Here is a 57,671-nt window from a genome sequence, read left to right on the forward strand (position 1 = left end):
GTGCAAAACTGGAACTTAGCAACGTCGACGTTGACACGCGCAGTGATGTCTATTCGCTGGGTGTCCTGCTGTATGAGTTGCTAACAGGGACGACGCCGTTCGACAAAGAGCTCTTGAAGAACGCCGCTCAAGACGAGGTGTTGCGGATTATACGCGAACAAGAACCTCCGAAGCCGAGCACGAAAATAAGCACGTTGGGAGAGAAGGCCACGATCGTTTCACAGGGCCGAAGGGCTGACGTTGCGAGCCTTGGAAAAGCAGTGCGAGGTGATCTCGACTGGATTGTCATGAAATCGCTCGACAAGGATCGGTCTCGGCGATACGAATCTGCCAGCGACCTTGCCAAGGACATCCAGCGATTTTTGTCTCACAAGCCGGTCGAAGCTCGGGCGCCATCCGCAGCATACAGGTTGCAAAAGTTTGTGCAGCGCAATAGGTCCAAGATTCGGATCGCTGCGGCTGCCGCGATCCTATTTGCTGTCTGCGGTGCCGCATTGATCAAAATCTACAAAATGCGAGCCGAGCGAGACCTTGCCGATCTTGTTGTGAAGGCCCATGAAGATGTAGGCACTGCGGAACAGCTAATCCAAGAGAATCAGCTTGAGGAAGCCTATTCGCTTCTCGTTGCCGCGACTGCTGTACTACCTCAAGATGAACGACTTCATGATCTGCTTGAGGGTATCTGTGTGCCCTGGCGTCTATCTACGACGCCGACAAATGGCACCGTCGAAGTCCGGCCTTTAGGGCAGGTTCATCAGTCTTGGAGACGTGTCGGGATCACAAATCTGGAGTTCAGCAATCCGATTGGGCTGTACCATTGGCGAATCTCGAAAGACGGCTATGAGACCTTGGAGGGAATGGCCGGCCCCGACGTCGTGGAAATTGAAAGGGAAATGGTTCGTTCCGACAAGGCCCCCAGCGGGATGGTACTGGTCCCTGTTGGAGCCGACGCCGACAGCACTCGCAAGGTGTGGTTCGACAAAACTGAAGTGACCAATGAAGAGTTCAAGCGATTTGTTGAAGCAGGCGGATATCAGAACGAATCGTTCTGGGAGCATCTTGCGCCTTACGTATGGGAATCCGAGGAGCTCGAGTTCAGTGAGTTGATGAAACGACTTGTTGACGCAACTGGGCAATGCGGCCCGGCGAGCTGGCAAAATGGATCCTTCAAAACTGGCGAGGCATCGTTTCCGGTCTCTGGCGTTTCCTGGTATGAGGCGGCGGCGTATGCGCAGTTTAGTAGCAAAACGCTTCCGACGAATGCCGATTGGCTACGGGCCGCATGTCTCGATCAACACAAGTACTTGGCGGAGTACCAGGTATTCGGGGCGCAAAGCCCGCGTCCTGTTCGTGAGAGTGGAGCAATCAACGGCTTGGGACTCTACGACATGGGAGGAAACGTAAAAGAATGGTGTTTGAACATGACCAACGACGGTCGAAGGATTGTTCGCGGTGGTGCATGGAACGATCACAACTACATGTTCCGCCAACCCGAGGCTTATCCGAACGAGCACCGCGAAAAGAACATCGGTTTCAGGTGCGTGAAACATGACATCCCGGTTCCTCAAGACGAACTCCAAGCGGTCCAATTCGGGCCACAGGTACCGGTAGCCCTCTTAAAGGGTTTTTCGCAAGACGAGCTTGCCAACGTCCGAAGGAGATTCGATTACGACAGAAACGCTGATCTCAATGCGAAAGTGATTTCGATCGAGTCCACTGCCTCATGGCGACATGAAGTCGTCGAGTTGGATGCAGCATACGGAGACGAGCGTTTTTCACTTCATCTGTTTTATCCCATCGAGCCCAAAACAAGAACGTCGCCTTATCAGCCCCTGCTATTCTTTCCGGGCCTGGGTGTCACCGGGATGGAAAGCATCGACAAGAGCGGAAGGTGGGCAGACCTCGCAATTGTCGTTGGCCTTGTCCAGACAGGGCGCGTCGTGTGCTGGCCTGTTTACAAAGGGACGCTTGAGCGTACCGATGGTTTCCGGCCGAAGTTGAGCCAACATCGAAAGCTTGAATTCGTCGTTCAACAGACGAAAGACCTGTCTCGCGCCGTCGATTTCATGCAGCAGCGGCCGGAACTAAACATGGAGGAGCTTGCCTACATTGGCTGGAGTCGTGGCGGCGGACTGGGCTCTGCGTTTGTTGTTCTTGAGCCGCGCATCCGAGCTTGCGTGTTGATGAGCGGCGGCCTTTGGACCTCTCCAATTCTCGAATTAGACATCAGGAACTATGCGCCGCTGGTAAACGTTCCCGCTCTATTGATGAATGGGCGCTACGACCGTGGATTCGAAAAGAACCGGATCCCGCTATTCAATGCAATTGGAAGCAATGACAAACAATTTATCGAATATGAATCCGGTCATCTCATGGAACTGGAGCAAGCCATTGATGACATCGACCAATGGTTATCAGCAAGGTTTTCACCGACTTCGGGTGGCCCGAAGAGCGACGCAGAACGCTTGCAGTTTGCGATGTCACTTGCCTCCGGGTACTTCGGAGAGAGCCGATTCAAGCTGGCCGAAGAAAAGTACCGCGACGTGCTACAGATACTCAACGAGTCCGAAGGGAATAGCATTCGAGATGTCTTTGAGGCGAAGCTCAAGTTGGCCGTCTCCATTCAGAAGCAAGAACGAATCGAGGAAGCTCAAGGGCTGCTCGAGCAAATCCTCGCTGAGCAAAAGGCCAACCCCGAAACAACAGACGAGGACTTGGAGGTAACCAACAAAGCAATTGAAGAACTCCGGCTACAAGCTGACAAATAGTCAGTCTCGATCGAAGATCATGCGGCCTCTGATATCCATGGCTGCATCCGCTCTCGCCGTCACCGAACGAAGCCTCGGTCATGTAGGAGGCGTCATCAGCAGGGCAACGGAGCAAATCTAAAAGTCTCCGGTGCAGTCGGTTGCAGCGTAAGCGCCCGAGGAAACCATTATTGGCGCGTGCCGTAGGCTGGTGGGTTTTCACCCACTCAGCCCGGAGGTTTCCATGGCCCGCTTGCCAGACCCAAATGCTCACCCGCGTTGGTCGCGACTGATCCAACAGCACGAACAGTCCGACCTGACCGTCGCCGATTTCCGCGACACTTCGGCGTGTCGCCTGAGCGTCAGCCTTGCGGGTGTTCTACGCTGTGGCAGGCAGGCAGCCCGCTTCAATCCATGAATCAATTTTATTGCTGTCCCACCTGACCAGTGCTCCGAGCTTTACCGGCGCAGGCATCCCTCCGTTTTCGGAGAGTCGCTAAACAGTTCGCGGGGAGACCTCCAGCCGCTTTGCAACACCATGAACGGAAAGCAAGCGGGGAAGGGGGCAGTTGTGATTTCCTGTCTCGTGGAAGGCGATAGTACGCTGGACATGCGGGGGGATCTCCTGGAGTGCGACGGCATGGAAAACTTGCTCCAACAATCCCACCATCCCACGGAAAACGGGAGACTCAATAGCGAAGGGTTTCGATTTCCCTTCTATCCCGTTCGTTCGCTTCGTTCCACTCGTCACGAGTAGCCCACAAAGCCCTTCTCCCCCGTGGCTCCGCCATTTCCTTCGCACGCATTAGGTGCGGTCGCAATTCAGGGAAGATCGGACAGACGCGCATCGGAGGCGTCTTGTCCGATTGGATCTTCATTTTTCCGGCGATCAGATCAACGTCGTCCCATTTCCGGATCAGACATTCGTGCGGACGAAGTCCTCCGTACCGAGCTAACGCCAGAATGATCTTCCAGCTTTCGTCTTTCGTTTCGTGAATCAGCTTGTCGATCCAGTCGGTTGCAACATCGATATGAACAGAAGTGTTAGGGGCAGGATTTCCAAAGATGCTCCGTCTAGATTTCGCCGCCTTCTTCTAGCCATTGCTCTCGAAGATTAACTCGGCGGCTGTCGTTCATATGGAGCAATCTCGCAGCGGCTCTTCCCGTTGGTGATTTTCCGCGAATCAATCCCGCGTCCAATTCGAAATGATCATCGGTCGCGCGCCCTTGCTCGAACGATGTTCTTCGTTTCCGAATCCATGTTACCGGTCTTGGCGAGCAAGAAAGCGTCGAGCTTTCGATTGCAGGATTGAGATCACGTCGACTGCTTCGACAAAATCTCGATACGCCGTTTCTTCTTCGGAAGTCAACTTACCTTCGTTCGCGGTCGCCTGGTGTAATTCCGTCTTTAGGCGTCGAGTCCGTTCTTGGTTTGGAGAATGGTCAAAAAATACAGGCGACGGGAGAGTCGTTACTGCGAGGTGGGTTCATCTTTTGACCACCCCATTTTTTGACCACTATTCCGTTTGGCACGGTAAGGCGCAAGATCTCATCGGCCGATCCAGTGCTTACCGGTGGAGTCGCGAGTCGACACGATTCCTATCGTCGACGGGCGGATCGCGATGTCGTGCAGACGCTAGTCTTGCGGGGATCGCGTGACTTTCGGAAATCCCCAGGAATCGGCCAGGGCGTCAGCCGCTTGCTCTGGATCGGTATGGTCCCCCCAGCCGCCGTTGTGAAGATGGGCGTGGGCGAATTCATGTGCGATGACGTAGTGGGCAAAGTCTTCGTTGCAGTCGTTGAGCCGTTTGCGAAGCACGACGACGCGACTGCCGCTCCGATTCGCCCCCGGCATCGCCATCCACAATGACCAACCTTGGCCGGGAACGAAATCTTCAAGCGTGACGCGAAAGCGTTCGTCCTGCAAGAAATCCTCCACAACGGGTGTGGGCAACCGCTCCAGCACTGCCCGCACGCGGTCGCGGAGCACGGTCAATCGCTCAAAGGGAACGAGGAACTCGGAAAAATCATCAGTAGTCATCAGGTATCCGGTAGTCGAGCATTCGAGTATTTTTATTGCCATGAATCCCCCTACATTTTACGAGCAGCTCGGTGGCGAACAGGGGTTGCGCCGCATCGTCGATCGGTTTTACGACCTGATGTCGGAATTGCCCGAGACGAAAACCATTCGCGCGCTCCACGGCGACGACTTGACCGAATCGAGAAACAAACTGTTCAAGTTTTTGTCGGGGTTCTTCGGCGGGCCGTCGCTCTATCTCGAGGAATATGGTCATCCGAGGTTGCGGGCGCGGCACTTGCCGTTTCCGATCGGTGAAGCCGAACGAGACCAATGGTTGGCCGCACCATTGGCGCGCTATCGACCGAGATATCCCTTCCCAAGTTGCGCGGTCCGCAGTGCTTGGGTCCGTTTTTCCCGGCATCGGAGATCATATCGCAACTCACCAGTAACGGCTAAATCATTGGACGCAGGAGCCCATGACTAAGAAAATCCACCACTCTGGATTCATCATCTTGGACATCGGTGACGTCGCTGGTGCAAGTGTGGAACCGATGGAAAACGAGTGAAGTCACCCACAGATTCTTCGGTCACCCATGTTTTTGTCCATCCGACCGATTAACCATCCTCCGCAGCCAATACGGACGCGTCGCGCGAGTTTCGTCCAGGCCGTCAGAACAGGCGGAGAAGCTTTCCTGGTGACGAGTCGCCTTGTCGCCAAAGGTGGTGTTCTTTCGGATTCGTCCGGCTGATTTGGGACTAAACCCGAATGACAGAGCCGACTATGCTTTGTCTCGCGTCCGATCGTTGGATTGTCATTTTACACTTTGCTTTGGAGTCATTTTCCCATGTTTCGACGATCTTTGATTGCCGTCGCAATCCTTGGTGCGACGGTTTCTTGTCTGCAAATGACGGCATCCGCGCAAGTCGCGACGGACGCAAAAGCGACCGACTTCGCCATCTACGCCGGTCAAATGGTGACGCTGGACACGTACAGCACCGTGCTGGGCGACGTTTATGCCCGGGAGAATATTTCTGTCGAATTCGGTTACGGGATTCAGCGTCCGTCGCGAAATCGCGGCAACTTTTACGCCGTCGAAGATATCGTTACGACGTCCAGCCTGATCGATATCAACGGCGATCTGTTTGCCAATCGAGATATCAGTTTTAATAGCGGGACCGATGTGATCGGAAATGCAACCTACGGACGTGACATCTCCGCCAATGCGTCCAGTGTGGTCACCGGAACGGTGACTCAAGCGAGCAATACGGTTGCCTCGATCGCCATGCCGCACACCACCGATTTCGTCGCGGGTTCTGTCGATTACAACCTGGCCGGCCAAGAGGTTGTCAACTTGGCCCCGGGGAGCTATCGATCGGTCGACCTCAGCGGTTCGTCACTGGACGAGTTGCACTTGACCAGTGGAGACTATTTTCTCCGCAATCTGACGCTCGGGATTTCTACCGATCTGTATCTCGATTTGTCCGGTGGCCAGATCAACGTTTACGTCGAAGACGATGTGGATTTGGGAACCGGATTGCAACTGTACATTAACGGAACCGAATTCGTCGATCCCGGCGACAATCCCCCTCCGTCTTTTGTCGACCTGGCGAGCGAGGTCACCTGGGAAGTGCATGGCGATTTTGAAATCGGTAGCGGGTTTTTGAACGAGTTCTTCGGCACCGTCTACACGCCCGACGGAAACATTTCGGTCGATACGCAAGCCTTCTACGGCTCGATGATTGCCGGCCGCAATGTAAGCGGTGACTTTTACTTGGAACACTACGCCTCCAGTCGGCTGACGGCCATTCCCGAGCCCAGTGCCGCGCTGGTACTGCTGCTGGGCGGAATGATGATGATCCGTTCACGGCGCAGGGTGTCATGATAGCGACGTTGTCCAGTCGATGGACACACGCGGAATCGTCAAGGTGATGCAACGACGACGCTGAATGATAGTGTCGACGAAGCCCTTACGGGACTCGCGTTCGGACGGTGCTTGCACACCATCGTTCGCGATCGGCAGATGCGACGGACAACTGGTACACTGGATTTTGCTGTTCGTTGATCTCCACGGGTCACAGCGATTCAGCTTCCCGTGTGCCAATTTCGAAACCGAGAGAGTAGAGAGTTTCGTATGCGTGTTCGGTCCGTCTTTCTGGGTCTGTTGTTTCTGGTCGGGTCTCAGCCTTCCTCCTGGGCGGCGGAGTCCGACGTGTCGACATTGCCCTGGCCGCCGCGTGACCAGCGGACAGTCAGCATCGACAATCCTGCCGCGGCCGTGCCGTTGTCCAGCACCAGAGAGGCGACCGATTCGGGTTCGATCTCGCATTCGGTACGCGTTCCCGCGGGGCAATCTCTACCGATCAAGGCGTCTTGGACCGACGACGGAAAACTGCTCGCCGAACTCGGGGATCGAAACCAAGTGATCGCAGTGCGGATCAACTGGATCGGCAGCGGGGAGGAAGCCAAAATCCAGAATCCACTGTCGTCGATGTCCGAAGAGGAGATCGCCGGGCTGTGGGGAGTCGTCTTGGAAGCCTGGTCTGATGAGATTGAACAACAACTCAACGCAATCGACTGTGAAAAAGCGTTGCTCACCGTCACGCAAGATTGGCGCCGCGGAACCACCAATCCGCTACCACCTCTTCCCCGAGAAACCCGATACCTACGTGTCCAGTTCAATTCTTCGGAAGGTCAGATCACCGAGATGGAGCGATTGAAGTCGTTCACCAAACTGCGGCATTTCGAACTCAATGGTTATTCAAAGCTGGTATTCGATTTCAAGTTACTCTCCAACTGCAAGAAACTGGAAAACCTGACCGTCCTCGGACATCAGCTTGAGAACACCGATTCGCTATCCTCCCTGACTGAGCTCCGGCATCTGGATCTATCGGGCCAGCGTGAAGGGCTCAGAGACGTGGGGTTCATTGCAAACTTAGACCGTCTGGAGACGCTTGATGTTTCGATGAATGCCGTTGCGAATTTGGATTCACTTGCCGGCTTGAAGCACTTGAAATGGGTCAATGCAGACGCAACGTTGGTCGAACGACTGCCGGAGCAACTTGCACCGCGTGTCCTTCGCATTCAGTCGACCCGACTCTCCGATCAACAGGTTGTCGAATTTGCGAAGGCAAATCCGCAGTGCTTGATCATGTATCGATGGGGTGAATCTCTGCGCAACATGATCGGCGACGCGACGCGACTGGTCGTCCGCACCCATCACTTTGCGGCCGACAGCAACACGAGTTCCCCAAAGCATCTGTTTGAATCCGAGGATCCCGCCAAGATTCGAGAGTTGGTCGAAGGGATCAAGATCGACGATTCACAGAGCGGTTTTTATTGCATGTGTGGGGGAGACCCCTTTCTGGATTTCTATTTGGGGGACGAGTTGCTGACGACGGTGGGTTTTCACCATGGCCGAAGCCTGCGTTGGCGTCAGGGATGGTGGGGCGATGGCATGCTGACCGCAAGCAGTGGGCAGTTCTTAGTGGAATGGCTCGACCACCATGGCGTGAGCGGACCGGCAGATGAAATCCGGCAGGCACAGGAACAGGAACGGGCGGCGAACCGCAAGATCGAACGCGCGGTGTCGGGTTTGCCAGAGGATTTGGCCCGGGCGTTCGCAGAGCGGAGCGAAAAATTCGGGGAAACGTTGCGAAAGACGTTTCGAACGAGCGAGGACCAGATCAATGTGTTGTTACGGATCCTGGGGACGGACAACAACAGTTGGACTCAGCTGGATTGGATCGAGCAGTTTGCGGACGCTGAACTCAATCAATATGAGACGGACGAGTTGGCATTGGCGGTCGAGTCAGCTTTACGAGGACAGGATCGGCGAGCGAGACGTGGGGCGGCACGCTACTGGCGATCGTGGAGATCCGCGTTAGAGGATTGGGCACCCGAAAACGCGAACGATTTGCGTCACGCCGTCGTCAACGTGATGCAGGATTCTCACTACTACCCGCTGCGACAAGACGCCCAGCGCTACGTTCAATCGTATCGCAATGATTTTAGTGATGGAGCGTTGTTGGAAATCGTCAAACGGGGACTCACCGATCCTCATCCGAGTGTGCGGCGATCGGCGATGTTGACGTCAGGTGGTCTGGAGATGCACAGCGTCGCCGATCACCTCATGCGTGTACTCCGCGGCGAACCGACTGCGCGAGAGGGGCTGCCCGTTGTCCCCGATGACGAAACGGTTGACCTGGCGGAAGGCTTTGACAGTGTGGCGGGAAACCGATCGGAGGCGGAGGTTGCCGCGTTGGCGCTTGGGTACCTGCATCACGCTCCGGCAGCACAAGTCATTTCGCAGAAGACTGAAACGTCGCCGATGTATGAAGTGGCCCTCGCCATGTTGGGCGACCATCAGAAACTGAAGCCCAGCCATTTTCAGCTCAACGAATCCAACGTGGCCCTTCAAGTAGCCGCAGTACGCGTCGTCATTGAGACGCGCGGCGCACACGGCTTGAAGTGGGCGACGGAGTACCAACGGAGCGAATACTGGTGGGAAGAGGAAACGGTTGCTTGGTGGCTTTCGCAAATGCTTGTTTCCGAGCAGGCACCAGGAGCCGACATGCTGATCAATTGCCGCGGCTTGGAAACGGTGGCTCAGTGGTACCAGCAACACGGCACCGAATACCTTGAACAGATCGCGAACAAGTAGCCGGTCGTTTGACCATCAAAGTGAAATAAAGAGAAGAAAGGCCGTGCGACTCTGTCCTGGAAAAGACGTTTAATCGCAGGAGGTCTCAGACTTCTGCCAGTCCACCTGCGGGCAAGCCTGGGGGCACAGGGGATGGGGGTCAAAAAATGGATTGGTCAAAAAATGCAGCCAGCTTGCGGCAACGACTCCCCGCTCCCCAACATTTTTTGACTACTTAATGTTTGGACCAATCTCCGCGGCAAGAAATGACTCGCCATTTGTCGCGATGAGTCGTACCCGAAAGCTCACACGACCCCAATGTCCGATCGGGACGTTGGTGAGTCGTCTAGAGCGGTGCGAGTGGGCTGCGCCGGACCAACTCGTGCGCAAGTAGTCCGATCGTGTCGTCAAACTCCTCGTCATCGGTGGGTGATTGGTAGGGGCGTAGCCAGTCGGACGCGAGCGGTGGTGGCATTTCAGCCTCGGTCATCGGAGAGGTTCTTCTTGCGATTTCGTTGAGGACGGCGAGTGCGTCGAGCGGGCTGACGCGATCGTCGACGTTGACATCGAGGAACACAGGCGATTCTCCCATGGCAGCGATTGATTCACCATCGCCTTGGTTTCTGGCCAGGTAGTTGATCACTTGAAGGGCATCCAATGGCGATGTCTCGCCGTCGTTGTTGACGTCGAAGGGGTCGATCGGGTTTTGCACTCGCCCTGACGTGATCAACAGCGGGGCACCGGGATCAACGATCACGCCATTTTCTGTCAAATCGTCGTCTCCGGTCCTACCATCGGTGAAGCGCAGCACGACTTCCCCAGGCGACAACGATTGGATTCCCCATTTCGAAGTTCGCGTGAAGCGATAGTAGTGGGGCTCGGTATCATCCGGAGTCGGTCCGTACTTGTAATAATTCGAAATCAACGAGTGGTTATGCAACACGAGTGTGACATCGACCGTTTCTCCTACCTCGATACCGTGTAGTTCAAAACTGATGAACCCGACCGGGAACTTTGCGTCTGAGGGTATTTTGTCTGGTTCCGGGTGGTCGTCAAACGCGGTCACCGCGACCAGTTCGGTGCCTTCCGGCGCGACAATCGTCACATAGGTATCATCCTCGGCGTTTGGCAAGGACGCGACATGGGGTTGCTGACGGTCTGGGACGCCATCGTTGTTTCCATCACCTCCGAACGGCGCACCATCTTCGACCGAATCTGGTATCCCATCGCTATCGGTCGAAGCGTTGGTCGTGACGGCAAACGTCAAGACGTTTGTGCTACCGGCAGTCGGCGTCAAAGTATAAATTCGATTTTCTGGAAAAGTCACTTCTTCCCCGGGCCCCACCGCAACTCGAACCAGGTACTCCACCCCATGTTCGACGGCAAACTCAAACTGCCCAGATTCATCGGTTGACACCGTAGCGAGCACTTGGCGGCTGGGAAGCAAAAGCAGTTCAACGTCCGCGCGGTTCAGAGGGCCTTCACCCGGATCTTGAACGCCATCCCCATCAAGATCCGCAAAGACACTGCCGGAAAGTGTGGCTGTTTCGGCGCGATTGCCGAAATCGATCTCGCTGACCGATTGTCCCACATCGATCGAGACCGCGTGATAGCTCCGCACGTCCGTGACGTAGACGTCCGTGGTCGTCAACGTCCCGATCTCCGACGCGAAGAAGGCAACACGACCTTCCTCCACGACCGGTCCATAGGAAAAGCTGAATCCGGGCTCAAGGATCTCGAGTCCATCGTAGATGAACACCCGCGAGCTCTCGACGGTCGAACGCGACCACGCGGCCACTCCGGCATCGAGTGAAAGGTCTAATTTCCTCGACCCGTCGCTCGTCAATGTGGACAGCGCACCGCCAGCATGAAAAATCACCTCCGCATTGTCCTCGTCAGACCAACGAAGCCAAGCGACGTTACCGAATGCGTCAACCTGGACTTCAGTTGCGGTCTCTGGTCCGGTGTCGATTTGCTGTGCCCCTTGGCCGTCGTCTCTCCACACCGAATACCACTGGCTAGCGGAATCGTACTGGATCCAAGCGATGTAGTCTCCATGGACGTCGATCTGGAAGACGAACTCACTCGCCGCGTCGGAAATCTCTCGTATCAGTTCGCCATCGTAGTGGTAGAGTCCGCGGCGATTGGCCGCGATGTCAATCGCATTGAAGACGACGCTGCCGCCATCGGCAGCCGCAATCCCAGCACTTTGTGACAAGACGACGGTCTTCTCACCGTCATTTAAGAACAAGTTGTTTCCGCTCTTGTAGATCAGATGATCTCCGTCGGTCAGCAGATCGCCGTCTTCGACACCATTTCGTGTCAACCGTCGCACCGTTCCCGAAACATTCTGATAGATGTCGTTCTCGTCGCTGTCGTTATCGAAGCGATCGGGATCCAACGCCCAGGAAACAGTCCCATCGCGGGTGACGCCGAATGACGTGATGCTTTCATCCTCGATCACAACAATGTCCACTACATTGTTGCCGTCGAATCGCCGCAAGCGTCCCCCTGGTGAAGTGGACTCGCCCCAAACGATGTAGGGTCCGGACAGCGACAAGTTACCTTTGACAAAATCGGAGGTCGCGATCGACTGATAATCCACCGCGACGGGGAATGTCTGCTTCCAACCCGCTTGCGGCACCTCGCGAATCACATAGTCGCCCACGGGCAGTCTCAGCTCGTAAGATCCATCGGAGGATGTCGTTGTTGACGGCTCGTCGGAGTCCAACACCTTGTTGTCATTGATGTCGGCATAGATGGTCCAGCCGGCAAGCCCCGGCTCGGCTGGGTCGTGTACCGCGTTGCCGTTCCGGTCTTCAAATTTTGTCCCACTGACGACACCACGCCGGTCGATGACACCGAAATTCAGGTCGACCAGTTGGCTGCCACTTTCAATCGCGATCGAATAATCACCTCCGTCCACAAACTGAGACTGCGTGAAGCCCTCCGGTACGACGAGCGATACGACGTGTTGCCCGAACGGTAAGCCGAAAAAGGCGAATCCTGATCCCGTTGATTGCATCGTCTGGTCGATCGAACCGTCGCTGTGATAGTCAACTTCGATGACGAAATCGCTTAGCAGCGGCTCGCCCGCGTCTCGATCGCCATCCTTGTTCAGGTCTTCAAACACCGAGCCGCTGACAGATGTCGTTTCGAAAAGACCAAAGAAAGTCTTGTCGTCGACTTGGCCCTCGGCGATGCCCACGACTCGGCTCGTTCCGGTCGTGGATTCGTACTGCGCCGATTCGTTAATCAGGACGGTGTAGTCTCCAGGCTGTAGACCAGAGAATGCGAAGTACCCGTCGGCATCTGTGGTTGTCACAAAGTCACGGTTGGAAGTCATCGCGCCAACGCTCAAGTTCACACCGAAGCCCGAGATGGGAGACTCACTGGGATCGAGTTCACCATTGCCGTTGGCATCGTCAAACACTCTGCCCGCGATGGTCGCCCCCAAAAACTCGAAACCGAACGAAATGTGGTCGACAGAATCCTGAATGCCGAGGGTGACGGATTGCAGTCCGTCGGGGGGAGAGACGAGTTCGTACCCCGCAGGAACCATCGCGCGGATGTCGTAGGTCCGCGGCGGCAAATGATCGAATCGGTATCGACCCTCCGCATCGCTGAATACCATTGCTTCGCCGGCATCAAAGCGGCCATTCGAATTTCGATCGACGTAGACTGCGACGTTTTGCAATGGCGGGTCATCGGGATAGTCGTAACGCAGGTCACCGGTTGCATCGATAAAGATGAATCCGCTGATCGATCCAAACCGTGTGTTGCCGAAGTCGACGCCCGAGACACGATCGCCTCGCTCCAGTTCGAGACGGTGGCTGGGCGATCGCAACAACGTTTGTATGGTGAAGCTTGAGTTGCCGACGTGATCGGTCGCCCGCAACTGCAAATGATTTTCACCGATCGCCAATGGAACCCTCACCTCATAACGACCGTCGCCGAGCGGTCTTGGCGAACCGGTGGACAGCGCCCCATTGCCGGCCGCACCAACGCTCCACGACAAACTCGCCTCGTCCAATCCCGCGGCATCATCGTCGACCCGAAACACCACGTTCACCTCAGGAACGGTCGTGATGATTCGACCATCAGCAAGACGCGTGCCGACCGAAATCGACTCGATCTCGGTTGAAGGGCCGAGGAAATCGTAGACGAGGGAGAACGACGTCGATTTTTGATTGCCCACCAAATCTTCTGCAAACCCGTTCAAACTGACGCTTTCGCCGGAGTCAATCTGACTGGCAAAGGCCGTTTCAGAAAGCGTAAAGCTCGCACCGGAGCCCAAGTTGCCCACACCAGGAAGGGTGACTCGCGCTTCGGAAATTCCCGCCCCAACATCCGTTGCCAGTAACGTGATCGGCGTTTGCGGCCCAACAATCTGATCGTTCGCCACGCTGAGCTGCAACTGTGGGGGCGACGCATCGACAAAGAATTCGATCGATTGGATGGCCGATTGGTTTCCATTGGCATCGCTGGTGCGGTAATGCAGCACCTGGATCCCCTCTTCCAAGTAGGTAAGCCCGATGCCCAGGACCGGCACGGAGCCAGCTTCATTGCGGCGGACCAACAACTCGACGACGCCTGCCGCGGGGTCGCCCTGGACCGATGTGCTGGGGCTGGACAGATTCGGGTCATTCCACGCGTATTCAAAATTGGTTGGTGAATCAAACTCCAGGTGAATCTGCTTTCCGCGGTCAAGATTGATGTACCAATCGATGGGCTTGGAGAACGTTGCCGGTCCATCGAATCGGCGCGACTGGAACGTATTGCTGATCAGCGGCCGACCATTAAAGTAGATCTGGCTGTCGTCATCGGGTGACTCGGCATCGTAGACATCCACATACTGCAGACTCGGTGCATTGGTGTCGATGATAAACGTCGCACTGCGTATGGCTTCACGGCCGCCGTGCTGATTGAGTGAACGCCACTGCAGCGTAAATGGCTGTTCGTCGGCGAGCCCCAGGTCGCTGGAAAGGGAGACGGCGCGACGCGAGAATTGATTTGGATCAACCAGTATCCAATCCGCATGGTCGATTTGATCTTCGGCAGCGACACGGTATTCGACACCGGACGGGCGAACGGAAAAGACGCGGTTGAATTCGTCCAGAAAGATCTTTTCTTCAGCTTCAAATCTGATCTCCGCGTCACCATTCAATCGATAGATTCGTGCATCCGGATCGACAACAACCGTTTCTTCCGTGACGGCGAGTGATGTGACTGGAGTGAGAAGCGTTTCAACGATCACCTCGCCGAGCGACGCTTGATTGTCTTCGTCTTGCTGCAGGAACGAGCCTTGAATGTTGGATTCGGAAGTGAACAGATCCGTCGGAATCGTTCCGTGAGTGTGTCGTGAGAAACCCGCCAAAGCTTTCATGTATCCGCCGGCCAGATCGGTCAAAAAGAGCGCGCTGGTCCGAGACAAATTGCCGTCCCCCGGCTGAGTGTCGATCTGACTGAAATCAAGCCCCTGACGATCTTCGTTGCCGTAGGCGTGAAGGGATCTCGGGTCCGCAGCGGCCAATTCCAGCGGTGGGCCTTGATTGATCGGAACGGGAGTATTCGGGGCGGCGTCTCCCGCGAGAAATCGCAAGAAACCGCCTTCGCCCCACACGACGAACTGGGGAATCTGCAAGTTCGCGTCGAACTGTTGGAGATTATCGTGAATGGCTTCGTAGGGCCGCAGGTCGTCCCGCAATTTAGGTTGTCCCGGCAAGCCCATCCCTGCTGTCAATACTTGTTTGACGATCGGGACGATCAATTCATTGGTGAGAGAACCCCGAAACAGCGGGTCAAAGCTGTTCGAATCGGTGCTCAGGAATTCGTCAATTTCAGCAAGGCCGAACGATCCGCTGGGAAGATGTGCCGTGATGTTTTTGATGAAACCGTCCAGTTCGTCGATCGTCTGGTCGATGGCAAGCGAAATCGCTTCTGCATCTGGGACGGCGGCGATCTTTTCGGCAAGCGTGTCGTAGCTTCCCGAGAACAGGTCGATCGCCTGGTAGACGGACGCGACAATCGGCTCGGCGATAAAGAGCCGCGCGAGGGACTCAAACGGTCCCCAGTAGGCATCGGTCAAGTACTCCGTCACCCAAGGATCGAGTAGCGTCGCTCCGAGCGTGTCGTTTTCATAAAACGCGTTCAGCATTTCAGCTCCGGTGCTGCCGCCAAACGGAGGTGCCGTGTAAACGACGTTGGAAACGGCCTGCTGCAGCGCCGGGTCACCGGTCGCTTGCAGGAGCGATAGCGCCGCGCGAGTGTCTAGCCCACCGGCGCTGTGGGTCAGAAAGTTGACTTGCGACTCGTCACTCAAAGGGCCGACGCGACCGAGCTGATCCTGCAGCAACTCCAACAGGTCTTCGGCATGGTAGCGAGCCAATCCGTTGACGTTGTAACTCGAGCGGGACTCGGCAAAATCGTACGACAACGCCGGAATATGGCACGACGTCACATCAAGAAGATCCGGGCACTCCAGCACCCAATTTTCCGGATCAAAAAGCCCGGCAAATATCTCGCTAAGGCTATTCAGGATGAATTCTTGAGCAGACGGTTTTCGCAGAACGTTGTTGGGGTCGGCTAAATCATCGAGTGTTTGGACCACCGCACCACTGCGATCGAAGGAATCATTCTCCGGATCAAGATTGGGATCTCCGAAGTCGGTTGACCAGAATTGAATTCCGTACGTCTCGATACCCGCGGAACCTTTCGCGTAACTTTGGCCGTCGGTGATGTCGGCGAGGTTCTGGAAGTACAATCCTGTTTCTCCCCAGCCCGAACCATCATCATTGAAGCCTTTGACATAGAGGATCGGCAACTGCTCACTTTGCCCATCGGCGACCGCCGGAATCCGTGTGACGGGTGTCCGAACGCGCTGGGTCCGCAACAGCCTGCTCGCGGGGACAGACAGTCGAGGGTCGTTGGCCGGACCGAACGGCGGAGGGTCATTGGAGATCGGTGCGCGAAATTGCAACGGCGTGGGAAGTTGAAGACGCGGCGAGGAAGGGATCCAGCCATCCTCGAGTCGTTCAAACACTTCGTATCCGCCGGGCGGCAAAGCCGAAAACTCGTAGAGCCCTTGCTCGCTGATCGGATCGACGACTCCGTTTCCGTCCAGGTCGACGCTAGACGTGACCGTCAGAAAGGACTCACCGGTCCGACTGTTGACGGCCTGAATGGTCCAGCCATCCAGCCCCGGCTCGACGAATGCACCGGTTTCGGCGTCCACGTCCCGAACGCCGTTTCCGTTTTCGTCGGCGAACTTTTGCCCCGAGATGGACGCCAACCGAAACTGATTCCCAAAATCGAGTCCGACGATCACGTCAATCGAATCGACCTCCACTGCGTAGGACCCTATCAAACCCTGAATGAAAACGTCGCGTCGCGCGTTTGCGTCGTTCGCAATCAGGTTGCTGCCGTCAGATGACATCGCGATCACACTGGCATCTTGACTGAGCACTGCCTGCAAGGCAAAGTGATCGGCCTCTTCAATCAGCGACTGGCCAACCCGCTTGGTGACATCAAGTGTTCGATCGTGTAAAAAGACGTCCGGCCCATTATTAGTATCGCCTGAAACTAAATCGCTCGCGTACGAGGTGAACAACACTTTCGTACCGTCAGCGTTCAGGCTTGCCCCGCTGCTCGGGCCGTTGCCGAGCGTGACGCGACGGAGTCTGCCGTCGGTCCAATCCGAAACGTAGACATCAATCTGCCCATTTGTGTCGCCGGGCAGGAGATTGGTCGCGGTGGTCGCAAATGAGACGACTTGTCCATCGCCGCTGATGGCTGGCGCGAAACTGTCTCCGTCCGGATCTTGCCCACCCGCACCGCGACTTACGATCGCCAGCTCATTTCGTGCTCGATCGTAGACATAGATGTCAAGATTCGAATCACGGTCGCGATCGTCAAGCATGTGCGCACCCGACGCAAAGACGACGTATCGACCGTCGTCACTGAGACTGGGTTGAAAGCTTCCCCGATTCGATTGAGATCCGTCGCTCGCGATGCTGACGCGTTCGGTAAGCCCCGTGTGCAAATCGGTAACAAAGATATCGGCGACCCCGTTGGTGTCACCGGTAACCAAATTCGATGCCGTCGACTCGAACGCGACGAACCGACCATCACCGCTGATAGCCGGTGCAAAGCTATCCTCATTGCCTTCGTCCAGATCCAAGTTTGCACTCACACGCCGAGTCACGCCGGTGCGACGATCATACGCAAAGATATCACTGGCGACGTTGCGGTCATCTTGCACCAAGTTTTGCGCGACAGAGCGGTAAACAACGAGAGTGCCGTCACCGCTGATCGATGGAGCGTAACTTGCGCCGTCGGGCTGATCACCATTGACCGACAGCGAGACTCGCTCGATCGCACCGGTCACCGTGTCTTTGACGAAGATGTCACGCCATCGATTGGTATCGTCGGCAACCAAGTTGGATGCCAAAGAAGAAAACGCGATGAACCGGCCGTCTGCAGAAATTGATGGTGAATCGCTTTGGCCGTCCGATTCGGTTCCCTCCGCGGTTGTACTGATGCGATCGAGTGGATCGACAGGGAAGGTTTGATGCCATCCGAATTGCTGCGTCTCGCGAAGCTGGTAGGACCCCAACGCGACTTCCTCGAAGACGTACGCACCACCTGCGTCTGTGACAGTGGTTTGAAGGATCTGTCCCGTGGTCGGATCGAGCAATTCGATGGTCCAACCAGGCAGCCCCAATTCGTTAGTATCTTGGATTCCGTTTCCGTTGACGTCGTCAAATTTGATCCCGCGAATTTCCGACAGTGGTTCCCGTACTTCCAGTCCGATCTGACCCGTGTCGCTACCACCATCCTTGTCGGTCACTGTGACGGTAATCACATAGTTTGTCGCCGAATCGGGGATCGGATAGGTCCTGTTCGCCGAGAATTCTCGTTCAACGTCGGAGAGCGCGAGCTCCGTCGGTGGCAAGCCATCGCCCCAATCGATCAAAACCGTTTGCGTGTCGTGGCCGGGATCCTCGAATTGTCCGACAAGCGTGGCGACATAATCATCGTCGATTTCGATCGAGAGTCGCGTCGAACCAAGTGCCCGATGTAAATCCGGCGCGACATTGGCAATCGAAAGCGTTGTGGATGCGATGTCAACGTCACCGTCTGTATCGGTGACGCGGACGGCGACGGTGCGCGGCGGATCCACATTGTCATAGAACGTCACCGGCAAGGTCGAGCCAAAGTACTGCGGATCAAATGTCGCGCCGTCGTAATCAAGATCCCAATGGTAATCGAGCGTCTCGGACGACTGCTTCGCAGAGAAGCTATTGGTCGCGTCGAGTACCAATTGCGTTCCTTCGACGCCGCTGTAGGGACCGCCGGCATCGGCGATCGGCGGGCTATTGATCAGCGTGGTGACGACCAGTTCGACCACCGAGTCGCTGCCCGGTATCGTCATGCCAACGTCCGACGCGTTGTCGCTTGCCGGCCCAGAGACACCGCTGGCCTGCAGCACCAAGTACCGACTCGAAAGCGTCGGTTGGTAGTCGCCGAATAGTTCGACGCGGATTCGATCGAGCTGCGCGTTTCCTCCGACGGTGACGCGGTCAAAATGGAGCCCTGCCGCATCGTTGCCATTTTCATCTGTCACCGGGCCGCCGATCTCGACCACATATTCCCCCTTGGTGACAATCAAGTCTCCGCTGATCCCGAGGATGCCAGGCGACATCCCAGGACTGATCGTGCCTCCCGATTGCAAAACGGAACCATTGATTTGTCCGTCGCCGACGAGTTGACCGCCGTGTAGGTTCAGGTCGCCACCGACAACCCCGAACGCGCCATTAGACAACTGCAACGTTCCAGATTCCTGGTCAAAGCGGTAGAATTCCACGTTCTGTCCCGCCACGACGAAGTCGCCATCATTGACGAAATCCGCTTTGCGAGTCGCCACGCCCGACGAACCGACCGAATCGTCGATTGTCCAACGGCCGTGGTTCTCAACGTTCCCGCTCTTAAACACGGGGGTGACGAGATTCCCGCCCGACGCGTCGACAAACACGCCCCTGTTCACAATCGAACCGTTGTCAAGGTGAATGCTCTGCCCCAGCCAATCGGCTCGACCTTCGTTGATCAAGTTGGAACGAATCGTCAGTCCCGTGTCGCCCGATAAACTGCCCAAGGTCAACCGTTTCTCGCTCGTGATCGTTCCACCGCCCAACGTGCCGCGCAGGAACTGGAAGTGTTCGGTGACGTTGACAGGGTGCGAGGCAACGATGGATTGGCCGTTTATGGTCAGGTGGGCAAGGGAGACTGCCGCATCAAAATTGACACCGCCTTCGATCAGCAGCATGCCGGCGACATCCATCGCCCCACGAATCGTATTGTTACTGGTTTCGATGACCAGCACGCTGCCGGCTTCCGATCGCACCGAAGATTTGGAATCCAGAGTGAATTTGCTCCGTAGCGTCAACTCGGTGCCGGGCAACAAGTTGAAGTGCCCGGTGTGCGTCAGCGGCGAGCAACAGTCTCCGATGGCAAGCTTGCCCGAGTCGAGCTGCAACGTCCCGTGATTGTAGAAACGGCCGAAAAGATCTGCTTCATCGTCGGCCGCGGACGGAGCATCATGAATCCAAGTCGCTCCCGATTCGTTGACGATCGTTGCAGACGGGTTGAAAGGTCCCGGCGGCAGGCTGTCGGCATTGGACATCGTCGTCAGCGTTCCGTGATTGCGAATGGTCGAACCGTTCGCATTGATATCACCGCCGGACCAGATGGATGCATCTCCATAGACGTTGATCGTGCTGCGGATCAATGCATGTTCCCGATCGCTAGCGATCAAAAGATTCCCCATCACCTGCAAGTTGATTGAGTTGATTTGGGCTTGGTTCCATCTCAAGTCGCCGTCGATGGTCAGTCGAGTCCCGGACGACGCCTGCAACGAGTCACCGAAATCGGTGCGCACCCCGTCGAGGGTGAGTCCGGCGATCCAGGAATCTTGATTGATTTGCACGAGACCTTTCTGCTGCACTTGCAAGTCGGCGGCACTCCTTATGGAACGGACGCGAAATCGATCGCTGCGATCCGTCTCGATTAGTAGAGTTTCCCCGGCGTATTGCTCCGAAACGAAGACGTTTTCATAAAACCTCGGCGGTCGGCTCGATGGCGTTACCGTTCCATCGGCATCTCGAATCGCCCAGTTTGCTCCGTCAAAGACGCTGTTGTTGTTGCCCTGACCGACCCAGAGACGTGTTGGCCTTCCGATTCGGTAATCTTCGACTTCACCGCTGTCGACCAAACCAATGGAATGGGGATCGGCGACGAAGTCTGTGTCGGAGCTGAGTCGCAGCCTGGCGTAGGTTGTGAAGACCGAGTTTTTCGGAGGCTCGGGAAACACCAAAGTCACGGTCGCCGCATCCGAACCGATCGGGACGTCGACGATCGCCCGCTCGAGGGTATCGTCAAACACACCGTCCTGGTTGAAGTCGATCCAACCGGCCAACAGCGCCGGTTTGTCGGTCAGGTTGGTCGCAACGACCTGGATTTCCGGTTGTTGTCCGGGCAGTAGGTCGAAGTCTTCCAAGTTGCCATCGACGACACCGTCTTCGTCGTCGCCGCGGGTGATCGTCGCGCTTAAACGCGTCGCATCAAAGTCAGATCGCGCGTTGGCGTCGATTACAAAGTCGACTGTCGATCCTTCGGTCACGTTAACCTCGGGCAACGTGAAAGAGAATCCGCGACCATCTTCGCCATCAATCACGTTATCGGAGATCAGGACAGAATCCGCGTAGACCAATAGACGCGTTCCGTCACTGGGCGTGATGTCGCTTTTCCGCACGCGACCTTCGATGGCGATTTGTCCCGCATCGGACGGGCCCGCGACCCAGCGTGCAATCAACCGGTGACTGGAGCCGGCGATTTGTGGGTGAAACGCGAGTTCATCGCCACTCGGAAAGCCCAAGAAGTCGCCATTGGATCCATCGGTGTGGTTGGAGCCAGGGACTTCAAACGCGTTGAGCGATGTGTCCCAGGAGAGCCGTTGCAGATTGGCGGAGCCGCTACTCGGATCGATCGACTCGCTGACGAGGTATTGCCAAGCACCTCCGCCTGCGGCGTCTGGATCGATTGAGGCGCCAGCGGTCATGGCCGTAGGATCGACCGCGGCAACGAAGTCGGCCGCGAGATCCGCGAGCACCGTTGAGTGGTCGTCTGCCTTCGCACCCGCCCCTTGCGCGGTCCCTGAATCGCCATCGACCCACTTGCCAAGAAAAAGTCCGGGCACAATCTCGTGCGCCGCTCCATCGCTTTCCGATCTCGTCGCGTAGTCACCCGCCGCGGAAAGTTCGCTCGCGTCGGGAGCGTCGCCGTAGTCAAGGGCCAGCAGACGTCGGGATTCCAGTTGTTCCACCAAGAGGTTGCGTCTGGAAACACATCGGCGGCGGCGTGTCTGTGAATTTGCCGGTTTCCGGCGGAATTTGCCGTCGCCGAGCTCATGCGATCGATTCATCATCTGCGTTTCTTCGTCAGGTATCGCGAACAGGAAGACGCAAAGCGAAATCCGATACGCCGGCGTGGTGGACACCCAAGGCGTTCGCTTTGTCGGGGGTTCCCCAAGACGCTATGTGCAGGCGGAGCAAGAAACGGACAGAGTATTTTGATTTTTTTCTCGGCGATGTGCAGAATAGGACGTGACCGACGTGACAACTGTGCTCCAACCCAGTACACCGTGATCGATGCATGATCCCGAACAAAGCGATCTCGACCCTGCAAACTCGCAGTCCCCCGATGCCGGTGAAGAGTTCATTCTGCTGCTGCGAGCCGCAAAGTCGGGCTCCCAGCAGGCGATGAGTCAATTGATCCGACTTTCGCAACCTTATCTGATGGCAATCGCCAATGCAGAGATGAATTCGGACATTGCGGCCAAGGTGGGCGCGTCTGACGTCGTCCAGAATTCGATGCTTTCGGCGCAACGCTGTATCGCCGATTTCAACGGGGATTCCAGAGAAGAACTTTTGGCCTGGTTGCGCGGGATCCTACTCAAGGATTTGAAGCAAACCAATCGACACTATCGAGCAGCGAAACGGAACGTCAACCTGGAACTCCCCCTGCCGGAGGAGAGTGTCGGCAACCAAGCAAGCAGGTTCGTCGACCTCGGTGATTCGCCCTCCACAGCGGCCGCATTGAAAGAACAGGAGAAGCAACTGCATCGGGCGATCGAAACACTCAGTGAAATCGAACGCGAAGTCATCAAGCTGCGAAACTGGCAACGACTGTCTTTCGTCGAAATCGGCCAGCGCACTCAGCGATCTGCCGACGCGGCGAGAAAGCTATGGTCGCGGGCGATCGTTCACTTGCAGAAGGCGATGGATCGGCAAGATGATTGAACGCGAACGAACAGACATCGACGATCAATTTGCGTTGCAATTGGAACGCGTGGATCGGCAACTCGCCGGCGAAACTCCCACCGGCGATAACGACACCCAAGCCGCGATCGGTTCGGCAGACTTCGACGCGGCAAAGCGTGTCCTGGGACTGATCAACCGAGTCCGATCGGCTCAGTCGCAAGCGAACTCGGGTACGGACGTGACGCTGTCGAATTCCACGTCCCAACCGCATGGCGATCACACAACCAGCGTCCCCGATCAGATCGGTACGTACGACATCCTCGGACAGGTTGGGCGTGGAGGCATGGGCGTCGTCTTCCGCGCCCGTGATCGATCACTCAATCGAGTCGTGGCGCTCAAAATGATGCTGGCAGGGCCGTTCGCCTACGCGGAAGAGCGGAGCCGGTTTCGCATCGAGGCCGAAGCGGCAGCCGCGCTGGATCACCCGGGCATCGTCCCCGTGTACGAAGTCGGAGAGCACGGCGGGCAGCCCTTCTTCACGATGGGACTGATTGAGGGCGAAAGCTTGGCCCAACGTATTTCCGAGGAGCCGCTGAAACCCCAGGCCGCCGCTGCGATCGCGCGACAAGTGGCTTCCGCGGTCGCCTACGCTCACGGGCGGGGCGTCGTTCATCGCGACATCAAGCCGGCCAACATCTTGCTCGATCAGAACCAACGGCCGCGAATCACAGATTTCGGGTTGGCACGTCGGCGGGACAGCGTAAGTGATCTGACCGCGACCGAGCAGGTGCTCGGCACGCCCAGTTACATGGCGCCGGAACAAGCCTCCGGCGGGGCAAGCGGTGCTGATGAGAGGGCCGATGTCTATTCGATCGGGGCGACACTTTATTGCATGTTGACCGCACGGCCGCCCTTTCAAGGACACAATGCCGCCGAAACCGTGCGTCTGGTCGTGGATCGCGATCCGGTCGCGCCGCGGCAACTCAATCCCGCCATCCCGATCGATTTGAATACGATTTGCATCAAGTGCTTGCAGAAGGATCCGGATCGCCGCTATCGCGACGCCGCATCGCTCGAATCCGACTTGCAACGATTTATCGACGGAAATCCGATCCAGGCGCGACCCGTCGGCATTTTCGAAACGGTTTGGAAGTGGTCGCGACGCCATCTGGCTGTGGCTGTCCTCACGTGCTGCTGTCTGCTTGCGGCATTCACCCTCGTGGCCGGAAGCGTCTGGTACCAGAGCCAGCTCAATCGCACCCTGATCGATCTCAAGCGTTCGCGCGGGCAAACCGTTCGATCGCTGTACCGTGCGTTCACCAATGAAGCTGAATACCTCAGTCAGGTACGGCCCGTCGGCTATGGGGAACGGATCGAACAGTTGGTTGCCAAGGCGAAGTCACTCGACACCGATGTGAAAGATCTCAATCAGTTGCGACAATTGCTGGTCAGCAGCCTCGGACACGTCGGGGCGAGAGAGCCCGTTGTCTTGGAGAGATTAGACGCGGAAATCAGAACCGCCAATGTTTGTCGCCAACCCAATCATTTGATTGTCGGACTTGAGAACGGAACGCTGGTTGCGTTTGATTTAGAAAGCGAAACGAAAGTTTTCGAAGCAACGGCGATGTCGAATCCGATCACGAGAATCGATGTCGATCTCTCGTTCGGCGATGGGGCGACGCGGTACGTGCGGGCGATCGGTCAAGGAGGATCCGCAATCAGCCATTGGTTCTGGGATGGTCGATCATACTCGCGAGCCGAGCAATTGAATCCACCGAATCTGCCAGAGGGCTTTTTCGGTATCGATGTGTCGCCGGATGCTCGACACATCGTTGGATTAGAATCGGCATCATCGCATTTGCTCGATCCGAACGTCTGGCACACGCGTGGGGGCGGCGCTGTGGTCTCAGAACCGGAACGTCGACCCGACGGGCTTGATGACACCCATTTTTCGATTGCATCATTCGATCCGTCACGTGGATTTTCCGTTCGGCAATCCGCCATCCCCGTGTCGCCACGATTCGACCTGAACAACGGTTTCCTGGCCTTGGGGCGTTCGTGGCTCGATGAGAAATCGATCGAAGACGACCTTCAAGTCTATGACCTGAACACCGATCGACTTGTCCAGTCGATCAATGCAAGCGTCGGTGCCCTGCAGAATGTGAGGCTGAGTCCCGACGGTAGATTTGTCGCGTGCGGTGGCTATTTCGGAGTCGAGGTCTTTGCCGTTGGTAGCGGCGAGCGAATCGCAAAGCATGACGAACTGGGTAGATGCACCGTTGTTTCCTTCGTCGGCAGCGATGGCGATGTTCTCGTCCGCACTCCTACCGAAACGGTTTGGCTTTCAGCCCGCTACGGACAGTCGATTGTCAAGCTTGCTGCCGACACCGATCGTTCATCAGTGTGTCTTTCTGCCGACGGACGAAGCGCTGTTTGGATCGGTGGTCGACGACCTCGCGTCGCAACGTTGCAGGGCGACCAACGAAGGCGAATCAGCGCTCACAACCTGATCGTTGAAACGGTTTGCTTAAGTCCTGATGGGCAACTGTTGCTTTCGACGGGACGCTACTACGGCGGGAACGAAACCAAAGTTTGGAACGTGGAAACCGGCGAACTGGCGTTTGAGTTCATCGGCGCGGCGTCCACCTTCAGCCCCGACGGAGCGCTGCTGGCCGCCTGGAATGGTCGATTGCAGCTTTGGGAGGTTGGGACCGGTGTCCTGGTTGCCGAGGGAGATTGTGATGCAACGCCCTCCCGAATCGCCTTCTCCGATTCGGGAGAGATGCTTTTGGCAGTGGGCAACTTCGCCGGTCAGTCTCTCGCGTGGAGAGTGCACTCGAGAGGCATGAACGGGGCAGAGGCCCAATCGACACCTCACCCGAAACAGGTGCGATGGGAATTGGAACCGGTTCAGATTCATCCGGACGTTCGCAAACCTGCGACGCTCAGTCCTTCGGGTCGCCGACTCGCCTTCGCTTCGAATGGCGGCATCGTCGTCGACGACATTCAACGGCCCGGCGCCACCCGTGTCCTGCAGACGGAACGCCGCATCGGTCCCGACTCGCTTGTTTTTCTTGATGAGACACGCTTGTTTTTTGTTGCCGATGATGGGCACCTTTGGAATCTGGACACGAACGAAGTGGTCCGCACGCAAGGTCGTCACTTGCAGCCGCCAGTGTTGCTTTCACCGGATGGGCGGCAAATGTTTTGTGGTCGACAGCTGATTCGGACAGCGGATTTCGAACCCATTGTTCAACTGCCCGACTGGAGCAACGCGATCACGTCGGCGACCTGGAGCCGCGACGGTCGTCTGGTCGCGTATGGATTGGATGGCGGCGACATCGCAGTCTGGGATTTGGCGGCGGTTCGAGAAAAATTAGTTGAGAGTGGGTTTCCCGGCGATGTGATCATGCCGGGGCCTACCAGTCCAATCGATGCGGTCAGCGCGATGCTTCGTGTCGGTCGGCAGAGACGAGATCGAATCCATCCCCGTCAGTGGCGTTACAAGTGCAACCAGTTGGCTCAATGGATCGAAACCGACTCGATCGATCGCGATCGGGTGCATCGCCGTATTCGCGACCTGACCGAACAACTTGACCGCATCGGCGGACGCCCGTTCTTCGACTCCACCGAAGACTCCATTGAACATCTTCTTGATGCTGCGTTGCAACTCAACCAGGAATTGAGTCGAGTCGAACATGTCGAGGCGCAGCGGTTGCTCTTGACCGCGCTGTCCGATAGCGTTCGGCGTCAGCCGCCACGTTCGACCACAGCGGTCATGCGAGGAAGCCACATTCACCACTTGTTGGGTGATTTGCTGAACTTTCAATTTCAAGAGAATGAGGACGCTGTCGACGCATACCGCGAAGAAGCCCGGCTACTCGAGGATTCGGAATCAGCAGCCGCTCAAGCACCTTCCCACGAAGCGTATGCAAGCCAATGGTTTTGGCTCTACCGCAACAAGTCACTTGCACTTGCCCGCGACGCACGTTGGGCAGACGCAATCGCCGCCATGACGCGTGCGTTGGAAATCCAGGCGGAATTCGAATCGGTTGCAGCCAACCAGCAGACGCTCGGCCAAGACCGAGAACTGCTCGAGAAGTGGCGCGAACAGGTACGTTGACTAAAGATGAGACCACCTCGCAGCAATGCCCCCTCGGTCATCAATATTTTTTGACCACCCAATTTTTTGACTCTGCTCCGAACCGATAACGGACTCGGAGTTTGAAGACGGGAAGCAGAATCATACGGGGCAGAATGATGGAAGGCTCGCCGATCACGGTCGCACGCGACGTTCATGGATCGATGCACATACCGTAGGTCCGCGGAACATCATTCTGCCACGTCATCATTCTGCCAACGATTCGGGGCTTGATTTCTGGCTCGGTCCCAGAGGAAAGGTAGGAAAATTTGGGGCAGAAAAAAGCGGCGGCGAACACAGCGTGATTCCGCCACGGTGGACGGTGCTTGTTTTTCTTACCCACAATTTTCCTACCTCTCTAATCCTCCATTGCGATCGCGCAAGGTATGCCGGAAAAATACGGGAAAATAGGTGTCACCCAGAGACTCCGCTGGTCTATGAGCAGCTATTTGATCTGAACAACGATCCGCTCGAACTCACACATTTGGTTGCCGACGCGAAGCATTCCGAAATGCTCAACAAGCTACGTAAACGCTGTGACGCGGGCCCCAAACGGACGACTGATTCGGTTGAATTTCTGAAGTAGGCGAGATTCAAACCCGGTATACTGTGGCATTCGAGGCCGCTACGACCGGTTTGCCGCGTCCGGATTTCCTACCAAGTCTGACAGTTTTCCATGAAGCTTTCTGCCTTCATCGTTGTGCTTATGCTTGCAACATGCTGCTTGTTTTCGAACGTTGACGCTAGTGAACCTTTTCACTCTTTCGACGCGAAAACGGTTTTCCGCTTTATGGTTGGTTGAAATGAAGTCTCTCGTCCGACTGATCGCGTACACGATTTTGATCGTGATCGGTTTCGTAAGCCATTCGCGTTTGCTTGCGGATGATGGTGCGGATGCCAAGGCAATCGCTTACTTCGAGACACACATCCGTCCGTTGTTGGCGTCGCGATGCTACTCCTGTCACTCGGCCCGATCAGGCAACGAGGAAGGCGGTCTGGTGCTGGATACTCGCGATGGCTGGATGCGGGGTGGTGACCAAGGAGTCGCCATTGTTCCAGGCGACGCCGATGCGAGTCTGTTGATCCGCGCCGTCCGATATTCTGACCCTGACATGCAGATGCCGCCTGACAAGGCGTTGCCCGCCGCTTCCATTGCCCATTTAGAACGTTGGGTTGAAATAGGAGCCCCCGATCCTCGCGAACCCAAGTCCGAGACAGAAGCAAACGTCTTTGCGGCGTCGGATCCTATCGCCGGTCGTCGGCACTGGGCTTACCAACCATTGAAACAGGTGCCGACCGAACAGATTGCTTCCGCTTCTGAACGCCCCGCCGCGTGGTCTCGCGGTGCCATCGATCGCTTTATCATCGCCAAGTTGAACGCGGCAAATTTGACGCCCGCGCCCGATGCCGACCCTGAAAAGTTGGCTCGTCGTCTGTTTATTCAGCTCGTGGGTTTACCGCCGACTCCCGATCAACTCGCCGATTTTCTGTCCGATGGACAGCCCGCCGCGGTGGAACGACTCGTGGATCGCTTGCTGGCATCGCCCCAGTTTGGTCAGCGTTGGGGACGACACTGGTTGGACTTGGCACGGTATGCCGATTCCAACGGACTGGACGAAAACTTCTTGTTTCGCGAAGCATGGCGATATCGCAACCAGGTCATTGGCTCGTTCAACTCGGATACGCCACTGGATCAACTTCTGCGAGAACAAATCGCCGGTGATCTCTTGCCTTATGAAACCATCGCACAAAGAGATCGGCAGCGGATTGCGGCAGGCTTCCTGGTCATCGGTCCCAAGGTGCTGCTGATTGATAAAGAGTCGCGAATGCAGCAGCGAATGGACATTGCGGATGAACTGATTGACACGGTCGGCAAAGCAGTGCTTGGCCAAACGGTCGGTTGCGCAAGATGCCACGACCACAAGTTTGATCCGATCCCCACCTCGGATTACTACGCGTTGGCTGGAATCTTGGCGTCAACTCAGGTGCTCGAAGAACGGCAGATGCTGAACCAAACGCGAGTGATGGAAAGGCTGGCCGGGATCGGCCCAAAGGGAAAACAGCGAGACGACGCCTACGAGCGATATTGGATTGAACGAGGTGCCATCCAAAAGAGGGTTGAACGCATCGAACACTCGCTCAAGCTGTTACGGGCGGGCGACCAATTGGGTCTGTTGCAACTTGACCAGAACCACGACGGAGTCCTCAGCCCAATTGCGCTGAACCACTGTCGCGAACTTTCCGAACGCGTCGCGGCCCAGGAAGCAATGCTGGACCAAGGCAAGCGGGTTCTCAACAACCCACCACCGATCCCTCCCCGCGCGATGGTTCCCGCGGATATCGATCGACCTGCGGATCAGGCAATTCGATTGGCCGGCCAAGTGAATCGACCGGGACCGATGGTGCCCAGGGGTTTCTTGAGCGTTTTGACTGACCGGGAGTATCCGATCCCTCAGAATTCCAGCGGTCGGTTGGAATTGGCCAATTGGCTCACCGACACGCACGGCGGTGCCGGGCACTTGGCCGCTCGCGTCTTTGCCAACCGGGTTTGGCATCACCTGATGGGTCGAGGAATCGTGCGGACCGTGGACAACTTTGGCCGCACCGGTGAAGAGCCAAGCCATCCAGAACTGCTGGATCATTTAGCCAGCGAATTGATCGAGTCAGGTTGGTCGGTGAAGTCATTGGTACGCAGCATCGTTCTCAGTCGCACGTTCGCAATGAGCAGTCGGCACGATGACCACGCCTACTCGATTGATCCGGACAACCAATTGCTGTGGCGTGCCCATCGCCGCCGGATGGATCCCGAAACTTTCCGCGATGCGATGTTACAAGCGTCCGGCACCCTGGATTTTGGACACGTTGATTCGACCGTTGATTACTTGGGCGACCAGGCCACTGCGGTGGGCGCGAACAAGAATCGGCGACGAACTGATTTTCCGTGCCGCAGCGTCTACTTGCCGGTGATTCGCAACGATCTGCCAGAATTGTTTGACGTCTTCGACTTCGCCGATCCCCAAGCGACAACCGGCATGCGAACGGAAACGATGGTGGGCACGCAGGGGCTGTTTGTTTTGAACGATGTTTCTATGCTGGCCGCTTCCGATGCCATCGCCCGGCGACTGATGGTTGCGGTCGACCCCAGCGTTGGTGCCGATTCCCGGCGAGTCGATCAGTTGTATCAATGGGTCGTGGGACAAGCACCACCTGACGATGAATTGGAAGAAGTGCTGGCGGTGATCGGTCAACTTGAAACACAACTGCAGGGCGAGACGTTTGACGAAATTCGCTTGCGTGCTTGGTCCGTCGTCAGCCAAGCTCTCTTCGCCTCAAGTCGCTTTCAAATCATCGAATGAATGGGAACAGAGTTCATTATGTCACGTTGCCATCAATTCACCCCCGTCACGAGCCGTCGTGATCTGCTTCGAACCAGTGCATGCGGATTCGGTCAAATCGCACTCGCTGGGATGGCCGGTCAAACGCTGCTGGCCACCGATCACGGCCTAACGACGGATCCGGTCATACCGGTCCGCGCGAAGCGTGTCATCTTTCTATTCATGTGGGGCGGTCCCAGCCACATTGACTTTTTTGATCCCAAGCCGCGTTTGAATGAGCTTTCCGGCCAGTCGCTCAACGCATCCTCCGTCGGCCGTTCGTCCTCCGAGGGTGGAGATCGCGACCTTGGAACGCTAATGGGGTCACCCTTTACGTTTTCCCAGCACGGTGAAAGCGGAATCTGGATGAATGAGTTGTTCCCTCAGCTATCCAAACACGCCGACAAAATGTGCGTGATCCGATCCCTGCATACCGAAGGCAGCGCACACGGCGAGGCGCTGCTGCGGTTGCACACCGGGCAAGCCAACTTGGTGCGTCCGAGTGTGGGTGCCTGGGTGAGTTACGGACTCGGCAGCGAGAACGAAAACCTACCCGCGTTCATTACCATCTCGCCACCGCGCGGCCACGGAGGAGCCCAGAATTATGGCAGTGCGTTTCTGCCCGCGGTGCATCAGGGAACGGCGATCGGATCGGCGGAGACGCCCATTCGCCAGGCTAAGATTTCTAATCTGACGAATCCAAGCTTGAGCTTGGATCTTCAGCGCAAGCAGTTGGATTTGGTGCAATCGATCAACGCTCGGCATTTGCAAGAAGTGGGTCAGGATCGCCGACTCGAAGGCCTGATCGAAAATTACGAGCTCGCCTATCGGATGCAATCGACGATCCCGGCCATCATGGACCTGAGTGATGAAACGCTGGAAACACTTAACTTGTATGGCGTTGATGCCGAACCGACTGACAATTTTGCTCGGCAATGCTTGCTAGCTCGGAAATTTGCCGAACAAGGTGTTCGTTACATTCAAGTTTCCACGGACTACACCTGGGACCACCACAAGCAAGTCAAAGAAGGAAGCATCAAGGAGGCTGCCAAGGTGGATCGCCCCATCGCGGGTCTGCTGGAAGACTTGCAGCGTCGCGGATTGCTGGAAGACACCTTGGTCGTCTGGGGCGCGGAGTTTGGTCGAACACCGACGATGGAAAACGGCGACGGCCGCAATCACCATCCCCAAGCCTTCACGATGTGGATGGCAGGAGGTGGCTGCAAACCGGGATTGACCTACGGAGCGACGGACGAGTTCGGTCATTCGCCGGTCGAGAATCCAGTTCACATGCACGACTTGCACGCGACACTGCTTTACATGCTGGGGCTCGACCACGAACACCTGACATACCGTCACGCCGGTCGCGATTTTCGACTGACCGATGTGTACGGCAACGTCGTTCACGACATCCTCACCTGAGCCGCCGTGTTTGACCATTCTCCGAGGAGGAACGGGACATGGCATACGAAGGTGTCTGCGCGCAAACGCATGGCAGGAAGGAACGAAATCTTCCTACCGCCAAAATCTTCCTACCTTCATCCTCCGACCAGACGCCGCTGACAGAGAGAAGGCAGTATGATTCGGGCCAGAATGATGGCAGCTTGGAATCTGTCCTTCCCGCCATCGTTCCGGGCTTAAATTCTGGATGCCCGACGTAATACGAAAGAACCTCTCCGGCATCCTCCGTTGGAAACGTGTGCGTCACGAGCACGTCGCCTAATTCGAGGCGTGGCTGAAGCGTGCTGAAGAAACTCATCACCGAATCGGAGTACAACTCGCGGACTTCGTCGTCTGGTGCGACGCAGAGGCCCAGTTCATGGTTCCCCCAGACGCCGACGGCATCGCACGATTGCAACAATGCCACCGTCTCGTCTGCATCACGACTGTCATAGATGACGTCTCCCAGTAGGACGAATTTGTCGACGCTGGACTGCTGCAGATGCTCAATTGCCAACGCCAGATTTTCAACGTCACCATGAATATCAGCCAGCAGTCCGATTCTCAACGGTACATCCCGCTGAGTAGCCATCGCAGACAAGTCCGACGGGCATTATACGATGACTGCTGTGTTGCTCGTCTGAACCGACGTTGTGTCGGCATTCTGATGACCAGTTGACAACATGACGCACCGAAGGTGTTCCGCGTGATCGCAACGAAGTGAGGGGGGAGGAGGGGCTCATGCTTAGATGCCAAAGGCCACGGGCCTTGAGGCGAAAATCCTTGTGAAAGCCGTTTCTTTGGGCTATAATCACGCCCTCCTCGCGTCGCCAAAAGAGTGATCTTCCCCGCCTGTTTTGCATGCTTGTGTGCGAGACATACCTGTATGTGAGGCTCGAATGAATCGTTGGAACCCAGGCGAACGACGCCGAAGCTTCGGCCGTCGCGGTTCGTCCCGTTCGAGGTCGACGGGGACTCGGAAAAGGGCATTGTTCTTGGAACTGCTCGAAAAACGTTTCGTGCTGGACGGTAGCTTGGCTGCCATTGTGCCAGGACTCGTTGGGGCTGACACTCTGGAGTCGAATCCGGCCGACGTGCCGACTCAGATTCTCGTCAAATTGAACGAGGATTTCGAGGACGGATCGAGGCGGTCATCCTCGGCCCTTTACATGGGGCCGCTGCAGCAGACGGCTCCACCCGTTGTTCAATCGTTGTTGGGTGCTGTCGGGGCGATCAGTCTGTCGTCTTTGTTCTCCGGAGAACACTCATCGCCGAGTGTCGCGGCTCCCCCGTTGCCGCTGGCCGGTGCGACGGAAGCATCCGCGGGCTCCGTTGATCGGTCCGAGTTGGATTTATGGTATCGCTTGGATCTTTGGCAAGAAGACTCCATCGAATCCGCGTTGGCGAGTGTGTCGCATCTGCCGGGTATCAAGGTCGCCGAACCCAACGTTGAGTGGGGGCTGGCCAATCAGGATCCCCGGGTCATCGAAGTGCTTCCGGACGGAACAACCGATCCCGGATACGACGAACAGTGGTTTCATGACACTACATCGACTTGGAAAGCATGGGATCACTTGAACACAAACGGTGTGTATCCGGGGGGAAAACGTGATGTCGTCGTGGCAGTGATCGATACCGGCGTCGACTACACGCACGAGAACCTTGCTGCCAATATGTGGGTCAATCCGGGAGAGATTCCGGGCAACGGCATTGACGATGATGGAAATGGTTTCGTCGACGACATTCACGGTGCCAGCGTGGTCTCTAATCCGAATGCTCACACGGGCGACCCGATCGACTATCACGGTCACGGTACCCACGTCGCCGGGATCATCGCCGGGCAAGCCTTCAACGGTGTCGGCGGGGTGGGGGTTGCGTTCAACACACAGATCATGGCTATCCGCGCCGCGCAATCGACTGGCACCCTGACGGTCGATGACATCGCAGAAGCAATCCTTTACGCCGTCGACAACGGTGCGGAAGTGATCAACATGAGCTTCGGTGGTTACCAACGCTCTCAGGTTGTTGAAGACGCGCTGGAGATTGCTCTGAACCAGGCAGTGCTTGTTGCAGCAGCCGGGAATGATTCGATCAACATTTCGCAGGCACCGATTTACCCCGCCTCGCTGCCCTGGGTGCTGGGGGTGGAAGCTTCGACACCCAACGACACTCTCGCCAACTTTTCAAACTCGGGTTACGAAGTTCGCGCGCCTGGTGAATCGATCTACAGCACACTGCCCAACAATCAGTATGCCAAATGGAGTGGCACTTCGATGGCGACGCCGGTCGTGACGGGAATTGCGGCGTTGATGCGATCCTACTACTGGCAAAGGGATATCTATTCATCGCGATTCATCATGGGTGGCATTGCCGATTCGGGCTCTGGGCAGAATTCCACCGGAGTCGTGGACGCGTTCAAGGCGGTCACCACGGCGCCCAAGCCGGGCGTCTCGCTTTACGAAAACTGGTTGTTTGATGACGAATCGATCAAAGCGGGTAACGACGACGATGGCCGGATCGACTCGGGGGAAACCGTCCACATTGCTGTCGAGCTGATCAACCGAGCGGGGATGGCCGAAGACGTGACCGTGACTCTGAGTGCTCGAGCCCGGGGCGCGGTACAGGATGACCCTTACGTCACGATCGACGTCGACACCGTGGCGATAGGCAACATCGGCCCCTTTGCGTTTGCCGACAATGGACTGATTTGGAATCAAGCGGGCGAGATCACCGGAGTCGCATCGCCGTTTGTCGTGACGATTGATCCCGGCACTCCGAACGACCACGTGATTCCCTTTGTGATGACGACCACATTCGTCGACGGCTCGGACGAGGACAAGCCTTCGTACACACGTGTCGAACGATTTGAATACGTCGTCCAGCGTGGCAAGAATGTTCCCCGTGTCATCGATGAAGATACCGTTCTGTCAGCCGAAGACCTGTGGGTCGTCGGCGGTCCCGTGCTCGTTGAACCGCAAGCCACGCTGACCATTCCTGCAGGAACGCAGGTTCAGTGGGGCGCCGTCAGCGATGATCCGTTGAATTCAGGACCTCAAACGGGATCCCTGATTGTGCGTGGCAAGCTCAGTATCGAAGGAACGGAGGAAAACCCGGTCGAGCTTTTTCCGTCCTACCTGGTCGGTGGCCAGCAAACCAACGTGACGGTTGATGGCGGCACGGCCGATATCGCTTATGCAAACATCCGCAATCCGAAGATGACGGGACTCAATCACGTCGATCATGTCTATTTGGATTGGGACAATTACAGCAGCCAGTTCACAGCCCAATACATCGCCAATTCAATCTTTCACCGATATCAAGGGAGTTCACTCTCCGCGGGTGTATTCGAAACGGTGCTGTTCGACGAAAGCCGACGAGCCCCATCAAGCGAAAACATCGTCAATACGACGTTTTTGCAAGACAACCAAAATAATTCGCCGCTTTCTCTGAGTGTGCCGTCGACCTACCACGAGGAACTCACCGAGAGGCCGACACACAATAATTACTTCGACATTTTGGATCCCCGATACCATGAAGGATACACCTATGCGGTTCTTCCCATGGAATGGGACAACACCGCGTTGGCTGAAAAAATCGCCAACTACTATGGCGGCCATCTCGTATCGATCCATAACCAGGATGAACTGGATTGGATTCAGCAATACGTCAAATTCCCCAAACCTCAGGCTGGGTATCAGGGATACGTCAGCAACTTTCTTCTGGGGGCAACGACGTTCAACATCGCAATGGCGGACGATCCCAGTGAACTGGGGACTTGGAACGAGTATCGCTGGGTCGATGGTACCCCCATGGATTACACCAATTGGGCAGAGGGCCAGCCGGCTTTGCAACCCAACTCGCGTGCCCAAGAAATCGTCTTTAATCCCACAACGGCACAGTGGTGGACGCGGTTAGCAACCGGCGGCACGCGTTGGGGAGGACACGGACATCCACAGAATTGGCCGGGATACATTATCAAGGTTCCTGGCGAGTGGACGTATGAGGAGATGGTTGAACCCTTTGACAATGGTGAACTGCTTGCGCACGTTGACGAAACCTTGCGAGGCACGTTTCGGTACAACGCGTTTCTGAGCAAGCTTTGGTCACCGAACCTGAACCACTGGATGCGTCTCCGGACGGCAAACAATGGAATTGGATGGACTTCGGAACTGACGGATAATTACTGGGGTACAGATAATCCGGTGCTCGTGGATTATGCCATCCATGACTACGTGGACGATTTCGTCAGCGCACGGGCGGACTACGGAACACTTCCATCGCACGGGTTCGAGTCCACGTTCCCGTTCGTTGAAAACGTCTACTTCAACGGGATCCCGGCCGCCGGCGTACCCGAGTTGGGAGCCGGACCGACCACGTACACGGTTGTCTTCAACCGGGACATGGACCCGGCGAAACAGCCATTTGTCGCATTCGGGCCGGTTGCACCTTTCACGGATTTCGCTGTTCATCCCAGCGGGCAGAGCTTTGCCGAGTTCACCGTACGACTTTCTCAGCCCAGCTCACGTCGTGTTGCGGTGCACTATAAAACGGTCGACGGCACAGCGATCGCCGGCGTCGACTATCAAGGGAAGTCGGGCCGAGTCGAATTCGCCGAGGGACAGATCGAACGGGTCATCAAGATACCTCTCTTGGGCGATCATGCCGAGGAATCGGACCTGTCGTTTTCATTGCAATTGTCAGAGCCCACCTTCGCTGACCTGTTGGACTCGGTTGGCGTGGCGACCATCGTTGACGACGATCCAACGCTCTCGGTCTCGGATGCTGCGTTGACCGAAGGGGATTCCGGATCGACCGAAATGGAATTCACGGTCAGCCTTTCCAAGTCGCTTGACGAAACGGTCACGGTGGAATTTTGGACCATCAACGACGCTGCGATCGCGGGATCAGACTACGAAGCGACCCGAGGTGAACTGTCGTTTGCTCCCGGTCAAACGCAGGCCACCTTTACGGTTTCGATTCTCGACGACGGTGTGCATGAATCCGACGAGTCGTTTACGGTCAAGATCGGCTACTCCAACCGGGTGAACGTTGCCGATGCGATCGGCCAAGGCATGATCTTGGACAACGACCCGCTGATCCGTATCGGGAATGCGGAGATTCTCGAAGGGGATAGCGGACAGGTGACCTTGAGTTTTCCCGTTAGCCTCTCCAAGGCGACCGACAAGACGATCACCGCCGACTTTGCAACAGCCGACAAAAACGCGATCGCAGGGGCCGACTATGTAGCCGCCGCCGGCACGATCACGTTTGTCTCCGGTGGGCCCCTGCAGCAAACGGTGACTGTCGAAGTCCTTGGCGACACGGCCGTCGAACGCAACGAAACTTTTTTTGTCCAATTGACCAACATCGTAGGAGCCGACGTCGGCACGACTGAGGCTCTGGGAACGATCTTGAGTGACGACGGGCCGGTCTTCTCCATTGACAATGTTTCGATTGTAGAAGCAGACGGATGGAGTTCTTATTTTGGCGCCGAAGGTAATGACACCGCTTACCAAATCGATCGCGATCACGAGGGCAATACCTGGGTGGTCGGCCGCACTTCTTCGGGCTCGATCGGAAAGAACAGTTTTGACAACACTTACAATGGCGGTAGCTACGACGCACTGATCGCAAAGTTTGCCCCGGACGGACAGCTGCTTTGGTCGCGGTATCTCGGAGGCAGCGCGGATGATGGTGCCGGTTCCATCACCATCGACGAAAACGGCTTCGCTTGGGTCGTGGGCTGGACTCGATCAGGAGGCTGGGTGAGTGGTGGATTTGATCACCAGCACAACGGCGACCTTGACGCTTTCGTTGCCCGCTTGACTCCCGATGGTGAAGTCATGTGGTCCAGTTACATCGGAGGTGCCGGCGAGGATAGCGCCAGGGATGTTGCCCTTGATAGTGTCGGCAACGCATGGATTGTCGGTGACACGGCGTCGGACAATTGGACCTCCGACGGATTTGACAGGACGTTCGGTGGCGCGACGGACATGATGCTCGCCAAGGTCACGCCCGGCGGATCCCTCCTTTGGTCTGGGTACTTCGGTGCTGCGGGGACCGAATACGGTCGTGGCATTGAAATCGATGCCAGTGATCACGCGGTGATTGTCGGAACAACGAATTCCGCTGGACTCGCCGACGATGGCTTCGATGTCTCCCACAACGGTGGATGGGACGCGATCGTTGCCAAGTTTTCTTCTGACGGTGTGCCTGCGTGGTCAACCTATCTCGGCGGACCAGGGACCGATCAAGGCCTCGGTATCGCACTCGATCCAACGGGTGATGCTTGGGTCACCGGCGATACCGGTTCGGCGGGTTGGGTGTCGGGGGGATTTGACGACTCACACAACGGCGGTCAGGATGCTTTCCTCGCGAAAGTCACCGCCGATGGACAGCAGATTCCCTGGTCAACCTACTTTGGCCATTCAGGACACGAGTATCCACAGGCGTTGGACGTTGATGCAACTGGAACGGTTTGGATTGCAGGCTATGCGAACTCGGTCGGTTGGGTCAGCGATGGTCCGGATGTCACGCACGGCGGTGGAGAGGATGGCTTTTTGGCCAAGATCGATACGACGGCAAACGAGCTTGATTGGTCGATGTACTACGGGGGCGCCGCGAGCGATCGAGCCAACGACGTCACGTTGGACGAAACCGGTACGCCGTGGGTCGTCGGGGAAACGAGTTCGGGTGGCTGGACCGCAGGTGGAGCAGACACCTGGCACGCCGGCGGGCAGGACATCTTCTTGGCAAGAACGACGGACGAGCCGGCATGGCACGTTGAGTACACCGTCTCGCTATCCGAAACACCGACCGAGGAGATGCTGGTCGATTATGAAACGCGCGATGGATCTGCATTGGCCTATGAGGATTACCTTCCCATCGAAGGACGGTTGACGTTCGTTCCCGGCGAGCCTCTGCTGCAAACGCTTCGCGTCGCGGTCCTTGCCGACGAAAAGCACGAGCTAAACGAAGAGTTTACGCTTGAACTCTTCAATAACGTCAATGGCATTTCTGCGCCCCACGGCATCACCACGATTGTGGACGAAGATCCGCTGGTGTCGGTCAGTGGCCAAACGGTCGTGGAGAATCATTCAGGCACGACAAGTGCAATTGTCGAGATCTCTCTGGCGTCTGCATCTGTCCAACCGGTCGTGGTCGACTACGCCACGGTAGAGGGCACGGCAACGGCAGGTAGCGACTTCCAACCCGTCGCAGGGACATTGACTTTTTTGCCCGGCGAAACGACCAAACAGGTTTCTATCCCGGTCATCGGTGACACCGTCGATGAACTCGATGAAACATTCCACTTGGCCCTGGCGCATGTCGCCGAAGGTGTGGTGGCGCCAGATCTGGAATCCATTACGATCGAAGATGACGATGATCCATCCCTGACCATCCAGGGTGTCACCGTCTTGGAAGAGTCTGGGCAAGCGGGAATCGTCGTGTCGCTCTCGTCGGCACCGCTTGAGAAGATCACGGTCGAGTATGCGACGAGCGACGGCACGGCCACCTCTGGCGATGACTACTTGAGCGCACAGGGCACCTTGACGTTCCTGCCGGGCGGTCCGACCGATCAGTCCATCATGGTGCCGATCATCGCCGATGAAAACGATGAAGCCGACGAAACCGTGCTTGTGAATCTCTCGGGCGCGACGAACGCTTTCATTGACGAGGCTCAGGCTGTTGTCTCCATCTCCGATACCCTGCCGCTGATCAACATTGGCGATGTATCCATTGTTGAGGGTGACACCGGAACGGCCAATGCCGTTTTCACGGTCAGCCTTTCCGCCAGCAGCATTCATTCGGTCACCGTCGATTTTGCGACTGCCGATGGTAGCGGCGAAGCCGGCACGGATTACACAGCGGCCGCGGGGACGCTGACTTTTGCACCAGGGGAAACAGAGAAGGAGGTTGCCGTCCTTGTGCACGGCGACACGGTTGACGAGACCAACGAATCCTTCTCTGTGCTCCTCTCCCATTCGATCAACGCGTCGGTCGGTGACGCCGAAGGCATCGGCACGATCATCGGCAATGACGGTCCGCTGTTATCGATCAATGACCTGCAATTGCTTGAAGGCGATATTGGAACATCCACCATGCAGTTCACCGTCGATCTGTCTGCTGTCGCGACGGAAGCATTCCAAGTCTCCTACGAAACAGAAGACGGCACCGCGACGGCCGACTCCGACTACAGTCCCGTCACCGGCACACTTCTCTTCAACCCGGGTGATTCCTCAAAGACGTTACTTGTCCCAATCCACGGCAACGAAGTTCACGAAGGGGATGAGTGGTTCTCTATCAAACTGCACGGTGCAACCGTTGTCGGAATCTCCGACCCCGTCGGGATTGGCACGATTCTTGGTGACGACCCATCGATTTCCATTTCCGATGCAACACTCACCGAAACCGATAGCGGGAACCCGGTGATGAGCTTTACGGTCAGTCTTTCACAAGATCCCGTTGACACGGTTACCGTCCAATTCGCCACGGCGGACGAGACCGCAGCAGCAGGCTCGGACTATTTATTCACCAGCGGCACCCTGACGTTCTCACCGGGTGGCGCTGTGCAACAAACGATCGATGTCAATCTTATCGGCGACGTCAACAACGAGATCCACGAGCAGTTCGCCGTCCAATTGTCAAATGTCGTCAACGCGGAATTGATTGACGGCCAGGCGGTCGGAACGATTTTGGACGACGATGGTGCCAAATTGGTGATCTCTGACGCCACGCTGGTCGAAGGAGACGCCGGGACAACTCAGATGGTCTTTGACGTCTCTCTGACGGAAGCGGCAAATCAGAGCGTCACGGTAGACTATGCAACGGAGGACGGCACTGCGGGTGCATCCGATTACCAAACCTGGTCGGGTTCTCTGACATTTGATATCGGAACGACGAGCCAGACGATCCTTGTCCCAATCACCGGTGACGATTTGGATGAAGTCGATGAAACGTTCCAAGTGCGACTATCTAATGCGGTGGGAGTTCCGGTACTGGATGATGTCGGCCAAGGAACGATCGCCGATGATGATCAGGCGACCATTTCCGTCGATGACGTGGTTGCCGTAGAAGGTTTTGACGGATGGTTGAATTCGCGAATTTGGCAGGGGAGCCACGTGATTACGCCGATGACCGGTGAAAGCTATCACGAAATGCGGATATCCGGTGCCGCCGCGGTCGATGATCCTTGGCTCGTTTCCGGAAATGACATCGGCCGCTTTCGCTTTAAGGTCAGAACGATGGGCGTCGAGGCGATGACGCTTCACGCGACCGGCGAAGAGGGGCACATCGCATTGGGTTGGGATCAAGACGATTTCGACCTCCTTGCCGGTTATCATCTCTACCGCTCGGACAGCGAACATGGAACGTACACACGTCTGAATCAAACCATCATTCCGGTCGGACAGGAGTCGTACATCGATTGGGACGTCACGCCGACCGAGACCATGCATTACAAGTTCACCGTCGTCCAAACGGACACGCGTGAATCAGACCCATCGAATATCGCTTCGTCTGCCGCATCGGATACCGTTGCACCGATCATCGAACATGCGCCTAAGACATCCGCCTTCCCCAACGCTAGCTTGCGGCTGACTTCCGTTGTGACAGACAATGCGGGCGTGAAAGCCGTAGCGGTTCACTATCGACCACGCGGCAGCACGGACCTCTACGTGAGTCTCGCTGCTGTCAATGTCGTGGGGGATGAGTGGACGGTGACAATTCCTGGTGGCGCCGTGCAACCTCCAGGTATCGAGTATTATTTGACCGCCACCGACGGCATCACGCAGGTCTATCACGGGACAGCGGCAGCACCCCATACTGCCATCGTGGTCGCCACCCCAGTTTTGACCAGCGTCTCACCGAATCAGGGGTCGGTTGACGGAGGCACTCGAGTCACCTTGACCGGCGCGCTGTTCCAAGAGAATGCGATTGTGGAATTCGGCGGCTTGCCAGCCACTGACGTGGTCGTTCAGACCAGCGGTCAAATTCTGGCGACGACCCCGGCGCACTTCCCGACTCACGCTGACGTGCGTGTGGTGAATCCTGACTCGACCGAAACAACGAAACTAAACGGCTTTTATTACGTCGACGACAATGCCGTACTCTCGTTGCCTACGTTGACCGGCGATCCTGGCGCCGTCGTAGACATTCCTGTTTCGCTGGCAGACGCAGATGGTCTGCGGAGCGTCAACCTGAGCATTACCTTCGACCCGACCGTCTTGCGGTTGGCGCAAGCAACCGATGTGAGTACGGGAACGCTAACGAGCGGTTGGAGCATCGAAACGAATATCCTTGCACCGGGCCGGGTCCAGATCGTGCTTGCCGGATCATCGCCAATAACTGGCAGTGGAACCGTAGCGAATCTACAACTCTCAGTCGTGGGAGCGGTTGCCACTCAGTCGGAACTGAGTTTCGAAAATGCTGTACTTAACGTGGGTGCAATCATTCCCGACCTCAGCAACGGCGTCTTCGCTGTCAACGGGTTCTTCACGCTCGGGGGAACGGTCTCGTATTTCCAAGATGCACGACCGGTGCCGGGTACGAGGCTTGACCTGGTTGGTGTAGGACAACAAAACGACGTCACGGCGAGCACGGGAACATTCACTTTCAACAGCGTGCTAACGGGGGCCTACGAACTGAAACCGGATAAAAACGATCAGGTCGTTGGTATCTCGGCACTCGATGCGACGGCGGTACTCCGAAACGTTGCAGGTCTGCAAGCCCTCAATGTTCATCAGCAGATGGCCGCTGACGTGAACGGTATCGATGGCATCACAGCACTGGATGCTTCTTACATTCTGCAGAAATCGGTCGGCAACATCACAGGGACATTCCCCGGTGCAGGCAAGTACTGGGATTTCGCGCCAGGTGAAAGGATTTATCCGCTGATTACCGGTGACCTAATCAACCAGGATTTCACAGCCGTCCTGATTGGCGATGTGACGGGTAGCTGGAATGCGGATGGATCCCAGAACGCGCCTGTAGGCGGCAATGCTCTCCAGGGCGATACCGTTCCTTTCTCACTCGACCTGGTCGATGTAACCGGCGAGATGGACCAGGTGGTGACGGTACCTCTGGAGCTCGACATCGGCAGTTCCTTGGCCTACGCCGTCGACATGGCCTTCAGCTACGACAACACGTTGCTGGAAATTCAAGATGTCACCATTGACGCGGCGGGCACCAATTTGTTCTGGGAAAAGAATACGAGCCAGTCCGGTGACATCCGCGTCAGCATGGCCGGCTCGCAGCCCTTTTCTAGCGACGGAACTTTGCTGAACTTCCAATTCAAGATTCTCCGCTCGCTTGACGCACCGACTCAGATCGTTCTGGAACAAGCAAGCTTTGACGAAGGTGCGGTTGCAGCGACGGCGCATTCCGGCTTTGTCGCCGATACGACTCCGCCGCAGGTCAGCGTCGATACTCTGACCACGAACGACAATACTCCGGAGATCAGCGGGACAATTGATGACCCGACGGCCGTAGTGTTGGTGACCGTTGGCGGCCAGACCTACAATGCCACCAACCGCGGAGACGGCACTTGGGTCCTTCCTGACGGTTCGATCACCACACAACTTGCCGATGGCGTTTACGATGTTCAGGCGACCGCGACCGATGTCATCACACGAACGACAGCCGACTTGTCCGGCAACGAATTGGTGATTGACACGGTCGGTCCCGTACCCCAGCACATCGTCGTGGGAGACGGCTCGAATTCGCGATCCATGCTGACCGAGGTCGTCGTGACGTTTGACGGTGTCGTCACGCTCGAGGAAGGGGCAATCGAGGTCAACAAACGCGGAGTGGGCGGCGGTTCAGTTGATTTGAATGTCTCCGTCGTCAACTCTGGTGTCCAAACGACCGCCACAATCACCTTCGTGGGCGGCTTTGTCGAAGGTAGCGGTTCGTTGTCCGATGGCAACTACGACCTGACGATCAAGGCGGGATTGGTCCATGACGCTGCCTTCAACGTGCTCGACGGCAACGGCGACGGAACATCCGGGGACGATCGCGTCTGGGGAGCAGCCGCGGTCGATGGCTTCTATCGATTGTTTGGTGATTCCGACGGTGACCGTGATGTCGATGGTCAAGACTACGGGCGCTTTGGGCTCTCATTCCTAAAGCTCGATGGAGATCCCGGGTTCGACCCCCGATTCGATTCAGATGGTGACGGAGACGTGGACGGCCAAGACTATGGGCGGTTCGGACTCAGGTTTTTGACCGGAATCTGACCGACAGGCTGTGAACGTCCGCCGATTCCATCGCCCGATTCGTTCGCAATTCATCTGAGCAGACGAAACCCAACAAAACGCGGGGTTAATCCACGCCATTCATCGCTTCATCGCCTCGTTTTATCTATGATGAGAGGCGTCTCATGTATCCGGAAGGGGCGACCGGCAACCCGAGCCGAGTCGCTGGTTGCCATGAGCGAGCACAACCAGCCAACCAACGTGTCGTCCGGCAACGCGATCTGCCCATGGGAATTTCGTCCCCCAACTCCAACGCTCACCAGAAGCCGTGTCGGTTCCTTCGTCACGGTTCCAAAGTTCCCAGCGGCAAAAGACACCAGCTAAGACTGCAGTTGGAGCAACTTGAATCACGCCACTTGCTCGCCGCAGACGTCGGCCTGGCCCCTGAACCGATGGCTCAATCGATCGTGCCTCCGGCGCCGATCACGTGGTTCGAATCCTTTGACCATGTGCAGCGAATTGCGTTTGAGTCGCTCGGCGAGGTTGATCCCGTCTACGACGACGCATTTCAAGGCCCCCGTGAACTCGCCGTCGGCGAATGGATCGTCCAGCTGACCGATCGCGCAGCGAGCAAGGTGCGAGTGCTTCAAACCGCGGATGAAATCCTGGACGATGCGCCAAACGACTTCACCGTCATCGCAGGACTGGGATCGGAAGGCCTGATCCTGATGCGTGGAACGGGCGTCTCGGCAGCCGACATCCAGTCGAGTCTTCATCGCAATGGTGCCGTCGAGTCTTTTAGTCTCAATTCGGTCATCACGGGACAAACGACCACGCCGAACGAATCAGATTTTGCTGCCGGTTTGCTCGACGGACTGAACACGATCGGTGCCCCGGTCGCCTGGGACGAATCAACCGGCAGTCTGCAAACAGTTGTCGGCGTCATCGATTCGGGGGTCGACTTGGATCACCCAGACTTGTACTTGAATCTGTGGCTGAACCAAGGTGAAATCCCGGCATCGTTCAAGAACGATCTGGAAGACATCGACGGCGATGGCCTGATCACGTTCTACGATCTCAACAATCTTCACGTCATCGACGGCGACATCTACGTCGCTTCGACAGTCGTGCTGGACGGTACCGGCAATCTCGTGTCGGGAGAGCTGGCGTCCGTCGATCAATTGACGACGGCGACGCCTTACGCGGTCGGTGTCAATGCGACCTATGTGACAGACCTTGCCGGCCAGCGCGATTCCGTCAACGGTCGAATTGACGCGTTGGATCTCTTGGCCGATCCCCGTTGGTCGGATGGTCGTGACACCGACGCGAACGGTTTCTTCGACGACCTGTTCGGCGTGAATTTCCGCAGCGGTGCTGACGACGATTTCGCAGCCAACGAACCCGACGACGCTCTCGGCCACGGCACGCATGTGGCGGGAACGATCGGAGCGGTGGGCAATAATCATACGGGCGTGGTCGGAGTCAACTGGCAAGCGTCGCTGATGTCGTTGCGGATCCTCGACAACAGCAACCGCAGCGATGCCGGCGCAGCCTTGCGCGCTGTCAACTACGCCAAAAGCATGCGGGAGCGTCATAGCATTGACGACAACAACCGTACCGTCGAGGGCGCGAACCTCCGCGTGCTCAATAACAGTTGGGGTCAACCGGGCGGTTATGAACTGGCGTTCGAAACCGCGATCGGCGAACTCGGCGACGCCGGCGTGCTGTTCGTCGCTGCAGCAGGCAATGGAGACATTTTTGGCAACGGCGTTGACAACGACCAAACACCTTTTTACCCGGCCAGCTACGAAGTCGACAACGTGATCGCCGTGGCCGCGGCAACCCCCGACGACCGTTTGGCGACGTTCTCCAACTACGGTCGCACCTCCGTCGACATCGCCGCGATTGGCACTGGAATCCGCAGCACGCTCAAGGGCGGCGGCTACGGAACCGCCAACGGAACCAGCATGGCGGCACCCCACGTTGCCGGAACCGCCGCGTTGGTTTGGTCGGCTTTTCCACAAGCGACCGTGAATGAAATCCGCGAAGCACTGCTTAGCGAACAAGCGGTCGAATCGCTCACAGGCGGAACCGAACTTGTCCGCACAGGTGGTCGCCTGAGTGCCGCGAACGCGATCCGCGCGAATGTCTTTGCACCATCGGCCAAGGTCATCGCCAAAGAGAAGATCACGACGACCGGCGGTACGGCGACCGAATTCACGATCCAATACAGCCATCGCGATGGCATCAACCTCGACTCCATCGACGACGATGATGTCATCGTCACGCGACAGTGGGGGCCGGCCGATGAGATCGCGGTGACACTCAAGCCCGGTTCAAAGGCTGCCACTGCCGAGGGCGCTGTCGCGACCTACGTGATGGAAGCTCCTGGCGGAGCAACACCGCGTTGGGATGCTCTGGACTACGGCGAATATGTGATCGCGACCGTCGCGGGTCACGTCGAAGCGGGAACGGGTGACGGCACGACCCAGACGCGCGACGTCGGATCTTTCATCGTCAAGATCGAAGATGATCCGTCGATCATTTATGTCGATTCATTCACCGATTCACTCGCTCCCGGTTCTCTTCGCAGCGCGATCGTCGTCGCCAACGCTGCAGCACCCTCGGAGCGTACGATCCTACTGAATTCGGGGACCTACACGATCGATCTGGCGCCCGTGATTGATCCCACGTCGGCATTCGGATCGGAAATCGAATCACTCGAGATTTTTGATCCCGGTGGTTGGTCTGATGCAAGTTCGGGGGATTTTGATGTTCAAGGCAACGTCAATATTTTCGGCGATACCAACGACAGGACGCTTATCGATGCTCAAGGATTCGATCGCGTCTTCAAGGTTCACCCCACAGCGTCTCTCGGGCTCTCTCGGCTATCGGTGATTGGTGGCGTTGCACCTGCACGACAGGGAGGGGGCGGGATTCTCTCCGTCGGTGACTTGAACCTACACCAAGTGATCGTCAGAGAGAATGTCGCGGTAGGTGAAGAGGGCTCGCCGCAACGCTATGGCGGGGGGCTCGCGATATGGGGAGGAACTGCAACGCTGAATGAAACCTGGTTGACCGAGAACCGATCCGACTATGGAGGCGGCATCTTTTACAGTGGCAATGCAACGGGAGTCGTTGGGCGGAGTACGATCGATCACAATCTCGGCGGTGGGCTCTATTCGCTTTCTTCGCAAGATCTTTCTGTATCCAATTCAACATTCTCGACGAACTCCGGTGGTTGGGGGACGATTGCCAACGGCCTGATCAACTATTCCGCCAATTCAGGGAGTCCGACGATCAGCGCAGACGGTCGCTATGTCGCGTTCAATACAGAGGCAAGCAACCTGGTGCCGGAGGATAGCAACAACACCTCGGACGTGCTCGTTTTCGATCAATCGACAGGAAAAACCGAACGTGTCAGTGTCAGTGGTATGGGCGTTGAAGCGAACGGATATAGCTCTCACCCTTCGCTGAGCGGAGACGGCCGCTACGTGACTTTTCATTCCATTGCCAGTAATCTCGTGCCGGACGACACGAACGGGGCCTCGGACATTTTTATTTACGATCGAATCGCCAAATCGATCGATCGGTTGAGCGTGAGTAACTCCGGCGTGGAAGGCAACGGTGTGAGCGCTTTCGGCTCCATCAGCAATGACGGCCGTTACGTCGCTTTCACTTCAGGTGCCAGTAATCTCGTGCCTGGGGACACCAACAGCCAGTTCGATGTCTTCGTCTACGATCGATCAACAACGACCATCGAACGCGTCAGCGTCAGCGACGTGGGAGCGGAAGGAAATGACAAGAGTCTTAACCCCTCAATCAGTGGCGACGGTCGATATGTCGCTTTCTACTCCGATGCCAGTAATCTCGTGCCCGGGGACACAAACAATCAGTTCGACATCTTTGTCTACGATCGATCAACAGCGACGATAGAGCGAGTAAGCGTCAGTGATGTGGGAATGGAAGGGAATGGCGGTAGTTTCAACCCTTCCATCAGTGGCGACGGTCGCTACGTGGCATTCCATTCGAGTGCCAGTAATCTCGTGCCTGGGGACACGGGCAATCGGTCTGATGTCTTCGTCTACGACCGAGCGACTGACTCGATCGAGCGAGTCAGTGTCGGCGACACGGGAGTGGAAGGGAATCGCCCAAGCAGCCACGCCTCGCTGAGTGCCGACGGTCGTTATCTGACGTTTTTTTCGTCGGCCAGCAATCTGGTGGCGGGGGACACTAACGGGACTGCCGACACATTCGTCTACGATCGATCGACAGAAGCGATGGAGCGAGTCAGCCTGAGTAACGAGGGCACAGAAGGAAATGATCACAGCAGTTTTTCGTTCGGCTCCCTGCTCAGTGGTGATGGTCGCTACGCGACATTCATCTCTGGAGCAAGCAATCTTGTGCCGGGAGACAGCGATATCGTTAACCAAGATATTTTCGTCTACGATCGATCCACGGATACGATTGACTCGGTCACGTATCGGAAATCCAGCTCAAACGTTGATGTCAATCACTCAACGATCGCGTTCGCATCGGAATCCCAAGCATTCGTCACGATTTCTGGAGAAGTCACGGTGCGCGAATCCTTGTTCGCGGCCAATGAGGTGTTTAGCGATCTCGACAGCCGCGCAGCGTCTGCGTCCGGGCAGAACATTCTGTTCACGACCCCACAGTCGGATTTCATCGGACCACTGCAACGACAGGGGTACCTCCCGCCGGTGCATCCGTTGCTCGTTGGCAACCCGGCGATCGATTCTGCAGATCCGGCTGCTGACGGTACTCTGGATCAATTGGGGCAGATCCGTATCCAACCGGATTATGGGGCGGTGGAAGCAGCCACCGCGACGGTCACAGGCAAGGTGTATTTTGACCGCAATCAAGACGGGCAACTGGACATTGGCGAACCGGGCATCGAAGGGATCCAAGTCACAGTGACGGGGGGCGTCGGCTTCACCACAACAAGTGGAAGTGACAATTTGAAAACTTCGGTAATCGATGAATCTGGCACGCTGAATCTGATTGGACTGGCTCCGGGTGAGACTCAGTTTGACGCGCATCCGACCGAAGGATGGTCCGTCTATACACCGCCACTGACGCTGGTGCGAAGCGAGTCAAATCTGGCGGACGGTCCGAGTAGCAATACGTCGCTGAGCGGGGATGGTCGTTATCTGGCGTTCCACTCACAGGCCGGCAACCTCGTTGCGATGGATACGAACAGTGAAGGCGACGTTTTCGTTTACGATCGATTGCTGGGAGCCATCGATCGGGTCAGTGTTAGCAATACGGGCGTCGCCGGAAATGGACCTAGCAACTTACCCTCGATAAGTACCGAGGGTCGCTACGTGACCTTTCAGTCCAATGCAAACAATCTGGTCCCCGGCGACACCAATGGAGTGTCTGACATCTTTGTTTACGATCGCTCGACAGACCTGATCGAGCGAATCAGCATCAGCGATGGAGGCGTCGAAGGGAACGCGAAAAGTGATGCGCCTTCGATCAGCGCTGATGGACGATACGTGTCCTTCCATTCGTATGCTGATAATCTGGTATCGGAAGACAACAACAACGCGTTCGACGTCTTCGTCTACGATCGTTTCACCGACACAATTGAACGTGTCAGTACCAACCAGGCAGGAGAGGAAGGAAGCTCGTCCAGTTTTGCACCCGCGATGAGCGGCGACGGTCGGATCGTTGCATTCGAGTCCATTGCCAACAATCTGGTCGCGGGGGATACCAATGGACTCAAAGACATCTTCGTTTACGACCGATCAGCCGACACCGTCGAACGCGTCAGCATCAATGGGGCGGGTGAGAGCGGGAATGCCAACAGTTTCTCTCCCTCGCTTAGCGGCGACGGCCGATTCGTGACGTTCGTCTCGGATGCAAATAATTTGGTTGCCGATGATACGAACGACGCCTCGGACGTGTTTGTTTTCGATCGATCGACCGGAGAAATCCAACGAATCAGCATCGGTCGAACAGGTGTCGAAGGAAACGCCTACAGCGATTCCCCCGCTCTGAGTGTCGATGGTCGATATGTGACGTTCCGATCGTTTTCCAGCAATTTGGTGCCCGACGACAAAAACGGGTCCACTGACATCTTTGTCTACGACCGATCAACCGGGTCGATCGAACGTGTGAGTGTCAGTGACGCCGGCGGGGAAGGAAATCACCATAGCAATTTCCCATCACTAAGCCCCGACGGTCGTAGCGTGGCGTTCGCTTCACAGGCCGAAAATTGGGTTCCAGGGGCCGACAATCATCTCAGCGACATCTTTATCGCGTTCAATCCGCTCGCATCGCCGAGCGTCACCCGTGACCTGCAGGCTGGAGAGTTTTTTACGGAACTAAATATTGGCTTGATCCCCGATCCGGGAACAATCACCGGCAGGGTCTTTGAGGATGTGGTCGGTAATGGTGTTTACGATGCGGGTGAACCGGTCGATGTGACGACAACCGTTTTTCTCGATCTGAATTTCAACCGCCAACTCGATGACGGTGAGCGTTTTGCGATTCCGGATGCGGAAGGTCGCTATGAGTTTACCAACATCGATGCCCATCTCTCATACACGATCGCGGCGATACCACCCAATGGGCACGAACAGGTTGCGCCTGGTGCGAGTGGCGACTTCGTCTGGGACCTTTTCCTTCCCGCCGGTGGAACGATTACCAACCGTGACTTTGGTTTCCGCAGGGTTCAGGCATCCGGCCAGTCGACGGCTTCGGCGGTCAGTGGACGGGTGTTTGAAGACAACAATGACAACGGGATTTATGACGAAGGTGTTGATCTTCCCCACCGGAACATCCCGATTTACTTGGATGGGAACGGCGATCGCAAGCATACCGCCGGCGCTGATGAGCCGATCACGACGACGGCGGCGGATGGATCGTTTTGGCTCGGCGATTTGGGTTCGCGAATTGCAAGCGTGCGTACAAGCTTGGGCGGGGACTTCGTGCACCAGTCGCCGTTTGGGAATGCGTTCGAGAACCAGACATCGAATCTGTTCACGGGTGTCAATGCGTTTACGACACTGAGCGATGCGTCGCACGCAGACTTTGACCAAGACGGATTCGAAGATCTTGCTGTGCTGATCAGTGACGGCAACGTGCTCGCGATCCGGCTGAACGACCAGAACGGCGCGTTCGCCCCCAGCGATCTCAATCTTCCGTTGGGCCAGACCCCTACCATGCCGGGAACGTCGTTTCCGCTTGAGATGGTTGTGGGGCAGTTTAACGGGGACGCGGCAGGGAAATCGGATGTCGCCATTGTCGGGCAAGCCAGCGGCAACGTGCTGATTTTGCTCGACTTTGACGAGGACCGGAAAGACTTTCTCGCCCGTCAATCGATCCCGGTCGGACTCAATCCGATCAGTCTGACATCGGGGGATTTTGACAACAACGGCAGCACCGATCTGGCCGTCCTGAATTTCGGCACCTACTCATTGGTGCAGTCCTCGCCGCCCGTTTTCGCGAAGACCGACGAGACGTTCCAGTTGTTGCTCAATGATGGTGCGGGAAATTTTGCCGTTCAACCTGCCATTCCCCTGCCTGGCGAAGATCCGGTCTCGATTGTCGCGGCCAACTTCAACAATGATGCAAACGGTCACGTGGACCTGGCCGTGCTGCACAAGTCGCCGACGCTTCCCGACACACCGTTCGGTGATGTGGCGTTGTTCACCGGAAACGGCGCGGGCGGATTTGCACTGTCGCATATCGAACCTGTCGGGGGCGGTCCGCTGGAGATGGTCCGCGGAGACTTTAATGGGGACGGAATCCCAGATCTGGCTGTCGCAAACGTCAGCCAGAATACACTTTCGATCCTGGCCGGTCGTAGCGACGGTGCGCTCATCCGTGAACGCGCCTATTCGATCGGAACGGGAGACAGAGGCGTTGACAGCATGGATGTTGCCGACATCGACAATGACGGCGATTTGGATATCGTCGCGACGCGTCTCTCTGACGGCGGCGTGGCCGTATTTCGGAACATCACCGATACGACCGCCAATCCGGTACACGTTCGATTTGAACCACTGGAGAGCTTCGGTGTCGCACAGGCGTCGATCTTTGAACGCGCGCCCCTCGTGCTGGCTAACTTTGACAATGACACGTCGGGGCCAAATGGCGACGGCACCATTGATATCGCTACGATCCCGAAATCAACGACGACCATCAATGTCTTGCGCAATCGACTGGTCGATGGAGGTCACCGGGTTCCGTTGGACGGATTGAACGCGATCACCGAGCTGGATTTCATCATCACGCCGGTCCTGGTTCCGCCAACACTGAATCCGATTCCCGATCCACCGCTGTTGATTGAGGGTGATGGAGCCGTGGAAGTCTCGCTCGGTGGGATCAGCAAGGGACGGGTAGACGGACCTGATTTGCAACTCACCGCCACGAGTTCACATCCGTTGTTGATCCCGCATCCGGTCGTCAACTACGTTGCCGGTGCGACGCAGGCCTTGCTGACGTTCACGCCCAACTCGGACGCCAACACCAGCGAAGGACCGATCACCATCATTGTCGAAGCACGCAATGCAGGAGCCAATGAGACGTTCAATGACAGTGACGATGGCATCATTGCGCGGACGTTTACAGTCACGATCCGCAGCGTCAACGATCCGCCCACGTTTGACATCCCGTCATTGATTTCGGTGAGCCAGAAGGCTGGGGCGCAATCGACGGACGCTTTTGCGGGCAACATCTCGCCCGGCGGTGGCAGCGATGAAGCGACACAACGGATCACCGATTTCTCCGTCGCGACCCAGCAGAGCAATCTCTTCTCTACTGCTCCGGTGATCGATCGGCAAGGACGCTTGACGTACACTCCCGATCCAAATCGGGCCGGAATCGCCATCGTCAACGTGAGCCTTTCCGACGACGGTGGCCGCGACTTCGCCGGAATGGATACGACGACGAAAGTGTTCGCGATCCATGTGACGCCCGTCAATGATCCGCCATCGGTCAACCTTCGCGGCGACCTTGCCGTGGCGGCCGGCGCCGGGCCACAAACGGAACCAGCCTTCGCCACCGGTTTTAATCCTGGTACTGGTGATGACGATGCTTCGCAAGTCATTTCTGACTTCATCGTCTCGGTTGATCACCCTGATTGGTTCGCTTCGATACCGGAAATCGATCATGAGGGAACGTTAACGTTCACTCCGCTGGTATCGGCGTCCGGAACGGCGACGGTGACCGTTCGAGTGCGAGACAACGGTGGCCGTCGCGATGGCGGCGACGACTTGTCGGCTCCGCAAACATTCAACATCACGTTTTTGTCTGGTCCCAACGTGGAGTCGGTGGTCATCAACGACGGAGATTCGACGAGTCACTCTCAAGTGACTTCATTGACCGTCGTCTTCGGTGAAGAAGTCAACCACACGACGCTCGACGGTGCTTTCAAGTTGACGAATCTTGACAGCGATATCGAAGTCGGTTCGATCACTGTGGCAGCGAGTAACAGCGGCGGAAAGACAACCGTGGTTCTGGCATTCTCCGGAGCCTCCACGGTGGCACGCATGGGCGGGAATAGCCTCGCCGATGGCAACTATCGTTTGGAGATCGCCGCAAGTCAGGTCACGACGCCGGACGGTTCGCTCGCCATGGCCAGTGACTTTCAGTTCGGCGGCCAGGCGGCAAACCCCTCGAACAACGATGGCTTCTTCCGACTGTTTGGAGACACCGATGGAGATGGTGACGTCGACGGGCAGGACTACGGGCGATTCGGGCTCACGTTCCTCAAGCGAGAAGGGCAATCAGGATACGATCCCGACATGGACTTCGACGGCGATGGTGATGTCGACGGTCAAGACTACGGGCAATTCGGCGGACGCTTCTTGCGAAGGCTAGCGATTTGACCATGAAGCTGGATGCAATGTCGGCACCCCGGTCAAATGACCTCGTTTGCAATCATGTGCGGTCAGAAAAAGGGGCTGCGGCGGTGGCCCGAAAGGCCGGACCGGTTTCAGGTTCGATTCTTTTTTGATTGCTCTTGCCCTTTTTTCAGATGCTCATCGAAGCTGGTTTGCGCGCAATGTCGGACGCCAAGTAGAGTCAACGAGCAAGCCGATCGTCGAATTCCAGTTTGGACGAAGGGTGCAGCAAGAGGTATTCGAACTTCTTTACCGCTTCGAATTTTGAGACACGCAGGTAGGCGGCATACGCGTCGAAGTCTCCGCAGGTGGCAAGGTGATCGGGGGCCATTTGGTGTGTGCTTTGACGGCCGTCGCGGGATCACCTAAACTGCGGTCGCTTCGCGGGTGTAACTCAGTTGGTAGAGTGACAGCTTCCCAAGCTGTTTGTCGCCGGTTCGAATCCGGTCACCCGCTCTGATGTAGCCGGTCCTCTCGGGCGTGCTAGATCACAAAGTGGCTGCGTTCGGCATCGGCCGCGCGAAGCAGTTCTTGGAGTTTTCGCATGTCGAGCGTGTAGTTGCTGATTCGGTCAACCATCTCCAGCTTTTCAGTGTTGTGGCAAATTTCGGCCGCTTCGCGACAGGGTTCCAGGGCATCAACGGGCTCGCTTCCCGGAGCGATGTAAACGGCACACCACCCGGCGAGATCACGGCATAGATCGTCTCGCCGTTCTTTCAGTTCGCAATACTTCTGCTCCAGTTTGTCGCGGGTATCGCCCACGATTCGCGAATCGGGTGACATGGCTCTGCTCCTCGAATGCCTGTCGAGAGTGGATCGTTCCGCCTTGAATGAAGTGGCAATTTTCGTGCCAAAGGCGGCACCCCTGTCATCGGGCTGTCCGGTGCCGGAAAAACAGCCAATGACGATTCGTTTGGGTGAACGCCGTGCATCGACGCACGGTTTGCCGCACGATGAACGCTCTCGGTGTGCGTGATGGCGAAGTCGGCTAGGCAGCCGATCGCTTCGCCAACGCCCCACTCCACCGGGTGCGACCGGTAGCAGCCGTTGGTCACGTGCGTCGTGCCGATGTTCTTGCAGGCCGGCAACAGGTTTTGCATTTGCACGGGCAACAACGCGCCGAACGGAATTTGAAACGGCAACGACGCAGAGCCGATGTAGTTGTCGCCTGCACTGCTGGGATGAAGATCGATGAGATCGCTAGCCTCGCCGACCGAGTCTTCGAATCGGGCAGCGCTGACTTCGTCGATCGGTTGACCGGTCTCCAGACTCCGATTCTGTCGCCCCACGTGTTCTTCCAGCACGGTGAAGCGTGCCCGGATCCGGCGTGACGCGCGGTCCTAAGGCATCTTGGCGAGTCCGTCGCTGCTGCCCATCAGGTCACCGCGAAGCCGCAGTCCTGCGAAGCCCATTCCTCCGTCGGGGCGAGGTGCTTCGGTTTGTAGCCAGTACAGCAGACACAGACTCAGTTGTCGCGCCCGCTGCAGATGCGTCTCGGCCGCCTCGGGGCCTTCGCCGAACAGGTTTCTCAGCAAGTAATCGTTCTGCGGCCAATTGATCAGACTGACATCACTGTCGAATCGCTCGTCATTTTTCCCGCCGCCATTGGGAGTCACGTCGACACTTCGCGATGCGATACAGTGCAACGTGACATCGGCGCCAGTGCGAGTTTGTCTCAAAGGCAAACACGCGATTTTCCAGCGAATTCTGTTGACAAAGGCCGGCACCCGGCATAACTTGCCACCGCTATGGCTTCGTCTTTTCGACATCAGATCACGCATTCTCGCTACCACCGCAATCGCGTCGTGGCCGGTTTGTTATTGTCTGTCGCCATCTTTGGTTTGACGGATTCAACGGCCTATGGAAGTTGCGGCGATTGGCTGGCCCATTCGCCGGACACGACCGATCGGTCCGGAGTGGATGGGTCGGAGCAGTTGGACTCACCGGCGCCGATCCCGGCGCGGCCTTGCAATGGGCCGAGTTGCCGGAATGTGCCCAATCGACCTGTGCCCCCTCATTCCGCTGCTTCGACCTCGTTTGAAATCATCGAGATTTCGGCCTGTCGCCAGCAGTGTCAAGAATTCCTGATTCGTGACGAGTCAATGGAATGCTGTTTTGATCAGGACGCCGGTGGCCATCCAGGCCACTCCGGTCGTATTGACCGACCTCCCCAGTGCGTCTGTCAGTGCGTCTGAACGCGAGGACCGACAATTTGCATCGGCTGAGCTGTCGGCGGTAGTGCTGCGCGAAAAATCACATCGAGTCACATCGACTCCTGTGTGGTGTCGCAGCGCCGGGCTGAAACCAGTCGCTTCGCATTGCGTTGGGTGAACTCCGACCGTTGCTTGAGGCTCTCGGGTGCGTTAGCCCGATCCGCATGCAGGACGTGTGGGTGTCTTCCACGCCGGCCCAGTCGCATCCCAAACGATCGGGAGATTGTGTCGAGCTGCGCCGCGCGTTGCATCCATTGATGTGGCACGTGCGCGGAGGAACTGCCGTCCAGCCTTTGGCCATTGCGACTGAAAGGTCCTGTTCGGCGGATCTGCCGGCCGACACTTGATTTCCTTTCGTCGATTGGCTTGGGGCATCACCCCAACGGTTCAAGTCGTTTCATGGCGTCTGGCTCCTCGAGATCGATTTGACATTTCGCTGCGCGCACGGTGTCACCACTGCTCCGTGCCCTGACCGAGCTACTGCTCCCTCTCTGTGATTGAATTGAGATTTCCCAAAGGAGACCGTCGATGTCCGCTTCAACATGCACCCTGCCGTCGTCCGTCAGCCAGATGAGCTGGATGGACAAAATCAATGGTCCGTATCACAAACAAGCGCTTTGGCTGTATACGGCAATCGTGCTCGCGCACTGGTGTGAGCATCTGGCGCAAGCCATTCAAATCTACGTCCTCGACTGGCCGATCGCGGAGTCTCGCGGAGTTCTCGGCTTGTGGTACCCGTGGATGGTCAAGTCGGAACTACTGCACTACGCCTACGCCCTGATCATGCTGATCGCGTTCTGGATCCTTCGCAAGGGATTTGGCGGGCAGTCGTACACGTGGTGGATGATTGCGTTCTGGATTCAGTTCTGGCACCACATCGAACACGCCTTGTTGCAAGGGCAAGCGATTTTCCAACACAACCTCTTCGGATCCCCGGTTCCGGTCAGCGTTTTGCAACTCGTGATCCCACGCGTGGAACTGCACTTGTTCTACAACACGGTGGTGTTTGTCCCGATGGTGATTGCAATGTTCTACCACATGTTTCCATTACCGGGCGAAGCCGCCCATCAAGGGTGTTCGTGCGCGTGGCAACCTCGTGCACCCAAGGCCTGATCGTCCGTCACCTTCCATGATCACCGGGAGAACCAGTCATGAATCTTGTCAGAGCAGTGATTTCATTTTTCCTCGTCGCCTTGTTCGCGGTTTCGATCGCCGGATGGTTTTGGGCGGGCGGGCAGCCCGTCGCCCAAGCCATTGGATCTCGCGTCGTGCTTGTCCTGTGTGGGCTCATTTCGCTGGGGTGTGTTGTCTTGCTATGGAGTGCGAGGCCGATCCAAGGCGACCGCACGGTCAACGATACCTCACAACAAGTTTAGGAATAGTTAGATGCATATGATCTACGGCCGGCCGCAGGGGAGTCTTGATCTTCCAACGCGACCAAGCGTGGGGGCGATGATTTTGACGTTGTTTCTCCTGTCGATGGCGTCCGCGATCATCGGATGCGGCGGCACGGGGACAGAGTCAGCCGGGACATCCGGTCGAGTCGTCGTCGAGCTTGATCCGGAGGAACCGTCGATGGGTGAGTGCAATCTGACGATCAAGCTTTTTGATGCCGAGGACAATCCGATCAATAACGCGGAGTTAACCGTCGAAGGAAACATGAACCACGCCGGTATGAAGCCGTCTTTTGCGACCATCGAGGAAACGGATC

20 protein-coding genes and 1 tRNA gene (1 of these 21 running past the window's edge) are annotated in these 57,671 nt (G+C 56.7%); 14 read left to right on the forward strand and 7 right to left on the reverse strand.

Annotated elements, in window-relative coordinates:
* Positions 1-2,768: SUMF1/EgtB/PvdO family nonheme iron enzyme (locus NZK35_RS01855; RefSeq protein WP_259630899.1), on the forward strand; the 2,768-nt coding region annotated here is incomplete at its 5' end.
* A 1,615-nt stretch (positions 2,769-4,383) separates the two neighbouring features.
* On the opposite strand, the gene NZK35_RS01860 is transcribed toward NZK35_RS01855, so the two are convergent.
* Positions 4,384-4,788, reverse strand: a complete 405-nt coding sequence (locus NZK35_RS01860; RefSeq protein ID WP_259630900.1) for a hypothetical protein — start codon at positions 4,786-4,788, stop codon at positions 4,384-4,386.
* Positions 4,789-4,828: 40 nt separating this feature from the next.
* Here NZK35_RS01860 and NZK35_RS01865 point away from each other — a divergent pair, with 40 nt between their 5' ends.
* The 3 genes from NZK35_RS01865 to NZK35_RS01875 all read left to right on the forward strand — a co-directional run bounded on the left by NZK35_RS01865 (position 4,829) and on the right by NZK35_RS01875 (position 9,428).
* A complete protein-coding gene (locus NZK35_RS01865) occupies positions 4,829-5,251 on the forward strand; it encodes a group II truncated hemoglobin (RefSeq protein WP_259630901.1) in 423 nt (140 codons plus the stop codon).
* 361 nt (positions 5,252-5,612) lie between these two features.
* A complete protein-coding gene (locus NZK35_RS01870) occupies positions 5,613-6,650 on the forward strand; it encodes a PEP-CTERM sorting domain-containing protein (RefSeq protein WP_259630902.1) in 1,038 nt (345 codons plus the stop codon).
* 249 nt (positions 6,651-6,899) lie between these two features.
* Positions 6,900-9,428: a leucine-rich repeat domain-containing protein gene (locus NZK35_RS01875; RefSeq protein WP_259630903.1), complete on the forward strand. Its 2,529-nt coding sequence runs from the start codon at positions 6,900-6,902 to the stop codon at positions 9,426-9,428.
* Between the two features lie 325 nt (positions 9,429-9,753).
* On the opposite strand, the gene NZK35_RS01880 is transcribed toward NZK35_RS01875, so the two are convergent.
* On the reverse strand, positions 9,754-21,888 hold the full coding sequence (locus NZK35_RS01880) for an SdrD B-like domain-containing protein (RefSeq protein ID WP_259630904.1): 12,135 nt from the start codon (positions 21,886-21,888) through the stop codon (positions 9,754-9,756).
* Between the two features lie 223 nt (positions 21,889-22,111).
* Here NZK35_RS01880 and NZK35_RS01885 point away from each other — a divergent pair, with 223 nt between their 5' ends.
* The 4 genes from NZK35_RS01885 (at position 22,112) to NZK35_RS01900 (ending at position 31,660) form a co-directional block, all read left to right on the forward strand.
* Positions 22,112-22,762, forward strand: coding sequence for a sigma-70 family RNA polymerase sigma factor (locus NZK35_RS01885; RefSeq protein WP_259630905.1), 651 nt, complete (start codon positions 22,112-22,114; stop codon positions 22,760-22,762).
* The gene (locus NZK35_RS01890; protein ID WP_259630906.1) at positions 22,755-26,846 is read left to right on the forward strand and encodes a WD40 repeat domain-containing serine/threonine protein kinase; all 4,092 of its coding nucleotides are present in this window, start codon (positions 22,755-22,757) and stop codon (positions 26,844-26,846) included. Before NZK35_RS01885 ends, NZK35_RS01890 begins: the two co-directional genes overlap by 8 nt.
* An 821-nt stretch (positions 26,847-27,667) precedes the next feature.
* On the forward strand, positions 27,668-30,220 hold the full coding sequence (locus tag NZK35_RS01895) for a PSD1 and planctomycete cytochrome C domain-containing protein (RefSeq protein WP_259630907.1): 2,553 nt from the start codon (positions 27,668-27,670) through the stop codon (positions 30,218-30,220).
* A gap of 18 nt (positions 30,221-30,238) precedes the next feature.
* Positions 30,239-31,660 (forward strand): DUF1501 domain-containing protein, encoded by a 1,422-nt coding sequence (locus NZK35_RS01900; protein ID WP_259630908.1) that lies wholly within the window; start codon positions 30,239-30,241, stop codon positions 31,658-31,660.
* Here the strand turns inward: NZK35_RS01900 and NZK35_RS01905 are convergent.
* Complete coding sequence (locus tag NZK35_RS01905; protein ID WP_259630909.1) at positions 31,653-32,270, reverse strand: metallophosphoesterase family protein; 618 nt, start codon at positions 32,268-32,270, stop codon at positions 31,653-31,655. The genes NZK35_RS01900 and NZK35_RS01905 overlap by 8 nt on opposite strands.
* A 403-nt stretch (positions 32,271-32,673) precedes the next feature.
* Between NZK35_RS01905 and NZK35_RS01910 the strand changes: the two genes are divergently transcribed.
* Positions 32,674-43,914 (forward strand): Calx-beta domain-containing protein, encoded by an 11,241-nt coding sequence (locus tag NZK35_RS01910; RefSeq protein ID WP_259630910.1) that lies wholly within the window; start codon positions 32,674-32,676, stop codon positions 43,912-43,914.
* Between the two features lie 245 nt (positions 43,915-44,159).
* Positions 44,160-53,732 carry a S8 family serine peptidase gene (locus NZK35_RS01915; RefSeq protein ID WP_259630911.1) on the forward strand — a complete coding sequence of 3,191 codons (9,573 nt, stop codon included), beginning with the start codon at positions 44,160-44,162 and terminating at the stop codon, positions 53,730-53,732.
* A 196-nt stretch (positions 53,733-53,928) separates the two neighbouring features.
* Here the strand turns inward: NZK35_RS01915 and NZK35_RS01920 are convergent, their stop codons facing one another.
* Positions 53,929-54,078 carry a hypothetical protein gene (locus tag NZK35_RS01920; RefSeq protein WP_259630912.1) on the reverse strand — a complete coding sequence of 50 codons (150 nt, stop codon included), beginning with the start codon at positions 54,076-54,078 and terminating at the stop codon, positions 53,929-53,931.
* Between the two features lie 52 nt (positions 54,079-54,130).
* On the opposite strand from NZK35_RS01920, the gene NZK35_RS01925 reads away from it, so the two are divergent.
* Positions 54,131-54,203, forward strand: a tRNA-Gly gene (locus NZK35_RS01925).
* A 27-nt stretch (positions 54,204-54,230) separates the two neighbouring features.
* Here the strand turns inward: NZK35_RS01925 and NZK35_RS01930 are convergent.
* The 3 genes from NZK35_RS01930 to NZK35_RS01940 are packed head-to-tail and all read right to left on the reverse strand — an operon-like array spanning position 54,231 to position 55,426.
* Positions 54,231-54,530: a hypothetical protein gene (locus NZK35_RS01930; protein WP_259630913.1), complete on the reverse strand. Its 300-nt coding sequence runs from the start codon at positions 54,528-54,530 to the stop codon at positions 54,231-54,233.
* Positions 54,464-55,051: an FAD-dependent oxidoreductase gene (locus tag NZK35_RS01935; RefSeq protein WP_323379598.1), complete on the reverse strand. Its 588-nt coding sequence runs from the start codon at positions 55,049-55,051 to the stop codon at positions 54,464-54,466. Before NZK35_RS01935 ends, NZK35_RS01930 begins: the two co-directional genes overlap by 67 nt.
* Positions 55,052-55,087: 36 nt before the next feature.
* Positions 55,088-55,426, reverse strand: a complete 339-nt coding sequence (locus NZK35_RS01940) for an FAD-dependent oxidoreductase (protein WP_259630915.1) — start codon at positions 55,424-55,426, stop codon at positions 55,088-55,090.
* A 1,062-nt stretch (positions 55,427-56,488) separates the two neighbouring features.
* Between NZK35_RS01940 and NZK35_RS01945 the strand changes: the two genes are divergently transcribed.
* The 3 genes in view from NZK35_RS01945 to NZK35_RS01955 are tightly spaced (at most 38 nt apart) and all read left to right on the forward strand, a layout consistent with a single transcriptional unit that may run on beyond the window.
* The gene (locus tag NZK35_RS01945; RefSeq protein ID WP_259630916.1) at positions 56,489-57,073 is read left to right on the forward strand and encodes a hypothetical protein; all 585 of its coding nucleotides are present in this window, start codon (positions 56,489-56,491) and stop codon (positions 57,071-57,073) included.
* 38 nt (positions 57,074-57,111) lie between these two features.
* Positions 57,112-57,336 carry a hypothetical protein gene (locus NZK35_RS01950; protein WP_259630917.1) on the forward strand — a complete coding sequence of 75 codons (225 nt, stop codon included), beginning with the start codon at positions 57,112-57,114 and terminating at the stop codon, positions 57,334-57,336.
* A 10-nt stretch (positions 57,337-57,346) separates the two neighbouring features.
* A protein-coding gene (locus NZK35_RS01955; protein ID WP_259630918.1) for a FixH family protein crosses the window boundary here: on the forward strand, positions 57,347-57,671 show its 5' portion. The gene runs 131 nt beyond the window's last position; only the first 325 of its 456 coding nucleotides appear in the window; it begins with the start codon at positions 57,347-57,349; the stop codon falls past the right edge of the window.

This window comes from Stieleria sedimenti, from assembly GCF_025060895.1.
Classification (GTDB): Bacteria; Planctomycetota; Planctomycetia; order Pirellulales; family Pirellulaceae; genus Stieleria; species Stieleria sedimenti.

Excerpts from the sequence above, each read along its gene's own strand:
- NZK35_RS01875 (WP_259630903.1), top strand. The coding sequence starts at position 6,900 with ATGCGTGTTCGGTCCGTCTTTCTGGGTCTGTTGTTTCTGGTCGGGTCT.
- NZK35_RS01885 (WP_259630905.1), top strand. The coding sequence starts at position 22,112 with ATGCATGATCCCGAACAAAGCGATCTCGACCCTGCAAACTCGCAGTCC.
- NZK35_RS01900 (WP_259630908.1), top strand. The coding sequence starts at position 30,239 with ATGTCACGTTGCCATCAATTCACCCCCGTCACGAGCCGTCGTGATCTG.
- NZK35_RS01905 (WP_259630909.1), bottom strand. The coding sequence starts at position 32,270 with ATGGCTACTCAGCGGGATGTACCGTTGAGAATCGGACTGCTGGCTGAT.
- NZK35_RS01880 (WP_259630904.1), bottom strand. The coding sequence starts at position 21,888 with ATGATGAATCGATCGCATGAGCTCGGCGACGGCAAATTCCGCCGGAAA.
- NZK35_RS01950 (WP_259630917.1), top strand. The coding sequence starts at position 57,112 with ATGAATCTTGTCAGAGCAGTGATTTCATTTTTCCTCGTCGCCTTGTTC.
- NZK35_RS01890 (WP_259630906.1), top strand. The coding sequence starts at position 22,755 with ATGATTGAACGCGAACGAACAGACATCGACGATCAATTTGCGTTGCAA.
- NZK35_RS01895 (WP_259630907.1), top strand. The coding sequence starts at position 27,668 with ATGAAGTCTCTCGTCCGACTGATCGCGTACACGATTTTGATCGTGATC.
- NZK35_RS01860 (WP_259630900.1), bottom strand. The coding sequence starts at position 4,788 with ATGACTACTGATGATTTTTCCGAGTTCCTCGTTCCCTTTGAGCGATTG.
- NZK35_RS01920 (WP_259630912.1), bottom strand. The coding sequence starts at position 54,078 with ATGGCCCCCGATCACCTTGCCACCTGCGGAGACTTCGACGCGTATGCC.
- NZK35_RS01930 (WP_259630913.1), bottom strand. The coding sequence starts at position 54,530 with ATGTCACCCGATTCGCGAATCGTGGGCGATACCCGCGACAAACTGGAG.
- NZK35_RS01915 (WP_259630911.1), top strand. The coding sequence starts at position 44,160 with ATGGGAATTTCGTCCCCCAACTCCAACGCTCACCAGAAGCCGTGTCGG.
- NZK35_RS01945 (WP_259630916.1), top strand. The coding sequence starts at position 56,489 with ATGTCCGCTTCAACATGCACCCTGCCGTCGTCCGTCAGCCAGATGAGC.
- NZK35_RS01865 (WP_259630901.1), top strand. The coding sequence starts at position 4,829 with ATGAATCCCCCTACATTTTACGAGCAGCTCGGTGGCGAACAGGGGTTG.
- NZK35_RS01870 (WP_259630902.1), top strand. The coding sequence starts at position 5,613 with ATGTTTCGACGATCTTTGATTGCCGTCGCAATCCTTGGTGCGACGGTT.